At 43.5% G+C, this 47,083-nt stretch carries 44 protein-coding genes (1 of these 44 only partly in view); 13 read left to right on the top strand and 31 right to left on the bottom strand.

Translation table 11 applies throughout. The features are described from left to right. Positions 1-41 precede the first annotated feature (41 nt). The 11 genes from cls to HMPREF9421_RS02425 form a co-directional block, all read right to left on the bottom strand. Positions 42-1,577: a cardiolipin synthase gene (gene cls / locus HMPREF9421_RS02480; protein WP_006595408.1), complete on the bottom strand. Its 1,536-nt coding sequence runs from the start codon at positions 1,575-1,577 to the stop codon at positions 42-44. A gap of 265 nt (positions 1,578-1,842) precedes the next feature. Then, positions 1,843-2,265: an SP_0198 family lipoprotein gene (locus tag HMPREF9421_RS02475; RefSeq protein ID WP_006597019.1), complete on the bottom strand. Its 423-nt coding sequence runs from the start codon at positions 2,263-2,265 to the stop codon at positions 1,843-1,845. Positions 2,266-2,387: 122 nt separating this feature from the next. Further along, complete coding sequence (locus tag HMPREF9421_RS02470) at positions 2,388-3,635, bottom strand: bifunctional folylpolyglutamate synthase/dihydrofolate synthase (RefSeq protein WP_006595406.1); 1,248 nt, start codon at positions 3,633-3,635, stop codon at positions 2,388-2,390. Between the two features lie 174 nt (positions 3,636-3,809). Continuing rightward, entirely contained in the window at positions 3,810-4,121 is a 312-nt protein-coding gene (locus HMPREF9421_RS02465; RefSeq protein WP_006595405.1) for a DUF1292 domain-containing protein, read from the bottom strand. A 17-nt stretch (positions 4,122-4,138) separates the two neighbouring features. Continuing rightward, positions 4,139-4,558 (bottom strand): Holliday junction resolvase RuvX, encoded by a 420-nt coding sequence (gene ruvX / locus HMPREF9421_RS02460; protein ID WP_006595404.1) that lies wholly within the window; start codon positions 4,556-4,558, stop codon positions 4,139-4,141. Next, positions 4,558-4,824, bottom strand: a complete 267-nt coding sequence (locus HMPREF9421_RS02455) for an IreB family regulatory phosphoprotein (RefSeq protein ID WP_006597020.1) — start codon at positions 4,822-4,824, stop codon at positions 4,558-4,560. Before HMPREF9421_RS02455 ends, ruvX begins: the two co-directional genes overlap by 1 nt. Before the next feature lie 141 nt (positions 4,825-4,965). Further along, on the bottom strand, positions 4,966-5,517 hold the full coding sequence (locus tag HMPREF9421_RS02450; protein WP_006595402.1) for a hypothetical protein: 552 nt from the start codon (positions 5,515-5,517) through the stop codon (positions 4,966-4,968). 11 nt (positions 5,518-5,528) lie between these two features. After that, a complete protein-coding gene (locus tag HMPREF9421_RS02445; protein WP_006595401.1) occupies positions 5,529-6,122 on the bottom strand; it encodes an SP0191 family lipoprotein in 594 nt (197 codons plus the stop codon). 184 nt (positions 6,123-6,306) lie between these two features. Continuing rightward, positions 6,307-6,705 (bottom strand): transcriptional regulator Spx, encoded by a 399-nt coding sequence (spx, locus tag HMPREF9421_RS02435; RefSeq protein ID WP_006595399.1) that lies wholly within the window; start codon positions 6,703-6,705, stop codon positions 6,307-6,309. Positions 6,706-6,792: 87 nt separating this feature from the next. Further along, a complete protein-coding gene (gene recA / locus HMPREF9421_RS02430) occupies positions 6,793-7,935 on the bottom strand; it encodes a recombinase RecA (RefSeq protein ID WP_006595398.1) in 1,143 nt (380 codons plus the stop codon). A gap of 120 nt (positions 7,936-8,055) precedes the next feature. Continuing rightward, complete coding sequence (locus HMPREF9421_RS02425; protein WP_006595397.1) at positions 8,056-9,324, bottom strand: competence/damage-inducible protein A; 1,269 nt, start codon at positions 9,322-9,324, stop codon at positions 8,056-8,058. A 376-nt stretch (positions 9,325-9,700) separates the two neighbouring features. Between HMPREF9421_RS02425 and HMPREF9421_RS02420 the strand changes: the two genes are divergently transcribed. Further along, the gene (locus HMPREF9421_RS02420) at positions 9,701-10,738 is read left to right on the top strand and encodes a S66 family peptidase (protein WP_006595395.1); all 1,038 of its coding nucleotides are present in this window, start codon (positions 9,701-9,703) and stop codon (positions 10,736-10,738) included. Between the two features lie 55 nt (positions 10,739-10,793). On the opposite strand, the gene HMPREF9421_RS02415 is transcribed toward HMPREF9421_RS02420, so the two are convergent. The 3 genes from HMPREF9421_RS02415 to mutL are packed head-to-tail and all read right to left on the bottom strand — an operon-like array spanning position 10,794 to position 13,930. Next, positions 10,794-11,357, bottom strand: coding sequence for a DNA-3-methyladenine glycosylase I (locus HMPREF9421_RS02415; RefSeq protein ID WP_006595394.1), 564 nt, complete (start codon positions 11,355-11,357; stop codon positions 10,794-10,796). Positions 11,358-11,366: 9 nt separating this feature from the next. Next, positions 11,367-11,960: a Holliday junction branch migration protein RuvA gene (gene ruvA, locus HMPREF9421_RS02410; RefSeq protein ID WP_006595393.1), complete on the bottom strand. Its 594-nt coding sequence runs from the start codon at positions 11,958-11,960 to the stop codon at positions 11,367-11,369. Positions 11,961-11,980: 20 nt separating this feature from the next. Next, the gene (mutL, locus tag HMPREF9421_RS02405; RefSeq protein ID WP_006595392.1) at positions 11,981-13,930 is read right to left on the bottom strand and encodes a DNA mismatch repair endonuclease MutL; all 1,950 of its coding nucleotides are present in this window, start codon (positions 13,928-13,930) and stop codon (positions 11,981-11,983) included. Positions 13,931-14,183: 253 nt separating this feature from the next. On the opposite strand from mutL, the gene HMPREF9421_RS02400 reads away from it, so the two are divergent. Next, the gene (locus HMPREF9421_RS02400) at positions 14,184-14,624 is read left to right on the top strand and encodes a LytTR family DNA-binding domain-containing protein (RefSeq protein WP_040802875.1); all 441 of its coding nucleotides are present in this window, start codon (positions 14,184-14,186) and stop codon (positions 14,622-14,624) included. Further along, entirely contained in the window at positions 14,618-15,076 is a 459-nt protein-coding gene (locus HMPREF9421_RS02395; protein WP_006595390.1) for a DUF3021 domain-containing protein, read from the top strand. The genes HMPREF9421_RS02400 and HMPREF9421_RS02395 overlap by 7 nt, the downstream gene beginning before the upstream one ends. Before the next feature lie 345 nt (positions 15,077-15,421). Here the strand turns inward: HMPREF9421_RS02395 and mutS are convergent, their stop codons facing one another. Further along, positions 15,422-17,965, bottom strand: coding sequence for a DNA mismatch repair protein MutS (gene mutS, locus HMPREF9421_RS02390; protein ID WP_006595389.1), 2,544 nt, complete (start codon positions 17,963-17,965; stop codon positions 15,422-15,424). A gap of 106 nt (positions 17,966-18,071) precedes the next feature. After that, the gene (gene argR, locus HMPREF9421_RS02385) at positions 18,072-18,515 is read right to left on the bottom strand and encodes an arginine repressor (RefSeq protein WP_006595388.1); all 444 of its coding nucleotides are present in this window, start codon (positions 18,513-18,515) and stop codon (positions 18,072-18,074) included. Between the two features lie 102 nt (positions 18,516-18,617). On the opposite strand from argR, the gene argS reads away from it, so the two are divergent. Together argS and HMPREF9421_RS02375 are read left to right on the top strand one after the other, a co-directional pair. Then, positions 18,618-20,306: an arginine--tRNA ligase gene (gene argS, locus HMPREF9421_RS02380; protein WP_006595387.1), complete on the top strand. Its 1,689-nt coding sequence runs from the start codon at positions 18,618-18,620 to the stop codon at positions 20,304-20,306. Between the two features lie 166 nt (positions 20,307-20,472). After that, entirely contained in the window at positions 20,473-20,718 is a 246-nt protein-coding gene (locus HMPREF9421_RS02375; protein WP_006596982.1) for a hypothetical protein, read from the top strand. A gap of 240 nt (positions 20,719-20,958) precedes the next feature. Here the strand turns inward: HMPREF9421_RS02375 and nrdI are convergent, their stop codons facing one another. From nrdI to malQ, 4 genes are all read right to left on the bottom strand, one after another. Continuing rightward, positions 20,959-21,426, bottom strand: a complete 468-nt coding sequence (gene nrdI, locus HMPREF9421_RS02370) for a class Ib ribonucleoside-diphosphate reductase assembly flavoprotein NrdI (RefSeq protein ID WP_006595385.1) — start codon at positions 21,424-21,426, stop codon at positions 20,959-20,961. Between the two features lie 55 nt (positions 21,427-21,481). Beyond that, positions 21,482-21,994: an ABC transporter permease gene (locus tag HMPREF9421_RS02365; RefSeq protein WP_006595384.1), complete on the bottom strand. Its 513-nt coding sequence runs from the start codon at positions 21,992-21,994 to the stop codon at positions 21,482-21,484. A gap of 173 nt (positions 21,995-22,167) precedes the next feature. Then, entirely contained in the window at positions 22,168-24,426 is a 2,259-nt protein-coding gene (glgP, locus tag HMPREF9421_RS02360; protein WP_006595383.1) for a glycogen/starch/alpha-glucan family phosphorylase, read from the bottom strand. A gap of 42 nt (positions 24,427-24,468) precedes the next feature. Beyond that, on the bottom strand, positions 24,469-26,013 hold the full coding sequence (gene malQ, locus HMPREF9421_RS02355) for a 4-alpha-glucanotransferase (RefSeq protein ID WP_331250613.1): 1,545 nt from the start codon (positions 26,011-26,013) through the stop codon (positions 24,469-24,471). Between the two features lie 484 nt (positions 26,014-26,497). Here malQ and HMPREF9421_RS02350 point away from each other — a divergent pair, with 484 nt between their 5' ends. From HMPREF9421_RS02350 to pulA, 6 genes are all read left to right on the top strand, one after another. Further along, complete coding sequence (locus HMPREF9421_RS02350; RefSeq protein WP_006595381.1) at positions 26,498-27,754, top strand: extracellular solute-binding protein; 1,257 nt, start codon at positions 26,498-26,500, stop codon at positions 27,752-27,754. 81 nt (positions 27,755-27,835) lie between these two features. Then, positions 27,836-29,131 (top strand): sugar ABC transporter permease, encoded by a 1,296-nt coding sequence (locus HMPREF9421_RS02345; protein WP_006595380.1) that lies wholly within the window; start codon positions 27,836-27,838, stop codon positions 29,129-29,131. Position 29,132: 1 nt separating this feature from the next. Beyond that, positions 29,133-29,975, top strand: coding sequence for a sugar ABC transporter permease (locus tag HMPREF9421_RS02340; RefSeq protein ID WP_006596980.1), 843 nt, complete (start codon positions 29,133-29,135; stop codon positions 29,973-29,975). A gap of 217 nt (positions 29,976-30,192) precedes the next feature. Then, complete coding sequence (locus HMPREF9421_RS02335; RefSeq protein ID WP_006595378.1) at positions 30,193-31,005, top strand: DUF1189 family protein; 813 nt, start codon at positions 30,193-30,195, stop codon at positions 31,003-31,005. Between the two features lie 11 nt (positions 31,006-31,016). Beyond that, positions 31,017-32,000 (top strand): LacI family DNA-binding transcriptional regulator, encoded by a 984-nt coding sequence (locus HMPREF9421_RS02330; RefSeq protein WP_006595377.1) that lies wholly within the window; start codon positions 31,017-31,019, stop codon positions 31,998-32,000. Between the two features lie 8 nt (positions 32,001-32,008). Then, entirely contained in the window at positions 32,009-34,060 is a 2,052-nt protein-coding gene (pulA, locus tag HMPREF9421_RS02325; RefSeq protein ID WP_006595376.1) for a type I pullulanase, read from the top strand. Between the two features lie 35 nt (positions 34,061-34,095). Here the strand turns inward: pulA and HMPREF9421_RS02320 are convergent, their stop codons facing one another. The 11 genes from HMPREF9421_RS02320 to HMPREF9421_RS02270 all read right to left on the bottom strand — a co-directional run bounded on the left by HMPREF9421_RS02320 (position 34,096) and on the right by HMPREF9421_RS02270 (position 44,784). Then, positions 34,096-35,037 carry a YitT family protein gene (locus tag HMPREF9421_RS02320; RefSeq protein WP_006595375.1) on the bottom strand — a complete coding sequence of 314 codons (942 nt, stop codon included), beginning with the start codon at positions 35,035-35,037 and terminating at the stop codon, positions 34,096-34,098. Positions 35,038-35,107: 70 nt separating this feature from the next. After that, positions 35,108-36,862 (bottom strand): aspartate--tRNA ligase, encoded by a 1,755-nt coding sequence (gene aspS, locus HMPREF9421_RS02315; RefSeq protein ID WP_006595374.1) that lies wholly within the window; start codon positions 36,860-36,862, stop codon positions 35,108-35,110. Between the two features lie 100 nt (positions 36,863-36,962). Next, the gene (locus HMPREF9421_RS02310; RefSeq protein WP_174263574.1) at positions 36,963-37,199 is read right to left on the bottom strand and encodes a hypothetical protein; all 237 of its coding nucleotides are present in this window, start codon (positions 37,197-37,199) and stop codon (positions 36,963-36,965) included. A gap of 143 nt (positions 37,200-37,342) precedes the next feature. Then, positions 37,343-38,611 carry a D-alanyl-lipoteichoic acid biosynthesis protein DltD gene (gene dltD / locus HMPREF9421_RS02305; protein ID WP_006595372.1) on the bottom strand — a complete coding sequence of 423 codons (1,269 nt, stop codon included), beginning with the start codon at positions 38,609-38,611 and terminating at the stop codon, positions 37,343-37,345. After that, positions 38,604-38,843 (bottom strand): D-alanine--poly(phosphoribitol) ligase subunit DltC, encoded by a 240-nt coding sequence (gene dltC, locus HMPREF9421_RS02300; protein ID WP_006595371.1) that lies wholly within the window; start codon positions 38,841-38,843, stop codon positions 38,604-38,606. Before dltC ends, dltD begins: the two co-directional genes overlap by 8 nt. A gap of 18 nt (positions 38,844-38,861) precedes the next feature. Then, complete coding sequence (gene dltB, locus HMPREF9421_RS02295; RefSeq protein ID WP_006595370.1) at positions 38,862-40,112, bottom strand: D-alanyl-lipoteichoic acid biosynthesis protein DltB; 1,251 nt, start codon at positions 40,110-40,112, stop codon at positions 38,862-38,864. Continuing rightward, on the bottom strand, positions 40,109-41,659 hold the full coding sequence (gene dltA, locus HMPREF9421_RS02290) for a D-alanine--poly(phosphoribitol) ligase subunit DltA (protein WP_006595369.1): 1,551 nt from the start codon (positions 41,657-41,659) through the stop codon (positions 40,109-40,111). The genes dltB and dltA overlap by 4 nt, the downstream gene beginning before the upstream one ends. A gap of 14 nt (positions 41,660-41,673) precedes the next feature. Further along, positions 41,674-41,802 (bottom strand): teichoic acid D-Ala incorporation-associated protein DltX, encoded by a 129-nt coding sequence (locus HMPREF9421_RS02285; RefSeq protein WP_006595368.1) that lies wholly within the window; start codon positions 41,800-41,802, stop codon positions 41,674-41,676. A gap of 168 nt (positions 41,803-41,970) precedes the next feature. Further along, positions 41,971-43,236, bottom strand: coding sequence for a S41 family peptidase (locus HMPREF9421_RS02280; protein ID WP_006595367.1), 1,266 nt, complete (start codon positions 43,234-43,236; stop codon positions 41,971-41,973). Positions 43,237-43,328: 92 nt separating this feature from the next. Further along, on the bottom strand, positions 43,329-44,012 hold the full coding sequence (locus HMPREF9421_RS02275) for a DUF4956 domain-containing protein (RefSeq protein ID WP_006595366.1): 684 nt from the start codon (positions 44,010-44,012) through the stop codon (positions 43,329-43,331). Then, the gene (locus HMPREF9421_RS02270) at positions 44,005-44,784 is read right to left on the bottom strand and encodes a polyphosphate polymerase domain-containing protein (protein ID WP_006595365.1); all 780 of its coding nucleotides are present in this window, start codon (positions 44,782-44,784) and stop codon (positions 44,005-44,007) included. Before HMPREF9421_RS02270 ends, HMPREF9421_RS02275 begins: the two co-directional genes overlap by 8 nt. A 227-nt stretch (positions 44,785-45,011) precedes the next feature. Here HMPREF9421_RS02270 and HMPREF9421_RS02265 point away from each other — a divergent pair, with 227 nt between their 5' ends. Together HMPREF9421_RS02265 and HMPREF9421_RS02260 are read left to right on the top strand one after the other, a co-directional pair. Then, positions 45,012-46,262, top strand: coding sequence for a carbohydrate-binding domain-containing protein (locus HMPREF9421_RS02265; protein ID WP_174263575.1), 1,251 nt, complete (start codon positions 45,012-45,014; stop codon positions 46,260-46,262). Between the two features lie 320 nt (positions 46,263-46,582). Beyond that, positions 46,583-47,083 carry the 5' portion of a DUF4947 domain-containing protein gene (locus HMPREF9421_RS02260; protein ID WP_231911640.1) on the top strand. It continues 165 nt past the right edge of the window, so only the first 501 of its 666 coding nucleotides appear in the window; the start codon lies at positions 46,583-46,585; the stop codon falls past the right edge of the window.

The following is a 47,083-nucleotide window of genomic DNA, read 5'->3' as shown; positions in this document are numbered from 1 at the left end:
AATTCTAACGAATTACCGATTTCTGTCCCACTCTCAATCGTCTATAGCATGGGCGCAAATAACTGCATAATTTCTTTGATCAAATGCTGGTACCAGGTGATCCGGAAAGTGTCCAACTGGATCTGCTGAGACACAGAGAAAATCTCTTCAAAATCCGCTCGGATCTTGGTCAATTCTGGGCTTCGATACATCCAGACAGCATTCTCATAGTGATGGACTAGGCTCCGATAGTCAAAGTTGATGGTCCCGACTACTGCGACTTCGTCATCGGCCAATACTTGCTTGCTATGGATAAAGCCTGGAGTGTACTCATAAATTTTCACCCCTGCTTCCATCAGGTCTGGATAAGCCCCTCGTGTAACGATTTGGATCAATTTTTTATCCGGAATGTAAGGGGTCACGATGCGTACATCGACACCACGGAGAGCCGCATTTCGAATATCTTCTGTCAAATCATAATCAATGATTAAATAAGGGGTCGTAATGTAGACAAAGTCTGTCGCCTGATTGATGATATTCTGATACACAGACTTACCAACCTGGGACTTATAGATCGGTTTTGGTCCACTACCAAAGGGGATATAGAAACCTTCACCATCTACCGCTTGGTTTTCCATATGGTATTTATCAAAATCTTCAATTTCTCCCTGGTTAATGTACCAATTCATGAGAAAGAGTCGCGTCAAGGCCTTGACAGCTCGACCGTCCAAGCGCACTGCACTATCCTTCCAATGACCGAAGCGTTCTCTCTGGTTGATATACTCATCCGCTAGGTTAACGCCACCTGTATAGCCAATCTGGCCATCAATGACCAAGATCTTTCTGTGGTCTCGGTTGTTATAGGCCACCGTCAGACGAGGGACTACCTTGTTAAACTTATGGGCGTCAATACCTAACTTGCGCAAGCGTCTGGTGTAGTTTCCCTTAAGGGTCGCCATACAGCCAATATCATCGTAGAGCAGTTTCACCTCTACCCCTTCTTTGACTTTCTCAAGTAGGATATCTAGGATACTGTTCCACATCAGGCCTTCCTCGATGATATAGAATTCGAGAAAAATAAATTTCTTGGCTGAGCGCAAATCCTCCAACAATTGCGGGAGCATTTGATCCCCTAGTGGGAAGAAGGTCGAAGCTGTCCCGTTGTAGAGGTCTGCATTGTGGTCCATGGATAGAATAGACTTGACCATTCCATAGACGATTTTGCTCTCTTCTTTCAATTGGAGGCGAAGCTCACGACTATTGTCCTCTCGAAACTTCATGGACTCCATATTTTCCAACTGAACCATTTCTTTTTTGGACAGACGACGCTCCCCAAACATGAGGTAAAGAAGGAAACCAAATACGGGGATGACAGCAATCAAGAGCCAGGTCACCTTGCTCTCTGGAGGCATATTTCGGTTGACGATCGCCAAAATGGTCGAGATATACATGAGGGCCATGATAGTGACAGACATCCAATTTGGGAACCATTCATTTAGCCAAAAGAAGGCCGCAAAGGACAGCCAGAGTTCAAACCCCATAAAGAGTATACTGAACCCATATTTGGACATTAACAATCGAATCTTTCGAAAACTCACCCTCATTCTCCTTCTTTTTATAATCCCTACTAGTATACCAGTTCTATGAAGGGAGCGCAAACCCGATAAAATGAAAAAAGAGAGTGGGGCAAAAGCCCTAGCCTCTCAATTGTCTTTGGATTGTCGAGAAAGACGCAGTGGTTGAGTGGGCTCTACTACGCTGATTTCATCAGCTTTTACAGCCCTACTCAACTGTGCGGAGGTGGGACGACGAAATCGAATTCTAACGAATTACCGATTTCTGTCCCACTCTCACTTCTTCTATTTATTGCTTGGTTAGAACGATCGTATCCTGATCATCCAACTCGTTGTCAGCTTCTTTCAGGGTCAATTGTTGCCCCTCCAATTGATAGCGGTAACCATCATCTCCGACAAAAATGACCTGGTTGGCAGCATCTAGCTTGACCTGTTTCAGCTCTTGCTCTCCATCTGCCTCGACAGCCGTCCAAGTCCCTGAATCACCAGCGATGACGAGCGTCACTTGATCACTTTCATCCATTCCCATATAGGTTCCGTCAAGTCCGGCTTGGTTCACCTGCGGACTGGTCGTTGTCTGTTTAGAAGAAGTTGCCGTTGTTGTCTTCGCACTTGATGAAGTGTTCGTTTGCGTTGGTGTTTGCTGATTCGAACACGCTCCAAGTAGAAGGACTGTAGCTGTTGCTAATAAAGCAGTCACGTTCTTTGCCATGGATGGTCTCCTTTCGCGCCAACTTTTTTCAACGGACTTCCCGTTCATTTGTGGCTCACCTTTAGTATACGATAGAGGCAGTTTTTGGTCAATCTTTATGACTGGCCGATGAGACTTACTGCCTATAAAGGATTCTTTCCTTGCTCTAATAGATAGGCGCGAACTTCTGAAATGAAGTAGAGAGAGCCAGTGACAAAGAGCACCTCCTGACCAGCTTGCCGGCTATAAAAATCCTGTAAGTAATCTCGGAAATCTGCTACATACGGATAGTCTAAGCCATCCGCCTCTTGGACAACTTCCCCATAAGCAAAGGTCGTCACCGTCAAGTCCGCCTCCGGCAAGTCTCTTGAAAAGATCTCCAACATTCCCTGGTAATCCTTGCGCTTTAAAGCACCAAAGAGGATCTTCACGCGCTTATCTGAAAAGGTGCGGGCATATTCGACCAATCGATGGATGGCATGGGGGTTATGAGCGCCATCTAGATAGACGCCTTGGCCAAAGTTCTCCAAACGACCCGGCCAGCTAGTCGCTTGCAATGCCTCCCGAACAGAGTTTTCATCGACCGCCAGACCTCTCTGCTCCATAAAGAGTAGAAAGGCTTCGAGAGCCACCGCAGCATTCTCTTCCTGATAAGCTCCTTTGAGCCCAATTTTTAGTGAGTCAAACCGATGGTGCGCATCTTGGAAGACGCCCTTCACCAGTTGGAAATCTTCTCTATAGCGAGCTAGCGAACAGCCTATTGCTTGGGCCTTTTCTGTGCAGACTTGCTCAACCTCTTTAGCCAGTGGACCGATAACAGCTGGCTTCCCGGCTTTAAAGATTCCAGCTTTTTGCGTAGCAATGGCCTCTAGTCTTCCTCCCAAGGTCTCCTGGTGATCCAGCCCTACTGAGGTGATCACTGCCACCTCTCCTGTGATGACATTGGTCGTATCAAGGAGCCCTCCGATCCCAACCTCGATCAAGGCCAGATCTACTTTTTGTTCATGGAAATACAAAAAGGCCAATAGGGTGATAATCTCAAAGTAAGAGAGTTGGTCGTGGGTCTCGAGAAGCTGAGACTCCATCGCTTGGATGCTCTGACCCAAGCGAATCAGATCCTGATCCGAAATTGGTTGCCCATTGATACAAATCCGATCATGCATACTAACGATATGTGGAGAAGTAAAGGTCCCTACTTTCAGACCATGCTGTTGGAATAGTTGGCGCATAAACGCAATGGTTGAGCCCTTCCCGTTGGTCCCCGTCACATGGATCATCGGAACAGCTTCATGAGGCTCCCCTAAGAGCTTTACAGCCTGTTGCATCCGCCCTAAACCTGAACGAAAATTGAGGCCAATTCGACTATTCATCCATTCTTCAATTTGATTCATTTCTTTCTCCTAAAAGAAAAGAGCGATCAAGCCTTGTTGCTGGCTCACGCTCTGCTATTTCTTTGGTTTCTTATTTCAATTCCAGTGTATCTGGAAGCAGGGCTAAAAACATCCCCCGACTTCCTGCTTTTTCTTGTTTCTTGAAGCAGGGCTAAAAACATCCACTGGATGTTTTTACTCCTCCATAAAGCTGTTGAAGACCTCTTCAATCATGTTCCATTCATCATCTGAATCTTCTGGGATTGGTTGAAGGTCGCCTTCTGTTCCGTCTTCGTTTTCTGTAAATGAGTATGCTTGGATTTCTACTTCACCGTTTTCATCTTCTTCTGCATTTGCAGGAATCAAAAGAACATAGTTTTTACCAAATTCTTCTTTTCCATCAATGGTCAAAAGGATTTCAAACAAGGTTTCGTTTCCTTGCTCATCTACCAATGTAATCAATTCGCGTTCGTCATGGTTGTGGTCATGATCATGATTGTGTGCCATCTTATTTCCTCTTTTTTCTAAAATTTTCGATCTAAATAATTTTGCAAAATCAACTGGGCAGCCAATTTATCAATTACTTTTTTACGCTTATTTCGGCTAATATCCGCTTGCTCAATCAGCATCCGCTCTGCGGCAACGGTCGTCAAACGCTCGTCCTGATACTCAACCGGCAAGTTGAACAACTCTTCAAGGCGCTTCCCATAAGCTTGACTTGCTTCCACTCGAGGACCGCTTGTGTTGTTCATGTTTTTCGGCAAACCAACGACAAAACGATCAACCCGGTATTCCTTCACCAGTTCAGAGAGACGGTCTAAGCCAAACTCTCCTTTCTCCTCATCAATCTGAATAATCTCCAGACCTTGAGCAGTAAAACCTAATGGATCACTGATGGCTACTCCGACTGTCTTCGAGCCAACGTCTAGTCCCATAATTCTCATTAGAGATCGATCCCTTGCCCTTTCAAGTAGTAACGAACCAATTCTTCAACAATTTCATCTCGTTCGTACTTACGAATTTGGTTGCGAGCGTTGTTATAACGAGGTACATAAGCAGGATCACCACTGAGTACATAACCTACGATTTGATTGATTGGATTGTAGCCCTTCTCATCCAAAGATAAGTAGACATCCTTTAATGTATCACTAATTTCTTTACGGTTTGAATCGTCAAGATTAAAACGTACTGTTTCGTCTGTAAATCCCACAATACCACCCTCTTTCTTTATATTCATACTATTATACCATAATTTCCATACTTTCTCAAACGAAAAATATTGATTTTACGGGCTTTCTTGGACTTTTTATCACTTATTTTTGAAAGCGATCTACTGCATTTTTCAATGGCTTTATTTGACTTCTTTAAAGCCATTCTTTTCCATATTTTTGATGAAGAGTGTTGGAGAGTAGGTTTTGATCATTTTGCAAATTTCTCCCAAGTCTTCACTGCTTTTAATATCATCGAAGTCTACTTTATCAGGATCAATCTCAATCTCAGAGACCATTGCTTCACCTGTCCAATCTGATGTCACGGTGATTCCATCGTAGTCTCTCAATTCATCAATGCCACCTTCTCCTTCATACCCCTCGATCAAGGCTTGTTTGGCACCTTCTTTATCATCCTCAGCATCGATCAACTTCTTGATTTCATCTTTGAATTCATCCGACACATGAGTCGCTAGTTTGATTGAAACTTTCTTGTATTTTTTTCCTTGGTAGGATACGGTCACTGTGATTTCCTGTTTGGCTACCTCGTCAGCCTCATTGATATCCCTGTCAAGCTTAAAGGTCCGAGTGATAACGCTATCTTTCGATAAGGACTTGCCCCCTTTTGATTGAGAATTCCCACAACCTACCAAGATAAGTAATCCAGCAACGACTAGTAATAGAAATTTTTTCATGTTTTTTCTCCTTATTCTTCTTTTGCTCCATTACGGAGTAGATTATTCATATATTCTGTTGGTGTCAGTTTCAATAAATCTGCAATATTGGCTGATTTGAAGTACTCTAACTCGACCGCTTTTTTAGTATCCAACTGGGTGAAATCATAAGTGATGACCGTTTGGTATTCATTTTCATTTGGCAAAGTCAGTTCAATGGTAAATCCTGGAAGAGTCCGCGCCTGTTGAAGTTTTTCATCCTTACCCATCGACTCTACCATCAATCGTTGGGCCTCTTCAAGACCAACTTCTTGAATAGCATTTTTCAATTCATCACTGACAGGAGTGGTATTGGTCATGACCAATTTTTGAAATTGTTCCCCTTGATAAGTGATGGTCTGCTCCTGGCGAATACCACTTTCATCTTTTGGAAGGACAAAGTGTTTAGTGAAAACTTGCTGTTCTTCCGCCTTCTCTAACAGATTTCGATTTTCTTTATTGAACGATTCAATTTTAGCACTGTTGGATTTTTGGACATTGGAAGAATCAGTTTTCCCATGTTTCTTCTGTCCACAAGCTGTCAGCGTCAGGAGCAAGACACCCAAACAAATAAGCTTCTTTTTCATGTTTTCTCCTTTGATAAGCTTCTATAAAGGGATTTTCCCCACAGAAGTATTGTACCATAGAATCCTCCTCAAAAACATTCTTACAAGCATTTTTTCGTGGATTCTTTGGCCGGATACAAAAGAAAAAGTCGAGATCCTGACATCTCGACTCTTCTCAGTAGCTAAACGATTGGCTACTTGTTTCTTATAGGGCTGCTCTTAAGCGAGCCTCCGCATTTTCAACATTTCGTACAGAACGTGGTAAAAAGGCCCGAATATCATCTTCCTTATAACCAACTTGAAGCCGCTTGTTATCCACTAGGATAGGACTTTTCAAGATTCGTGGTGTTTCTAAGATGATATCGATGACTTCATTCATGCTGAGGTCTTCAATATCGACACCTAGATTCTTAGCGTATCGATTTTTTGAAGAAACGATACTTGCAATGCCATTTTCTGTTTTGGTCAAAATATCGAGTAATTCTTCTTTTGTAATTCCTTCTTTACCAAGGTTTTGTTCTTTATAGATCAACTGATGAGCATTTAGCCAAGTTTTGGCTTTTTTACAACTCGTGCAACTTGAAACTGTGTAAATTTTAATCATGTATGCACTCCTTTCGCCACACGATAATAACATTGTAGTATATTATACCATAAAAACCATCAGTCTTTCGACCTATTTTGAAAAAAATTACTCTTCAATCTCAATGGCATCATCAAGATCTAGTGTTACTTCTTCAACAAGTGGGCTTTCAGCTACTTCATCTTGTGCAACTACAGCAGTGTCATCATCGATCAAACCGAAGCGCACGCGCACTTGGTGATCAATCTCATCAAAAATTTCTGGATGGTCTGCCAAGTACTTCTTAGCATTTTCTGAACCTTGGCCAATCTTCTCACCGTTATAAGAATACCAAGCTCCTGCTTTTTGGATCAAATCAAGGTCTGTCGCGATTTTCAGCAATTCGCCTGTACGTGAAATTCCTTCTCCATACATGATTTCAACCATAGCTTCCTTGAATGGTGGAGCTACCTTGTTTTTCACAACCTTGATCTTGGTTTCTTTACCAACGTTGGTATCTTTTTGGTCCCCAGTACCCTTGATTTGAGTATTTCCACGAACATCTAGACGAACCGAAGCGTAGAATTTAAGGGCACGACCACCAGGTGTGGTTTCAGGGTTCCCAAACATAACCCCAACTTTTTCACGCAATTGGTTGATAAAGATAGCAATGGTCTTGGTCTTATTGATCGAAGCTCCAAGCTTACGCATAGCCTGGCTCATCATCCGTGCTTGCAAACCAACGTGGCTATCACCGATATCTCCATCGATTTCTGCGCGTGGGACCAAGGCCGCAACAGAGTCGATAACGACCAAGTCAACGGCACCAGAGTCAATCAATTTACCAGCAATTTCAAGTCCTTGTTCCCCTGAGTCTGGTTGAGACAAGAGGAGTTCATCAATGTTAACACCAAGAGCTGCAGCATAGGATGGGTCCAAGGCATGCTCGGCATCGATAAAGGCGGCAATGCCTCCTTCTTTCTGTGCTTGCGCTACTGCATGGAGGGCAACGGTTGTTTTACCTGATGATTCTGGACCATAGATTTCGATGATCCGACCTTTTGGATAACCACCAGCACCCAAGGCAATATCAAGCGCCAAGGAACCAGAGCTCATAACTTGAACTTTTTGCTCTGCGCGTTCGCCCAGACGCATGATCGATCCTTTACCAAAGTCTTTTTCGATCAACTTTAGGGCATCATTGAGAGCTTTTTCACGCTCGTCTCCAAATTTCTTCGAGATATCATCTAATTTTTTCTGTTTTTTCGCCATTCTTTTCTCCTATGTTTTTGCTATACAGGAAATGCATGCAACTCACTGACGTTTTCCGGTCTTTGAAAGGCACATTTCCTATCCATTTTTAGAATTATTCTTCATTTGGCACGAACTTCATTATACCAAATTTTCACCATTTAATACAGCCAAGCGTACCAAATTAAAGGCATGAAGGACTGCAATTTCGCGGACATCCGCCCGGCTACGTCCAGCGATATTGACTTGGACACTATCCACTCCATTTGGAGTCGCAAGTCCGATAAAGACAGTCCCTGCTGGGTGCCCTTCTAGACTATCTGGCCCCGCAACTCCGGTCAAGCTAACACCATAATCGGATCCTGTTAACTTACGGGCCTGTGAAGCCATGGCTTGAGCTGTAAAGTGAGACACCACTCCATGTTGCTCTAACTCTTGAGCTGGAATAGACAACATCTTGCTTTTTTCTTCCAGACTATAGGTGACAAAACCACCCGCGAAGATGCTGGACGCCCCTGAAAAATCTGCCAAAGTCGCTTGGAAAAGGCCAGCCGTCAGGCTTTCTGCAGCTGTAATGGTCTTACCAGTCCCTTTCAAGAGATCAAAGGCCACCTTGGCCATCGAATTGTCATCCCCATAACCGTAAAACAGTTCATGCAAGGGTTGATGATCCAGGGTGTGGCGTGATAAGATTTCCTTTTCTAAGACATCGAGCTTCGCATCCGCTGAGGCTTGATCCTTCGCCTTTGTAGACAGACGCAAGGTCACTTCTCCTGTCTTGGCATAAGGGGCCACCGTCGGATCACTCTGCTTTTCAATGATATCTGCTAGGATCGTAACCAGCTGGCTTTCCCCAATCCCAAAGAAGCGCAAGACTCTTGAAAAGAGCTGCTCCCCTGTTGTCAAATGAGGCACCAATTGTTCATTGACCATGGGTTTTAACTCACTTGGTGGACCAGGTAGAACGACATAGGTCACACCATCGACTTCAATCAAACCTCCAACCGCGAGACCTGTACGGTTTTGAAGGGGGATTGAACCGGCAATCAATTGTGCTTGTCGCTCATTATTGGGCGTCCGTACATAATCAGGGCGACTGGCAAAGAAGGTGTCGAGTTTGGCAAGCGCTGTTGGATCAAAAACCAGTTCTTTCCCTAAAAACTTAGCAAGGGTTTGCTTGGTCAAATCATCCTCTGTTGGCCCAAGTCCACCACATAAAATCACCAAATCACTGCGTTTTGAAGCTGTCTCAATGGTCGAGAAGAGACGACCTTCATTATCTCCTACCGCCACATGATAATAGACATCAATCCCTAAACTAGCCAATTTTTCAGACAAGAACTGAGCATTGGTGTTGACAATTTGTCCTGTTAGAATTTCTGTTCCAACTGCAATAATTTCCGCCTTCATGGTGCCTCCTACTTATACTATTCGTAATTTTCATTTCATTTTAACACAATTTCCTAAATTATTTAAAAAACAGATTGAAGATAAAGTCCATTTTGGACAACTTTCTTCAATCTTTTTCTTTTAGAGTATAAAGTAAAAAATTCTTAGAAACACTATTACATCAACATTCCCAAGAGTTTTAACTATGTGGTAATCAACTTCTAAAGGGCTATTTTCTATTGTTGATAGAGTTTATCTATATTCTGAAGCAACCATATCGAGCGGTTGCTTTTTTACTTCTTTCTTGATCTAAAAGCCTTCTTCTGGCTCTAATTCTTGTTGTTTCCCCTCATTTTTTGTGATACAATAGCATCAATTTTTTCTAGGAGGATGAGATGTGGTTTCTACTATTGGTATTATAAGTTTATCTAGTGGGATTATCGGAGAGGACTTTGTCAAGCACGAAGTGGACTTGGGGGTCCAACGACTCAAAGACCTCGGACTCAATCCTATCTTTTTACCTCATTCACTAAAAGGCTTAGACTTTATCAAAGAACATCCTGAAGCTCGTGCGGAGGATTTGATGCAGGCATTTTCTGATGAAAGCATCGACATGATCTTATGCGCCATCGGTGGAGACGATACCTATCGTTTATTGCCTTATCTTTTTGAAAATGACCAACTACAAAAGGTTATCAAACAAAAAATTTTTCTTGGCTTCTCGGATACAACTATGAACCACCTCATGTTGCATAAACTAGGAATCAAGACTTTTTATGGTCAATCCTTTTTAGCAGACATTTGTGAGTTAGACAAAGAAATGTTGCCATACAGCCTCCACTACTTTAAAGAATTGATTGAGACTGGAAAAATCTCAGAAATCCGCCCTAGCGACCTTTGGTATGAGGAACGGACTGACTTCAGTCCCAAGGCTCTGGGAACACCTCGTGTCAGCCATACAAATACAGGTTTTGACTTGTTACAAGGAACTGCCCAGTTCGAGGGAAAAATCCTCGGTGGTTGCCTCGAATCCCTCTACGATATCTTTGACAACTCTCGATATGTAGACAGTACAGAACTCTGCCAAAAGTACAGACTCTTCCCTGACTTATCCGACTGGAAAGGAAAGATTCTATTGCTAGAAACAAGTGAAGAAAAGCCTGAACCTGATGATTTCAAAAAAATGTTGCAGGCTTTAAAAGAAACTGGGATATTTGAAGTCATCAGTGGACTCTTGGTCGGAAAACCTATGGATGAAACTTTCTATGACGACTATAAAGAGGCACTATTGGATATCATTGACAGCAATATCCCAATTGTCTATAATCTGAATGTTGGACACGCAACTCCAAGAGCTATTGTCCCCTTCGGAGTCCACGCCCATGTAGATGCAACGGAGCAAGTCATTCGCTTTGACTATAACAAAGAAAGCTGAGATGAATTTCTCAGCTTTTTTCTATATTCTCAGATACTCTAGTTACCTATACTAACTAACCACCGTTTTTCCATTCACAATCATTCTCATGATCATTGACCAGGCCTGCTGCTTGTAGGTAGGATAAAACTGCGACTGGTCCGGTGAACTTAAAACCACGCTTTTTGAGGTCCTTGGCTAGCTTCTCAGAAAGAGCTGTCTTCGCTGGAGCCTGCCGGTAATCTGGAACATCATTGACGATGGTTTTCCCATTGACAAAAGACCAAAGATAAGCATCAAACGATCCAAATTCCTTCTGGACTTGTAGAAAGGCTTGAGCATTGGCCCGTGTCGCAAAGATCTTGGCACGATTTCGGATGATAGCTGGATTGTCTAACAAGGATTCCAGTTCTTCATCCGTCATCTCTGCGACGCGTTGAAGATGGTAACCATGAAAAGATTCTCGGAAAGCCTGCCGTTTATTGAGCACCGTCTCCCAAGATAGGCCAGCCTGATAGGTCTCCATACAGAGCAACTCAAAAAGCGCCTGGTCATCATGGAGGGGCCGACCCCATTCTTCATCATGGTAGGCTACATAGAGAGGGTTGTTCATTTTAACCCAGCCACAACGTTTTGGCATCTTCTTCTCCTATTTCACCAACATCTTCAGGGCAGACTTGATGTAGTTTTCAGCAGTATCAGAAGTTCCTTCAAAGAATTTCTTGATTTTCTTAAGTTCCGTTGCCTTGTAGCCCAATGCCAACATGGCTTCCATAGCTTCTTCAAGGGCTTGGTTTTCTTCTGCAACTTTGGCCTTAGACTGAGCTGGTGCATCTTCTAGATCAAGATTGATCTTACCTTCTAGGTCCAAAACCATCTGTTGGGCTGTTTTCTTGCCGATCTTTGGAAACTTGGTCAAGTAGGTGATGTTCTTGCTTTCGATGGCTTGGACAAGGCCTGCATTGTCATCTGCAGCAATGATAGCCAGAGCTGAGACAGGTCCAATCCCAGAGACTGAGATCAAGTTTAAAAAGAGCTGTTTCTCTTCTTCAGTCGCAAAGCCATAGAGAAGGTGAGCATCTTCACGGACCACTTGGTGCAGATAAACTTGCACCTTTTGATTCATTTTACCAGAGTAGGCATAGGGGTTGGCCACATGCAAGAGATAGCCGATCCCAGCCGTTTCCACCACGATGTATTTAGCGGTGATTTTCGTTAAAATTCCTTTAATGTATTCGTACATAATCTTCCTTTATCGTTTACTTAATATTTGCCCAATTCTCGTAGGCTAGTGTGATTTTCCTGAATGCGTCGGAACATCTTTTCCATGTCCGATTTGGTGAAGTTGACCAAGACGGGACGGCCGTGGGGACAGTTATAAGGGTTGTCACATTGGGACAGTTGGTAGATGAGATCCCGTGCGGAGTAATCGTCCAGTGTGTGATTGGCCTTGATGGAGCGTTTGCAAGACATCATGATGGCCAACTCCGCCCGGTATTTCTTGATGGACACTTCCTTGGTCAAAAGGAGCATATCACACATCTCATAGATACCCGACTCGATCTCTTCTTCCTTCATCCAAATCGGATGCTCCCGCAAGATCAACTGGTTGGCTCCGTACTCTTCTAGATAGACGCCCACTTCCTCTAGGAGGTGTTTACGCTGTTGCAGGCGGATCAGATCGTCTGCAGGGAATTCAAAGATATAAGGCACCAGCAGTTGTTGCTGACTGCCGTCTACGTCCCCGATGCTCTCCCGGTATTCTTCGTATTTGACCCGCTCTTGGGCCGCATGCTGGTCAATGATGTAAAGACCCCCATTGCCTTGGGCAAAGAGATAGGTCCCATGCATCTGACCGAAATATTCCAACTCTGGGAAGGTCGAATGTTCTTCTCCTTCCAACTTGTCATAAGCCTTATCTAGACTAGCTAGATCCAACTCTGGATGGTCCAGTTGATCATACTGAGGCGCCTTTCGCTCCGCAAATTTGATGGCTGGTGATTTAGCCTCCTGATTTCCCTCTTCTGAGGCAAAGAGAACCGTTTGCTCTGGGGTCAATTCACCACTTGGCTGGGATTCTGCAACCTCTGGACGGACAAAGAAGTCTCCCTTGTCTCGGTCGTAATAGAGGCTATTTTCTTTTAGAGGGAGGCTGGTCTGGACTGGTTTTTCTGTTCGACGAAGCGTCGACTTGGCTAGATTTTCCAAAGCATCTGGAATCAGATCCTGCTCTTTCAAAGCGGAGACAATGGCCTGGGAGATCAAGGCCATTAGTTCTCGTTCTTTAGAAATGCGCACCTCTTGCTTGGTCGGGTGGACATTGACATCCGCTAGATAGGGGTCAATCTGAATATTGATGACCGCTATCGGGAAGCGTCCAACCATGAGTTTACTGCCGTAGCCGTCCAAGATGGCCCGATTGAGCAAGAAATTCTTGATGTAACGACCGTTGATAAAGAGACTAATGTAATTGCGATTGGCCCGGGTCAATTCTGGCAAAGAGACGAAGCCCGACACTTCAAAGTCCAAATCACCTGTCTCGATGGCAACCATTTTCTTAGCGGTAGCGAGCCCGTAGACTCCTGCGATGGCTTGACGGAGATTCCCCGTTCCTGCCGTCCGTGTCATTTCATGGCCGTCATTGATCAAGGTAAAGGCAATCTCTGGATGGGCCAGACTCAGGCGGTTGAGAATGTCGACGATATGGGACAACTCTGCCTGCTGGCTCTTCATATATTTGAGGCGGGCTGGTGTATTGAAAAAGAGGTCCTCAACTGTGATTTTAGTCCCCACAGGGCTAGTCGCCGGCTCAAGAGAAGTGATTTCGCCCCCTTTAGCCTCTAGCTTGGTCCCATGACTAGCTCCTTCCTGAGCTGTCAGGATGGTCATGACACTGACAGAGGCAATAGACGGCAAGGCCTCGCCACGGAAGCCTAGTGTCCGAATGCGAAAGAGGTCGGCTTGACTCTTGATCTTACTAGTGGCATGGCGACGAAGGGCTAATTCCACTTCCTCATGGGCAATCCCTTGTCCATTATCCGTGATTTGAATGCTCTTTAAGCCAGCTTCTTCGATCTCTACGACAATCTGACTAGCTCCCGCATCGATGGAGTTTTCAACCAGTTCCTTGACCACACTAGCAGGGCGCTCGATGACCTCACCGGCAGCGATTTGATTGGCTAGAATTTCTGGTAATTCGATAATCTGTGACATAGCTTCCCCTCTTATGTTTTATACGCGCATAGGTAGAACTATTATACCATATCTCCAAGGAAGGCCTCCCTTTATAAAACCTTGTGCTCCAGCTCCATTAAAGATACCGGTCTTCTACCAGATAAACAGACAAACTGACCGAATATGCGAAAAGCCTTGTCTTGATGCCTGAAAAAGTGTTTAATAGACTTGTAAGCAAGAAGTCCTGCTAGCGGATCGCTTACCTGACGTTAATATGTTAGAAGGGATTTGTATGAAAGTAACAGTTACCATTGACCCCCATTTTCAAGAAGAAGGCGTAGCCATCACAGGGCCACAACCTAGTGAACGCATCCAGAAAGTCCAACAATTCATTGAGGAATTGGACCAGAAGGAACGCTTGAGAGCGAAGAAGGAGGGGGAAACCTATCTTGTAGAGACTCACTTGTTTCATCGGTTCTATATTGAAAACCGTCAAGTCGTTGGGGAAACAAAGGATGATCACTTCATCCTCACCGGCCCCCTCTACCAACTCTCTCAAGACTTGCCCATCTATTTTTTAAAAATTTCCCAATCTGAAATTATCAATACCAAAGAAATCGATCACCTGCATTTTACCAGCAGCGGATCGGTCCAAATCAATCTGAAAAACGGGACCATCACCTATTCGTCTCGTCGCTATTTAAAAGCTATTAAGGAGAAATTATCATGTTAAAGACTCATCTATCGAATGCCTCTAAAGGCATCTTCATCGGCCTTACCCTCTCTATCGTCTTTTCTTTCCTAAACTCACCTTCCACTTACATGCCTCTCAGTCCAAATTCAGGCGTTGGACAATGGATGCAAGCCCACGACGTGCATGGATCCCTTGTCATGCTCTATTGTATCCTTATATGGGCTGGCATCGGCTTGCTCTTCAGCTTAGGAAAAAACCTGTTCAACAAAGACTGGAGCCTCCTCCGTGCGACCCTCAGCCACTACCTTTTGATGCTCTTTGGTTTTCTACCTTTGGCAACCTTGGGAGGCTGGTTCCCAATCCAAATCAGCTTCTACATCTCCGTCATTATAGAGTTTAGCCTTGTGTACTTGGTTATCTGGGCGGTTTCTTATCGCATTTACAAGAAAAAAGTAGAAGATATCAACCAACAGTTGCAAGGGAAAGCCTGAGGAATTCAAAAAAATGACTTTTATTTTTTAGTCATTTAAGAAGATGAAAAACTTTCCACTGTGAGAAAAGTGCCTGAAACAACTGTGTTTCAGGCACTCGGAATTATTGAGACCTTAGGCTCAATACGAATTGAACACAGGCTTCGGATTGTGTCAAAAAGATAAGTCCTCCTAGAATCTAAAGATTCTGCGTCGAACTTCCTATTTTGACTTTATCCGAGAACGCCCTTTGTATCTTAATTAATCATGGAACTTCTACGAAGTTCGCTGACGTCCGTACTCACCTAAGGAAAGTTTTTAAAATTACTTTATCTTCAATCTGAAACAGTTCAAATGAACTGTTTTTTATATTCTCTTTTTCATCTCGGCAACTGCCATCATGACTTCCATCGGGGTCATATTGTAGATATCGAGATTCTTCAACTCTTCTAAGACAGAGTGGGAGGAAGTTGCTTCAAACAAGGATATCTGTTCTCCGACCTGTGGAGAGGATTCTTGTGTTGGAGTCGCCATCGGCACTTCGTGGCTTTGGCCTTCTAATTGACTCAAGATAGTATCTGCCCGCTTCAAGAGATCGCTTGGCAGCCCGGCAATCTTTGCCACATGGATCCCATAGGATTTATCCGCTGGTCCCTCTTCAATCCGGTGCAAGAAGGTCACTTGGCCATCCTTCTCCAAGGTTGCGACGTGGACATTGCGCAAGCGAGATAGGGTCTGCTCCAGGTCGGTCAACTCATGGTAGTGGGTGGCAAAGAGCGTCTTGGCACCTGTCCGGTCATGGATGTATTCGATGATGGCTTGAGCCAGAGCCATCCCATCATAGGTCGCCGTCCCCCGTCCCAACTCATCAAACAAGATAAGAGAAGCCGGAGTCGCTTGGCGAATGGCATTGTTGGCCTCCATCATCTCAACCATAAAGGTCGATTGGCCGGACACCAAGTCATCTGCAGCCCCAATCCGGGTATAAATGGCATCAAAGAGAGGAAGGGTCGCCGCTTGAGCCGGTACAAAGGAACCAATCTGAGCCATAATGACAATGATGGCCAACTGGCGCATATAGGTGGACTTCCCGCTCATATTAGGCCCCGTAATCAACTGGATATCACAAGTCTCATCCATGGAAATGCTGTTGGGGATGTAGCTTTGAGCTCCCATCACCTTCTCAACAACTGGATGACGACCCTTCTCAATCCGGATATCACGCGCCTCTTGGAAGACTGGCCGAGTCAGTTGTTGTCTTTCAGCCACACAGGCCAAGCCTTGCAAGACGTCCACCGTTGCTAGAGCTTGGGCTAGGGACTGCAGGCGCTGGATGTACTTGCCGACTTCCTCTCTGATCCGTAGGAAAATCGCATACTCTAGGCTAGTCGACTGTTCCCGAGCTTCTAGCATCTCCCCTTCAATCCGAGCCAGTTCCTCTGTCCCAAAGCGCTCAGAATTTTTCAAGGTCGCCTTGCGGAAGAAATGGGCTGGTACACGGGATAATTGGGAATTGGTCACATGGAAATAATAGCCATCTTTTTTATTGTAGTCAATTTTAAGTCCTGTGATGCCACTGGCTTCCCGTTCTTTGGCTTCAATCTCTGCAATCCAGCCGGTCCCTTCTCGGAGGACGACACGGTACTGATCCAGAGTTGGGTCAAAGCCCGTACGGATGATATTGCCTTCTGTCAGAACAATCGGGGCATCCGGATCAATCGCCGCTTCGATGAGTCGGCAAAGCTCTGGTAGCTCATCTAACTGGGCGATGAGGAGGTCTAGCACCGGCTCTCCCATCTCGACCAAGAGCGATTTGATCAAGGGAACATGGCGCAGGGTTTCGCCCAACTGCAAGAGGTCCTTGGGAGTGGTCTTACCAAAGGAGACCCGACTGGCCAAACGCTCGATGTCATAGACACCCTTGAGACGATCTGCCAGATCGCTTCGCTCAAAGAAATGATCCAAGAAGACTTGGATAATCTCTTGGCGCTCTTCAATCCGATGGCGGTCCATCAAAGGCTTCTGGATCCATGCCCGCAAGAGACGGCCTCCCATGGCTGTCTTGCTTTCATCTAGAAGCCAGTAGAGGCTGCCATGTTTTTTGCCAGTCCGAGCATTCTCTGTCAAGTCCAAACTCGCCTTAGTCGCATAATCCATCTGCAAGAAATCACGGACTTCATAGTGATGGGCAGGCTTGATATGGTGGAGTTCCCGCTTCTGGGTTTCCTGGACGTATCGGAGCAAGCCTCCAGCTGCTATTCTCTCCAAATGAGTCAACTCAGCCCCTAAAAGTTGGACATCCTCCGCCACTTCTGAGATAGGGGAGAGCAAGAGGTTCATTTGGCCAAGAAGGACTCTTTCTTCACCTTCTGACAAGGAGTAGGTCAGGACAATCTCCCGCGCCCGTAGGTTGCGGATCTCCCCACATACCATGGCAAAATCATTCAGACTGGTGACCTGAAACTCCCCGGTCACTAGGTCCATATAGGCAAGGCCATAGTCCGTCGCATCATGAGACAAGGCTACTAGGAAGTTGTTGGCGCTGTCTGGCTTGGTCGAATCAACAACGGTCCCCGGAGTAATGACTTGGACCACTTCCCGTTTGACCACACCGACGGCTTGCTTGGGATCTTCCATCTGCTCTGCAATAGCCACCTTATAGCCCTTTTCGATCAAGACATCGATGTACTGCTGGGCCGAATGATAGGGAACTCCAGCCATGGGAATCGGATTTTCTGCATTTTTATTCCGAGAGGTCAAAGAAATCTCTAAAATCTGTGCTGCATTGACGGCATCTTCATAAAAGAGCTCGTAAAAATCCCCCATCCGAAAGAGCAAAAACGCATCCGGATAGTCTTTTTTGATATCTAGGTATTGCTGCATGCCAGGTGATATTTTTTCTGCTGCCATATCGCTCCTTTTCTATATCATTGCATTCATTCTGAGTGCTTACTCCTACTCTAAACTGACATAAAAGGAGGGCCGATCCCTTTCGGGACTGGTCCCTCGCCCTTGACTAGTGACTAGAATGTTGGAGAATGGTCTGCTGGACTGTTTGTGCTACTTCTTGGTCCTTGCAAACAATTAAGAGGGTATTGGCCCCTGCGACGGTGCCAAGGATTTGATCATCCAAAATCTCATCGACTGCGTTGGCTAAAATAGCCGCCTCTCCCAGCTCCGTCCGAACAACCAGTGTGAACTCCGCTCTAGAGACCACTTGTGCATATTGAGCAATCAGTCTAAAAATATCTGTTCGATCCGGTTCGTCTGCTAATTTATAATAGAGGCCACCCTTTTCTTTTACCTTGATCAGACCGATTTCTCGTAGATCTCTAGATAAGGTTGTCTGGGTCACTCCCGCCCCTCTTTGATCTAGACGGTCTTGAATGTCTTTTTGCGTCGATAACTTCTCATTTTGAATAATTTCTCGAATCAAAAGCTGACGTTCATCTTTTTTCATTTTTGCTCCACTTTTGAATAATTATACTTTGATTATACCAAAAAGTTTGAAGAAAGGCCGAATTTTGTGATAGAATAGTAACAAAAGACCAAAGGAGCTACTATGAATCATAAAGAACTTATTGCAAGTGAATTGGCAAAAGTCATTGAAGGCTTAGACCAAGAAACTATCTTAAATTTACTAGAGCAACCAAAATCTTCAGACCTCGGAGATATCGCCTTTCCTGCCTTTTCTTTGGCTAAAATCGAACGCAAAGCTCCTCAAGCGATTGCTGCTGATATTGCGGAAAAAATCGATGCCTCTCACTTTGAAAAAGTCGTTGCAACTGGTCCTTACGTAAACTTCTTCTTAGATAAATCACAAATCTCTGATCAAGTCATCAAAGCGGTTATCCAAGCAGGTGCAGACTACGGTCAGCAAGACGAAGGACATGGAGGAAATATTACCATCGACCTTTCTAGTCCAAATATTGCAAAACCTTTCTCAGTTGGTCATTTGCGCTCAACCGTTATCGGAGATGCTCTTTCAAATATCTTCCGCAAAATGGGCTACAACACCATTAAAATCAACCACTTGGGAGACTGGGGTAAACAATTTGGTCTCTTGATGGTCGCTTATAAAAAATGGGGTAGCAAGGAAGCTGTCGAAGCCAATCCAATCGATGAATTGTTGAAACTCTATGTCCGCATCAATGCCGAAATTGAAAACGATCCTGCTTTGGATGAGGAAGGACGTCTCTGGTTCAAGAAATTGGAAGATGGAGATCCAGAAGCAACTGAATTGTGGCAATGGTTCCGTGACGAGAGCTTGGTAGAATTCAACCGTATCTACAAACTCCTCGGTGTTGAATTTGACAGCTTAAACGGAGAAGCTTTCTACAATGACAAGATGGATGAAGCTGTCCAAATCCTTGAAGAAAAAGGCTTATTGAAAGAGTCTAAGGGAGCTAGCATCGTTGAGTTGGATGATGTCAACCTTCCACCAGCTATGATTAAGAAATCAGACGGTGCCACTCTTTATATCACTCGTGATATCGCAACCGCTATCTACCGTGCACGGACTTACAACTTTGTGAAAAACATCTATGCTGTCGGTCAAGAACAATCCAACCACTTCCGTCAGTTGAAAGCTGTTTTGAAGAAAATGGGATTTGACTGGAGCGACGATATGATCCACGTTGACTTTGGTTTGGTGACAAAGAACCGCCAAAAATTGTCAACTCGTAAAGGAAATATCATCCTGCTCGAACCAACCCTTCAAGAAGCCATCTCTCGTGCCAAAGCTCAGATCGAAGAAAAGAACCCTGAATTGGAAAACAAGGAAGAAGTGGCACATGCAGTCGGTGTTGGTGCCGTTAAGTTCTACGACTTGAAGACAGACCGTCGCAACGGGTATGACTTTGACCTTGAAGCCATGGTATCCTTCGAAGGAGAAACTGGACCATACGTTCAATACGCATACGCACGTATCCAATCCATCCTTCGCAAAGCCAACTTCACACCATCTGCAGATGCAACTTACAGCTTGAGCGACCCAGAAAGCTGGGAAATCATCAAACTTCTCCAAGACTTTGCTCGTGTCGTGAAACGTGCTGCTGAAAACTATGATCCATCCTTGATTGCTAAATATGCCATCAACTTGGCTCAAGCCTTCAACAAGTACTATGCTCACACACGTATCTTGGATGAAAGCCCAGAACGCGATAGCCGTCTTGCACTTAGCTACTCAACAGCAGTTGTATTGAAAGAAGCGCTTCGTCTATTGGGTGTTGAAGCACCTGAGAAAATGTAATTTCTTCCTTACTTTTTGATAGGAAACCATCTCTTGTAGGGGTGAGAGGAATCGCTAAATAAACCTTATTTAGTTCCATCTCACTCCTTTTCTCATGCTAAATACACCTATATTTTTAGGGATTATCGCTTCCCTTTATTCATTATCTTATCCTTTGGAGAACCCTATGAATCAAACTGTTTATATTCTTATTTTAGTTAGTCTGCTCATTCTCTTTTTAATCAATAAATACGAGAGAGAAAAACTGCAAAAGATTTTACAAGAGCAACTCTTAAAAGATGAAGCCTTCAAAGCAAGCATCAAGGAACAAATCCAAACGACGGAAAACATCAACGATGTCATCCACGCCATCAATAAGGACTATCGCCTCGGCCTCTTGCTTTCGAAAGAAATCACAGATCAATTAAAATAAGCCCTAAAAGAGGAGTCATACAAAATATGACCCCTCTCTCTTCAACCGCAACAAATAAGAGAGTGGGACAGAAATCGGTAATTCGTTAGAATTCGATTTCGTCGTCTCACCTCCGCACAGTTGAGCAGGGCTGTAAAAGCTGATGAAATCAGCGTGGTAGAGCCCACTCAACCACTGCGTCTTGCTCGATAATCCAAAGACAATTGAGAGGCTAGGACTTTTGTCCCAGCCTCTTTTGTTTTAAAGACGATACAAATCTTCTACAATGGCCGCTACTTTTTTGATATCCCCTAGCATCCCTCTCATCTCAAAGTCTGCTAGCACAGGGAAACCAAAGCGTTGGCTGTACTGCTTGGCCGTTAGGCAATATTGATTGTTGAAGTTGCGATTTCCTGATCCTACAACTCCCAAGCATTTAGTGGCATTGTCTCCATAGGCAATAAAGTCTGCTACATCGGTCGTTAAAATTTCCACATCTCCATTATCAACACCATTTCCTCCTTCTAGGTAGGTCGGTAAAAAGGCGATAAAGGGTGTATCAACTTCAAAGAAGGGCTTCCCTTCTTTGACTAGGTCTTTGACATGGATTTTTTCAATGACCAAGTCAGGGTACTGCTCCCATAGATAATCACTGAGGCGACGAACAAAACTTTCAGTATTGCCACTTAAACTGATATAGACAAAACATACTTTCATTTTCTTCTCCAATCAGACCAGCTCCTCTTCTTTGTTCCAGACTTGAGGAGTTTTTTAATGCTATGATCTAAGCTTGAAGGTCGCTAGCTGGTCTATTTTTCAATTTGTAGAGGAGGATTCCCAAGTAAACAAGGGCTACAACCACACTCAAGACAAGTGCATATAAGCTAGAAGCCTGTAACAAGGTCCGCAATTTGTCTGACGTGATCACAGACATAGAAGAACGATAAGACAAGAAATTATGCAAGCTCATTAAGACAAAGGCACCAATCTGTCCCATATAGGCATAGGTCGCCTTAACAATATCCTTTTTAGACAGGAAGAAATAGGCAACTGCAATCAAGCCCCCAATCAAAAGAGATAGCAACAACCAAGCAATCGGTCCGCGTAAGGCTACGATTAATTTCTCAAGGAAGGCTTTGTATTCTTCCCGTTCAAGAGCAGTGGTTAAGTTCAAAGAAGCTGCCATTTCATCTGTGAGCTCCACTTTAGCCAATCCAAAGAAGGACTGAGCAGTTAATAGAGTTCCCATCGCTGATAGAGCTAGCAAGACATACATATAAATTGGATTTTTCTTCATTGTATTTCCTCGTTTCTAATATCCATAGTATTTATTATAACGTGAACCTTAGGGAAGCGCAAGTTTAGATTTTCCCAGCGATCCTGTTCTAAAAAAGCTCCCTCTAAATCAGGATATGATTCAAAAGGAGCTCTTCTTTCTAAGTATATTGCTTCTAGAATGTCGAAAACAAATTAGTTCAAGTGCCAGATATCTTCGTTGTACTGAGCGATGGTACGGTCAGATGAGAAGAATCCTGCTTTGGCAATGTTGACGATGACTTTATCCAACCATGCGTCACGGTCTTCGTAGTCAGCCAACATTTGCTCTTTGACTTTGATGTAGTCTTCCAAGTCAAGAAGGGTCATGAACCAGTCTTTGTTGATCAACTCATTGTGAAGACGAGACAAACGTTCTTGGTTACCAACTGCAAGAACAGCGTCGCTGATGATAAAGTCAACCAATGGTTTGATCGCTTCACGAGCGTAGAATTCGCTTGATTTGTATGCTGATTTTGCGTAAAGGTCGATAACAGTTTCTGAATCTTCACCGAAGATATAGATGTTTTCGTCTCCAACCAACTCAGCGATTTCCACGTTAGCTCCGTCCATCGTACCAAGCGTCAAAGCGCCGTTCAACATGAATTTCATGTTACCAGTACCTGAAGCTTCTTTAGAAGCCAATGAGATTTGTTCTGAGATATCACATGCTGGGATCAAGAAGCTTGCTGCAGTCACGTTGTAGTTTTCAACCATCACTACTTGCAAGTGTGGAGCTACTGCTGGGTCGTTTGCAATGACTTCTGACAAGCAAAGGATCAAGTGGATGATATCTTGAGCGATGGTGTAGGCAGGAGCTGCTTTACCACCAAAGAAGACTGTGATTGGACGAGCAGGGATATTACCAGCCTTGATGTCCAAGTATTTGTGGATGACATACAAAGCGTTCATTTGTTGACGTTTGTACTCGTGAAGACGTTTGATTTGGATATCAAAGATAGAATTTGGATTGATTTCCACACCTTGGTGATCTTTCAAGTGACGAGCCAATTTACGTTTGTTGTGGGCTTTGATGTTTTCCAATTTTTCTTTGACAGCAGCTTTATCTTCGTATGAGAGAAGGTCTTCCAACTTAGAAGCATCATGGTGCCAGTCACGTCCAAGGATCTCATCCAAGTAGTGAGACAAGCTTGGGTTGGCATGCATAAGCCAACGACGGAAGGTAATTCCGTTTGTTTTGTTGTTGAATTTTTCTGGGTAAAGGTCGTAGAAGGCCTTCAACTCTGAGTTCTTCAAGATTTCAGTGTGAAGAGCTGCAACCCCGTTTACACTGTATCCATAGTGGATATCCATGTGGGCCATGTGGACACGATCGTGTTCATCAATGATTTGAACAGCTGGATCTTTGTGTTCAGCACGAACACGACGGTCCAATTCTTCAATGATTGGTACCAAGTGAGGAACCACTTCTTGCAAGAATTCAAGTGGCCATTTTTCAAGGGCTTCTGCAAGGATTGTGTGGTTAGTGTAAGCGGTCATGCTACGAACGATAGAGATAGCTTCATCCATTTCGATACCGCGTTCAGTCAAGAGACGGATCAACTCAGGAATGACCATAGATGGGTGAGTATCATTGATTTGTACAACTGCGTAGTCAGCAAGGTCATGCAAGTTGCTTCCTTTTTCGATCGCTTCGTCGAGGATCAATTGTGCACCGTTTGAAACCATGAAGTATTGTTGGAAAATACGGAGCAATTCCCCTTGACGGTTACTATCATCTGGGTAAAGGAAAAGAGTCAAGTTGCGAGCGATATCTGTCTTGTCAAAGTTGATACCATCTTCAATGATGGATGAATCAACTGAATCCAAGTCAAACAAGCGCAAGCGGTTCTTGGTTTCGATCTTGTAACCAGGTACATCGATATCATAAAGCGTAGAAGTCAATGTAAAGTGTGCAAATGGCACTTGGTAGCTACGGCTTGAACGAACGAGCCAGCTTTGGTCAGTCAACCACGCATTTGGAATCGTTTCTTGTTGGTTGTTTTTAAGAACTTGTTGGAACAAACCAAAGTGGTAGTTCAAACCAACCCCATCCCCTGTCAAACCAAGGCTTGAGATAGAGTCGATAAAGCAGGCTGCCAAGCGTCCCAAACCACCGTTACCAAGTGATGGTTCCAATTCCACTTCTTCAACTTCGATCAAGTCTTTGCCAGCATCAGCCAATTCTTTTTTGACATCATCGTACAGACCCAAGTTGATCAAGTTGTTTGACAAGAGTTTACCAATCAAGAACTCAGCTGAGATATAGTAAACTTTTTTCTTACCAGTATTTAATTTCTTTTGGGCACTTGCTTGCTTGGTGTAATTAAGCAAAGCAATGTACAATTCTTCGTTTGAACATTCTGCAATTGTTTTTTGATAATGATCAATCACATATTTTTGTAATGATTCCATGGTTAAGTGTCTCCTTGTGTTTTGATTAAATAGGGGGAAAGATTATTTTTCTGCTTTTTTCGCTTCTTCTTTCACCAAGTCAGTATTTTCACGACGATAGATGGTTGTGAAATCAAGCAATTCTTGCTCGACAGCAGGAGTCAATTGATCCGCTGTCATCCGCCATGCCCAGTTGCCACCAAGGGTAGATGGGAAGTTCATACGAGCTGAGCCATCCAACTCTAACAAATCTTGCATGGTAGCGATGGCCATAAAGCTGACTGAAGCAAAGACGGTACGAAGCATCGCATGTGGAACAGATTCGTATTCTTTACGGTTGGTGTAACGAGCAAGGTACTCACGAGTTGGATCGTCAATTTCATTGCGATACCACCCAAGAACAGTGTTATTATCGTGTGTTCCTGTATACATAACTGAGTTGTTTGGTGCCAAGTGAGGGCTGTCGATACTTTCATCGTCAGGATTGAAGGCAAATTGAAGGATCTTCATGCCTGGGAAGCCTGTGCGCTCACGAAGCTCAATGACTTCGTCAGTCATGAAGCCAAGGTCTTCTGCGATGATGTTCAAATCACCAAGTTCTTCTTTCACTGCGGCAAAGAGTTTGTAGCCAGGACCTTTAACCCATTTACCTGGTGCTGCTGTATCAGAACCAGCTGGGATTTCCCAGTAAGACTCGAAGCCACGGAAGTGGTCAATCCGCACGATGTCGTAGATCTTGAAGCTCTCACGCAAGCGTTCAATCCACCATTTGTAACCATCTTTGTCCATTGCTTCCCAGTCATAGATTGGGTTGCCCCAAAGCTGACCAGTTGCTGAGAACTCATCTGGTGGGCATCCTGCGATGCAGGTTGCTTTTCCATTTTCATCTGTTTTAAAGAGATGAGGATTTGCCCACATATCGCTTGAATCTTCCGCTACGTAGATTGGCATATCACCTACGATCTCAATATGGTTGTCGTTAGCGTATGCTTTCAATTTCAACCATTGTTTGAAGAAGAAATACTGTGTTACTCGATGGTAAGTCAATTTGTCTTCCAATTGAGCGCGATATGAAGTAAGGGCTTCTGGTTGGCGTGCACGAATCGCAGCGTCTGGCCATTCTGTCCATGCTTTTAATTCAAAGTGCTCTTTAATAGCCATGTATTCAGCAAATAATTCCAACCAAGCTGCATTTTCTTCAGCAAAACGGCTGAAGTCATCCCAATCACCGTTTTCAATAAAAGCTTTAACCGCTTTTTCTAGAAGAGGACGACGTTGTTCGAAGATCTTCGCATAGTCTACTTCTGTTGGGTCTTGACCAAAATCAACACCTTCGACATCGGATGCATCCAAGAGCCCTTGATCGATCAAGAGATCGAAGTCAATAAAGTGGGTGTTGCCTGCAAAAGCTGAGAAAGATTGATATGGAGAATCTCCATAACTGGTTGTTCCGAGAGGCAAAATTTGCCAATACCGTTGCTTGGTCCGAACCAGGAAATCCACAAAATCGTAGGCCGCTTGACCAAACGAACCGATTCCATACTTCCCAGGCAAGGATGAAATGTGCATCAAGACACCACTTTGGCGTTTTTTCATTGAGGGTACCACCTTTAGTTTAATATTTTTTGTTTCAAAGAAAAATAGACGAACCTTCTACACTGTTTCTGATCCAACTCCGACTCTCAGAAAGAATAGAAGAAGCCCAGCCATCAGACATAGAACTGAATTTAACCTATTTATAAATGACCCTAGGTCATCTTTATGCAACGTCCAAGGAAAACGTTTGCGTACGTGTCCATTATAAAGTATTCCTGCAGTTTATGCAAGAGGTTTCCTAAACTTTTATGATTTTTTCTGCAGGTTCACCCCATGCCTAGTTTATCCCTTTCTTATCTCCTTGTCAACTATTTGTGTGTATATAATAGAAGATAAAAAAATTTTAAAAATTAGAAGATGAAAAATTCTAAAAATTTTTGCACAAAGGGCTTGCAAACGTTTTCTCCCTGTGATATACTATTCGTGTTAAGGAAAACGTTTGTCTAAAACGTTTTCAACTAATAATCTTATTTTTATTCTTTAGGAGGAATAAATCATGAAACGCACAATTCTTCGAAGCGCTGCTGTACTTGGTACAGTTGGATTCGCATCACTTCTTTTGGTAGCTTGTGGAGGCAAAAAAGACGACACTTCTGCTTCTGAAAACGAGTTGACAGTATACGTTGACAATGGTTACAAAGCTTACATGGAAGAAGCTGCGAAAGCTTTTGAAAAAGAAAGTGGAACAAAAGTAACTATCAAGACAGGTGACGCTCTTGGTGGATTGGACAAATTGTCTCTTGACAACCAATCAGGTAAAGCGCCAGACGTTATGATGGCACCATACGACCGCGTAGGTGGTCTTGGTAACGACGGTCAATTGGCTGAAGTGACATTGAACAAAGACAGCAAGACTGACAAAACAACTGAATCACTTGTAACAAACGGCGGTAAAGTATACGGTGCACCAGCAGTTATCGAAACATTGGTTCTTTACTACAACAAAGACCTCATGCAAGAAGCTCCAAAAACATTTGGCGAACTTGAAGAATTAGCAAAAGACAGCAAGTATGACTTCGCTGATGAAGCTGGTAAAAACACTGCCTTCCTTGCTGACTGGACAAACTTCTACTATGCATATGGACTCCTTTCAGGTAACGGTGGCTATGTCTTCGGTAAAGATGGTACAGATCCAAAAGACGTTGGTTTGAACAACCAAGGTGCAATTGACGGTATTGAATACGCAAAAACTTGGTACGCTAAATGGCCTAAAGGATTGCAAGACACTAAAAGTGCTGCAAACTTCATCCAAACTCAATTCCAATCAGGTAAGACAGCTGCCATCATCGATGGTCCATGGAAAGCTGCTTCATTGAAAGAAGCAAAAGTAAACTACGGTGTAGCAACAATCCCTACTCTTCCAAACGGAAAAGCTTACTCTGCCTTCGGTGGTGGTAAAGCTTGGGTTATCCCTGCAGGTGCTAACCACCCTGAAGCAGCTCAAAAATTCGTAGACTTCTTGACTTCAACTGATCAACAAAAAGCCTTATACGATAAGACTAACGAAGTGCCAGCTAACACAGAAGCTCGTGAATACGCTGTTGGTAAAAACGATGAGTTGACTGCTGCCGTTGTTAAACAGTTTGAAAATGCACAACCAATGCCAAACATCTCTGAAATGAGTACTGTTTGGGACCCAGCTGCAACTATGCTCTTCGACGCTGTAAGTGGTAAGAAATCTGCTAAAGATGCTGCTGACGATGCTGTTAAATTGATCAAAGAAACTATCGAACAAAAATTCGGTGGCAAGTAATACAGTTCCCAAGGGGCTGGGAGTCTTTCCCAGCCTTTCGCTGTGATGTGGCCTCTGGTCACTCACTTATAAGGAGTCGATATGGAAACACAACAAAATCCAAAAAAGGCAATGTGGTTATCCCTCATTCCTGGTTTGGGACAAATCTATAACAAACAGAAAGCAAAAGGATACATCTTCCTCGGTGTAACACTTGTCTTTCTTGCTTACTTTTTCGGTATTGGTTTGGAGGAATTGTCCAAACTCGTTACCCTCGGTACTGTCCGTGGAAAAGATAATTCTCTTTTTATCTTGATTCGTGGTGCCTTCCACTTAATTATCACCGTCGTTTATTTGATGTTCTACGCCTTGAATATCAAAGATGCGGGTACTGTAGCTAAGCGGATTAATAACGGTATTCGAGTGCCGAAGACCCTAAAAGAGATGGTGAATACTATCTATGAAAATGGCTTCCCATATCTCTTGATCATCCCTTCTTATATTGCCATGACCTTTGCAATCATCTTCCCTGTTTTGGTTACCTTGATGATTGCCTTTACCAACTACGACTTTAAGCATACAGCTCGCTTTACGCTCCTTGATTGGATCGGACTTCAAAACTTCACCAACATGTGGACTTTGAGTACCTTCCGTTCTGCCTTTACATCTGTATTGGGCTGGACCTTGATCTGGGCCTTGGCAGCTTCTACTCTTCAAATCGTTCTTGGTATCCTAACGGCTATTATTGCTAATCAACCATTCATTAAAGGAAAACGCATCTTCGGTGTTATCTTCCTTCTTCCTTGGGCGGTTCCTGCCTTCATTACGATCTTGACCTTCTCAAACATGTTCAACGATAGTATTGGGGCCATCAATGCGCAAGTTCTTCCGCTCTTTGCGAAGATTTTCCCATTCTTGGATGGGGTTCTCATTCCTTGGAAAACGGATCCTACTTGGACGAAGATTGCTTTGATTATGATGCAAGGTTGGCTCGGCTTCCCTTACATTTACGTCTTGACACTCGGAATCTTGCAATCTATTCCAAACGATCTTTACGAAGCAGCCTATATTGATGGGGCCAACGCTTGGCAAAAATTCCGCAACATTACCTTCCCAATGATTTTGGCGGTTGCGGCACCAACTCTCATCAGCCAATACACCTTCAACTTTAACAACTTCTCCATTATTTACCTCTTTAACGATGGTGGACCTGGATCTGTTGGTGGTAATGCTGGTTCGACAGATATCTTGATTTCTTGGATCTATAAATTGACAACGAACTCATCACCTCAATACTCAATGGCTGCTGCGGTTACGTTGATTATCTCTCTGATTGTCATCTCGATCTCGATGATTGCCTTCAAGAAACTGCACGCATTTGATATGGAGGATGTGTAAAATGAAAAATTCAGTTCAATTTAAACGCCGCCTTAATCATTTCTTGACTTACCTCTACTTGGTTGTCCTTTCCATCATCATCATCTATCCATTGTTGATCACGGTTCTTTCAGCCTTCAAAACTGGTAATGTCAGTGCCTTTACGCTTGATTTCAGTGGCAGTCTCAGCTTTGATAACTTCCAAAAACTCTTTACGGATACCCTCTATGGTACTTGGTATCTCAACACCTTGATTATCGCCATTATTACCATGGTTGCTCAAACATCCATCATTACCTTGGCAGGGTATGCTTACAGCCGCTATAACTTCTTGGCTCGTAAGCAAAGTTTGGTCTTCTTCTTGATTATCCAAATGGTGCCTACTATGGCTGCTTTGACTGCCTTCTTCGTTATGGCCTTGATGTTGAACGCCTTGAACCACAGCTGGTTCCTGATCTTCCTCTATGTCGGTGGAGGAATTCCAATGAACGCTTGGTTGATGAAGGGGTACTTCGATACAGTCCCAATTTCACTTGATGAATCTGCAAAATTGGATGGCGCTGGACACTTCCGTCGCTTCTGGCAAATCGTTCTTCCATTGGTACGTCCAATGATTGCGGTCCAAGCACTTTGGGCCTTCATGGGACCTTTTGGAGACTACATCTTGTCTAAATTCTTGCTTCGTGACGAAATCAATTACACGGTAGCGGTTGGTCTTCAAACCTTTATCAGTGACCAAAAAAATCAAAAGATTGCCTTCTTTGCGGCAGGTGCGATTCTGATTGCAGTCCCAATCTGTGTGCTGTTCTTCTTCCTTCAAAAGAACTTTGTTTCAGGCTTGACAGCTGGTGGGGATAAAGGATAAAATAAACTTTTCTATAACCTTCCAGCAATAATGAAAAGGACGAGATCTCCTTCTCGTGCTTTTCTCCCAGTCACATAAATTTTATCTTTAAGGAAAGGATGGGAGTGGGACAAGGGTAGCAAGTTGATTGATTTGCTACCGGTCTCTCTCCCATCTTTGGTTAAGGATAAAATCTTGTTATGCTCTCCATCATTTCGGAGATTAGAAAGGTCACTTCATGCCCTATCCATTTAATTATTTTTCCAGCCTTTTTCAGGTAAGAAAAGCATTTGCGAACCGTAAACAACTCAATTGGTTCCAAATGATTTTCACCTCACTCTTTCTTCTATCCTTGACCCTCATTCCTGTCGCCGTTCAAAATGCGGAACTCCAGACCTACCCCTTAACTACCTTCGTCAGCGATGTCTTTGATCCTTTAACGGAGGATGTCATGAAGGACTTGAAAGAAAATGTCCGTATTGAACAGCATGAACTAGTCTATAATAGTCATTTTGGAGTTCATAAGAACAAAGCTGGCCATGTGATCATTGGTCATCACGAAGGGACTTCATTAGGTGAAAAATTAACCCTCTATTTCGATAAGACCCAACTAGTGATCAGCAGAGAAAATAAAGAACTTGCAAGCATTCCTTATCAGGCAATCAATCAAAAGAGTCTTGAAAACAAAGATGCTTTAAGCCAAGCCATTTCCAAAGATTGGTTCCAAGCCAATCGATTGGCAGTTAGTCTCTTCCTCGTCCTCTTCTCAGGTTTCTTATCTGCTGTGAATTTTGCAATTTTAGTATTTGGAGCTTCCTTCTTCCTCTTCTTGACACGGAAGTCCCGTCTCTTCTCTCTCAAGACCTTCAAAGAATGCTTCAACTTCACTCTCAACTGTCTTGGATTGCCTATTCTTGCGAGCGTCCTGATCAGTTTAGTATTCCACCAAGTCTTTACGACAACCATTTTGATCCAAAATATCCTATTTGTCTTGTTCCTCGCACTTGCTTTCTATAAGACTCATTTCCGGGATCCAGATTACAAACCTTAGGGAGGTCCTTTATGCGTGTCACCATCAAAGATGTCGCCAAACATGCTGGCGTTGCACCATCTACCGTTACACGAGTGATTCAAAATAAATCTACCATCAGTGAAGCCACTAAAGAACGGGTTCGTTCTGCCATGAAAGAACTGGATTACCATCCAAACCTTAATGCTCGTAGCTTAGTGAGCCAGTCTAGTCAGGTGATTGCTCTTGTTTTGCCTGATGAAAGTGATGTGTTTTTCCAAAACCCCTTCTTCCCTACGGTCCTCCGTGGGATTAGTCAGGTAGCTTCTGATCATGGCTATGCCATTCAGATTTGTACAGGGGCCAATGAGACCCACCGTCTCGAGCAACTCAAACAAATGATTTATGGTAAGCGGGTAGATGGGCTCATCTTCCTCTATTCCAAATTGAATGATCCTCTGGTTGACTTCTGTATTCAAGATAAATTTCCTTTCTTGATTTTAGGAAAAGCAACTTCTCCTTTTGTATCTTTGGTCGATAATGACAATGTCAAAGCCGCCTTTGATGCGACCGAATATTTCATCAAGAAAGGATACCAACACATCGCCTTTGTTGGAGGAAATAAGGAACTGGCCGTTTCTCAAGACCGCTACAAGGGCTACCAAGAAGCTCTTTCCAGTCACCAGATCCCTCTCCGTGAGGAATTGGTCAAGTTCTCCTTTGGTTTCTTGCTGGAAGAAAATTCTTACCAAATCATGGATACCCTGCCTTTTGAAGAACTTGAAGCGCTCATGACAACGGATATTCTAGTTGCCGAAGGGGTTCGGAGATACCTGAGCGACAAACAAGTCGACCTTCCGATTATTTCCTTCGACTCCATTCGACCGCGGATCCCTATTGACGCCTATATTGATATCAATACGGTTGAATTGGGACGCGAATCTGTCAGAACCTTACTCCAAATTATTAAGGACAACAAGGAAAATAAAACTGTTTGCTACAGACAGCTCATTGAACACTCGATTATTGAACTTTAGGAGAACCTATGACCACACACTTTGCAGCTTATTTAGATGACCAAGACTTGATTCGCATGGAAGGAGGAGAGAGCGTAACGGCCTTTCTTCCTTTTACATTGACGTCTGGTTCGAAAACGATTGAACTCTTGCCGACAGAGGAAGAAAAAACTCTTCGAAGCCCCCTTCCCATCGACATGAGTCAAAGCTATACTCTCTCCAACGCTAAAGGAGAAACCTGCCTCCTCCACTACCGCGACATTGTCCGCCAACCCATCTTTGATCAGCTATATGCTTATGATGGAGAGGATTTAGGAGCTCATTACTCAAAAGAAAAAACGACCTTTGCCTTCTGGGCTCCCATTTCTCAAGAGGTTGAGCTCTTGATTAACCAAACTGCCTACCCGATGGAGCGGACAGAAAAAGGAGTTTGGCGTCTAGAACTCGAGGGAGATTGGGAAAAAGCCTCTTACTACTACCAACATCAAGTCAACGGTGTAACCCATATCGTTCATGATCCTTATGCTCTTTCTTCTGAAGCCAATTCAGGAGCTAGCTATGTCATCGACCGACACAAGATTGAACGCCCCATTCAGAGATCAACGACACAATTGGATCCGACTGAGTCCATTATTTATGAACTGAGTGTCCGTGATTTCTCTGTCCAAAAAGAGGCGGGCTTTAAACATCCTGGAAAATTTACAGCCCTCTTAGAATCTCCTAAGCATGATGACCAGACCTTTGGCTTTGACTATTTGAAATCCCTAGGCATTACTCATGTCCAGCTCATGCCCCTCTATGATTTCGGAAGCGTAGATGAAACAAATCCTACTGCTGGCTACAATTGGGGCTATGACCCTGTGCAATACAATGTTCCGGAAGGAAGTTTTAGTAGCCAGCCAAATGATCCTTACCAACGGATCATCGAGTTGCAACAAGTGATTGATGCCTATCACGAAGCAGATCTCAGCCTCATCATGGATGTGGTTTATAACCATGTTTACCTCTCTGACGAGTTTGCCTTTGAGCGGATTGTCCCAGGCTATTTCTATCGCTATGACCAGAATCGCCAACGAACCAATGGAACCTTCTGTGGGAACGATGTAGCCAGCGAGAGAGCCATGGTTCGCAACTACATCAAGCAGTCAGTCAAGCAGTGGGTTCAACTCTACGGCTTTGATGGTTTCCGCTTTGACCTGATGGGCATTCTTGACCGCCAAACCATGATGGAAATTCAAGAAGAATTGGCAGCCATTTACCCCAACATTTACCTTTATGGAGAAGGGTGGAAGATGGATACTGGACTGGATCCTGAACTTCTGGCCCATCAATACAATGCCAGTCAACTTCGTCCGTATGGCTTCTTTAGTGACAACTTCCGTGATACCATTAAACGAAGCATCCTGAGCGAAGGACGTATAGATAGCCGCTATCAGGCCAATGATTTGGCCAATATTTTGACTGGTAACGTCGGACTCAAAGGAGCCCCCCACTTTATGCGTCCTCAACAGGCTATTAACTATGTGGAATGCCATGATAACGCAACCTTCTTTGACTACCTCAAGGTTGAAGACCCAAACATTTCAGAAGAGGTACGTCAGGCTAAAGCTCGACTCGGCTTGCATCTCGTACTCTTAGCTCAAGGAGTTCCCTTCCTACATGCTGGTCAAGAGTTCTATCGCAGCAAGGGCTTAGAAGAGAATACTTACAATCTTCCAGATGCTCTAAATCAATTAGATTGGCTTTCCTCTATGTCTTACGAGACAGACATTCAGTTCCTGCGCGAATTGATTGCCTATCGTAAAAAGGAAGAGCTCCTCCGCCTTGTGAATGCCCAAGATATTCGAGATTATTGTCAAGTTACTTGGACTTCGGAGAAGACCTTCTCATACAGCATCGAGAAAGGCGGGCGTAAGCTGCTTATCTTGGTTAACCTGGGGGATCAAGAATGGTCCTATCGACTCAAACAGCCTGCTAGATTAGCAATTTCCTACCCTCATATTTATGGAAAAGAGCAAAATCTTTCTCAAGAAGAATTTACTGTTCCAGGCCATGGTTGGATCTTGGTAGAACAAGCATAAAAAAATTCCTGCAAGAAGTTCTTGCAGGAATTTTTTTAGTCTTCTACTTCGACAAAGCGTCCAATAATATGGACATTTTCTGAAATTGTTATAAAAGCTTGAGGATCCGCTTTTTTCATTAAAAATTTAAACTCATTAAACTCTGCTCGGGTAATAACGGTGAGCAAGACCGCTTTTTCCTGACGGTTATAGGTTCCTTCGGCATTGTGGATAATGGTTGCCCCACGATGCAATCGCTTATGGATTTTCTCAATAATCTTATCCGGTTGGCTAGTGACAATCATAGCTTGCATCCGCTTCTGCTTGGTAAAGACGGCATCTGTCACTCGACTAGAAACAAAAATGGTAATCATCGAATAGAGGGCATACTTCCAACCAAAGGTCATCCCTGCTATCAACATGATGGTCCCATTGACGATGAGAGAAATTTTACCGACATTCTTGCCCGTTCGCTTTCGAATGGTCAAACTGACAATATCGGTTCCCCCACTTGAGATATTATTCCGAAGAGCAAAACCAATCCCTGTCCCCATAACAACACCCCCAAACAAGGCGTTCATGATAGGGTCATTGGTGAGAGTAACTTCGGGGACAAATTGGATAAAGAAGGAACTCATGGACACCGTGATAAAGGTGAAAATGGTAAATTTATGACCAATTTGATACCAGGCAATAATCATTAAGGGCAGATTGATGGCATAAAATGACAAGGAAACAGGAATCGTAAAGCCCAAAAATCGATCACTAAGAGCGGAAACAATCTGTGCTAACCCTGTCGCTCCACTTGAATAGACACGTCCCGGCTGGAAAAAGAAGTTCACAGCAATCGCAGATAAAAATCCATAGACCAATGAGGCTGAAATCTTTTCATCATACTTTTCGCGGGAAATACTTTTTAAGACCCGTAATAATTTAAAATTATAAGCAATTCTTCTCACATAAAAACGTAAGATTTTACCTAAGCGAGTTTTTTTCATGACTATCTCTCAATTTATAAATAAAGGGAAAATCTCAGAAGCTACTTCTGCTGATTTTCCGCTTTTATTCTTACTCCTCAGTTTTGACTTCCACTTGTAGACTCAACTCTTCCAGTTGTTTAGTGGCTACTGTAGAAGGGGCTTGGGTCATCGGATCTGTTGCCTTATTGTTCTTAGGGAAGGCAATCACTTCACGGATATTCTCCTCACCAGCTAACAACATAACAAAACGGTCCAAACCAAGAGCCAATCCACCATGTGGAGGGAAACCATAATCCATAGCTTCTAGCAAGAAACCAAATTGCTCTGTTGCATCTTCTTTTGAGAAACCGAGAGCTGTAAACATCCGTTCTTGCAATTCTTTTTGGTTAATCCGGAGACTTCCTCCCCCAAGTTCGTAACCATTGAGCACAATGTCATAGGCAATGGCACGTACCTTGGCAAGATCGCCCTCTAATTCATGAGCTGTCTCTGCTTGCGGAAGTGTAAAGGGATGGTGGGCACTCATGTAACGGTCTTCTTCTTCAGACCACTCAAACATTGGCCAATCTACCACCCATAGGAAGTTGAATTGACTGTTGTCAATGAGGTCCAATTCCTTGGCAATTCTACAACGAAGGGCACCTAGTGTTGCGTTGGCTACTTCTAATGTATCTGCTACAAAGAGGACCAAATCTTTTTCTTCCAACTGTAAAGCACTTGTCAACTCTGTTGTCACATCTGTCAAAAACTTAGCAACTGGACCGTTCAAAGCACCATCCGCCACCTTGACCCATGCTAGACCTTTAGCGCCATATTGTTTGGCTACTTCTGTCATCTTATCGATGTCTTTACGTGAGTAGTTATCTGCAGCGCCTTTGACGACAATGGCTTTCACTGCTGGAGCTTCTGAGAAGACCTTGAAGTCTACGCACTTTACAACTTCTGTCAAGTCTGTCAAGAGCATCTCAAAACGAGTATCTGGTTTGTCAGAACCGTAAAGAGCCATCGCATCATCGTACTTCATCCGTGGGAAAGGAAGTGTCACTTCAATCCCCTTGGTTTCTTTCATGACACGCGCGATTAAACCTTCTGTAATATCTTGAATTTCTTGCTCTGTCAGGAAAGAGGTTTCTAAGTCGACCTGTGTAAACTCAGGTTGACGGTCTCCACGTAAATCTTCGTCACGGAAACATTTGACGATTTGATAATAGCGGTCAAATCCAGCATTCATCAATAACTGTTTGGTGATTTGAGGGCTTTGAGGCAAGGCATAAAAGTGACCCTTGTTAACACGAGATGGAACGAGGTAGTCACGCGCCCCTTCTGGTGTTGACTTAGAAAGGAATGGTGTTTCCACATCAATAAATTCCAACTCATCCAAGTAGTTACGGATAGAATGCGTTACCTTGGCACGTAATTTCAAGTTTTCCAACATTTCTGGACGACGCAAGTCCAAATATCGATAGCGTAGACGGGTATCGTCGTTAGCTTCAATGCCGTCCTTGATCTCAAATGGCGTGGTTTTTGCCGTATTAAGGACAGTCAAAGAAGAAACATGCATTTCAACCTTACCTGTTGCAATTTTATCATTGACTTGCTGTCTGGCAGCAACTTGACCTGTCACTTCGATCACATACTCGCTACGAAGACTTTCGGCCGTTGCCATGACTTCCGAACTGACAGTTTCTGGATTGATGACCAATTGCATAATCCCTTCACGGTCCCGCAAATCAATAAAGATCAATCCACCCAAATCGCGGCGTCGACTCACCCATCCCTTGAGGGTTAGTTCTTGTCCAATGTGTTCCTCTCGAACACGCCCAGCATACATGGAACGTTTCATTGTATTTTTACTCTCCAAACTAATATTCTTCCTTCTATTTTACCATAAAGCCTGTCAGATAAGTGCTTTTCCAGAGATTTTTCCAGAAAAAACAGTTCTTTTATTCCGCTTCTTTCCTGGTAGGAGTTTTCTCTTGTTTTGCCTCTTCATCATATAGGGTTGGGGCCAAGATTTTCATCAGACTAGCTGTTCCAAAACGCATGACAGTTGCCAAGACTCCAAATATTGGAGCCAAGCCACGGAAAAAGAAATCTCCTCTGACTAATTGGGTGATGAGGCCCGTAATGAGAAAGATCACGATTCCTTGAAGAATCGCATAAAAGGCTATTTTCTTCATTGTTTTCATGGTTTACCAGTTCCTCTCTTTCTAGTAGATAGACTTATCCACAAGTCTGTGGATAAGTCTGTGAATATGGGGATAAGTTTCTTCAAAACCATAGGAAAAAGGTTGAGACTGGGTATTCTCAACCTCTTCGCATCTTACTTAAATTGATCCGGCTGACCTTTGTAGTTAGCCCAGTCCTGACTTAAGAAACGATTGTTAATCTTGTATTCAGGAGCAGGTTGAGGGTTGGAGACAAAAGGATCAACTGCCTTGTCAAATGCCAACCATCCATTCCAGCCCATATGAATGGTGTCCTGCATAAAGTAAGGTTTATCACCATCTTTAGAAAAATCAGCAATATGGGTAAAGCCTTGACTTTCTAGTTGATAACGGATTTTTTCAACTGTCCGTTGATACATTTCTTTACTCAAGCCTGTATAAGCCATCCATTTAGAGTTCACTGGAGGGATAACAAAGATTACATTGGTTTTAGATTGAGCAAACTGATCTAAGACCAACTGCAAATCATTGTATTCTGGGGATTGTTCATAGGATTCATTCTTTTGGAATCCCTTAAGTTTCTTTAACTTACTTGCAAGACGGTGGCTATAAAAGCTGTTACTAATGCCAAGCTTATTATTATTGGTTTTCTTTTTGGCTTCCGCCGTCGCCACTTCTTCCAAGGCTTCGTAAGAAAATGTATCTGGCAAATCATTTAAGCGAGAGAGAACCTTCTTCTCATAGTTGCTATTGTTCATTGCCGTAAAGGTGCTAAAGAAGGCATCCTCCCGACGAACAAAGCGCATGAGGGTCTGATTGAGACCTTTTTCAAAACTAGATAGATTTTGACCTTTGGCTAGCTTTTGAACTCCTCCCTGCATAGCAACATTAGGGTACTGTTGCAAGAGACGAGATGCCGCATACTGGCTTGCTGGTCTAGCTTCCTGATTGGCCAAAAAGCTGGTTAATTGGTCACTGTTAAAGTATTGTTGGAAGGCCGATGAATCATAACCGTCCTTCGTAAACCACTGGGGAGATACCACATAGACAGCCGTTTTCCCTTCTAGTTGAGGAAGAATTTGCTGCATCCCAAAATATTGGTTCAAGGACGCCGCCCCTCGTTGTCCTAAAAAGTACGGACGATAAGAGCGATCATACTTCTCTGCTAGTACTGCTGGGTGGACGATGTCAAATCGCAACCATTCGCTGGAACCAAAGAAGGGTACAAAACGATAGTTAGGATCCCCGAGTGCTTCTTCCTTACGGGCGCGACTTTTAAAGCCTTCTGCTGTCAAGCTCACTGCAGCCTTTTTCTCCTCTGTCAGATTGTGTTTGTGGTTAATCGGATAGAAAAAGAGAAGAGTAGCGACAAGAGCCATGGCGCAAAAGACAGGACCCAGAATCAGCCACAATCGTTTAAGCATTCTGAAGCTCCATGACGCCTTCTACGATTTTGTTGGCTGTATTCCAGTCATCACGACCAAATTCAGATACGGGAACCCGAATATCGAAGCGGTTTTCCAATTCCACAATCAACTCAACGGTTCCCATGCTATCAAGGACACCAGCATCAAAGAGATCCTCATCCATCATGTCTGAGACATCTTCCATAAACAATTCGTCAATAATTTCAATTACTTGTGATTTTACATCCATTTTTCATTTTTCCTTTTCTTATTTCATTTTTGGAAACCATTGCTGATCCAAGAAGCCTGAGAAAATCAGGAAGGACAGCATAACGGTATTGAAGGTAATAAAGATTCCAAGAGCCTGGGTCCAGCGATTGTCTGGTAGGGGCTCTAGTCCTTTTGCTTTACGTTCTTTATTGATTGTTTTTTTCTTCCGAAGCCAGGCATCATTGATCACAAGACCAAGTCCGTGGAAAAGACCATAAGCAACATAATACCAGGTCACTCCATGCCAGAAGCCCATGACCAACATGTTAATGATATAGGCAACGTTTGACGTTGTAATCCGACTCTGAAAGACCTTGTTGCGCATCAAGACCATGACTAGGCGCATAAAGACAAAGTCACGGAACCAGAAGGACAAACTCATGTGCCAACGATTCCAGAACTCCTTTAAATCACGTGATTTGAAAGGAAGATTAAAGTTGATTGGGCTCTTAATTCCCATCAAATTAGATGCCGCAAGGGCAAACATGGAATAGCCTGCAAAGTCAAAGAAGAGATCTAAACCAAAGACGTACATCACCCCTAAGGTTCCTAGGTTAAAGACGCCCCCTTGAAGAAGGGCATAGGTCTTGACATGTCCAAGTAAAAGGTGGCCAAAGATATGAGCTAAAATAAACTTATAGAGGAAGCCAAGCATGATATACTTGACACTCTGCTCCAGCATATCGAGAAGCTCATCTCGATCTGGAATCGTTAGGTAGTCTTCATTGAAGCGTTTAAAACGATCAATCGGTCCACTTGAGAAGGTTGGCATAAAGAGCAAGAAACGCAAGAATTCCCAGAGACTAAAATCTTTGAGAGTTCCATCTCGCATCTCGATAATCATACCCACTGCTCGGAAGGTCAGATAGGAGATCCCAAGGAAGCCCATCCAAGACTGGGTCCCATCAATGGCTGGTTGCACCTTCACAAAAACCAAGGGCAAAACGACCAAGAAAGAGTGAAGGTAAAAAACCCACTTGTTATCATGCTGGCTTCGATAGATTTTATAGGAATAGACCCAAAGGATTTGCCAAAAGAGGTAGAAAAGAACCGCATAGATTTGTTTCAAATCCGTCCCAGTCAGCATCAAAACAATAAAGGCGAGGCTGACCAAGGCTTCATAAACTGGGAAACGCTTCTTAAAGAAGAGGCCAACAAAGACAGGCAATAAGGCCCCAATCAGATAAATAAAGTAGATCGGGGTCCCATAGGGTTCTAAATGAGGGAGCTGTTTCAAAAACTCGATCATCGGTTGTTAACCTCACTAATCAACCCTTTGATGTCGATTTTCCCATTTGGAGTTAGCGGCAAGCTGTCACGGTAGAGGAATTTCGAAGGCATCATATAAGACATCATGATGTGCTCCAAATCTTCCTTAATCGCTTTGGTAATATCAATCTCGCGCTCAAATTGTTCCTTGACCCCATCTTTTAAGATGACATAGGCCAAGAGATTTTGAACCTTGTGATCTTTGTTGTAGCGTGGCACTGCAACAGCCGAGTCGATGTACTGAGATTTGTTCAAGTTTTGAGAAACATCTTCTAGCTCAATACGGTAGCCGTTAAACTTGATCTGGAAGTCCATCCGACCACCATAGAGAAGAAGACCTTCATCTGTCATGGTTCCAACATCTCCCGTATGGTAGGCTGGAAGTCCTTCAAATTCGAAGAAAGCTTCTGCTGTTTTCTCTGGATTATTCATATAACCTTTTGAAACAGCCGGTCCAGACACGATGATTTCTCCTTGCTCTCCATTTGGCAATTTGTTTCCTTCCTCATCAATGATGAAGGTTGGAGAATCTTCTTTGGTATAACCAATTGGCAAGCGTTTAAGTGTCGCTAGCATCTCATCTGTGATAGCAACCGCCGACAAAGCAACCGTTGCTTCCGTTGGCCCATAGGCATTAATGATGCGCGCATTCGGGAAACGCTCACGCAGTTTTTGAGCTGTTTTAACCGTTAACTCTTCCCCATCAAAGTAGAAATGGGTAATGCCTGGCATCTTTTCAGCATTGAAATCTTCAGACAGCATGGCCATATCTGCAAAAGATGGTGTTGAAGTCCAGATAGCAATCGGGAGAGAAAAGATGGTCGCAAAGAGTTGTTTAAAGTCTTGAGTGATGGCTGATGGAAGGGCAAAAAGCGTTCCTCCAAGAGCCAAAGTTGGTGCCCAGTACATAACAGATAAGTCAAAGGAATAGGGTGGTTGCGCCAACATTTGCGGGCGCTCTGGCGTCGCAAATTCCTTGTCTGTAATCATCCAGTTGGTGAAGCTGAGCAAGTTATCATGCGAAATTTGCACCCCTTTTGGTTTCCCAGTTGTCCCTGAAGTAAAGATGATGTAGTAGTTATCATCCCCTTTGACCGGATGTTGCAAATCATAGGCATGCTGAGCCGCATAAGCTTGACGCACTTGCTCCAAGGACATGATTGGAGTAGCTGGGTTTTCAATTGGAAACTCATTGATGGCGATGATTAAGCTTGGCTCTGCTACTTCAACAATGGCAGACACGCGCTCCAAGGCAGAGTGGCTATCAATTGGGATATAAGCATGGCCAGATTTGGTCAAGGCCACAAAGCTTGCTAACATTTCATATTCTTGGCCACCAAAGACCACAACAGGTGACTTTTCAGGAAGTCCCATTTGGTCAATATGGGCTGCTAAGCTATCTGAATCAGCCTTCAATTGGCCATAGGTATGCTCTTCTCCAAGGACATTGTAGACAGGATAGTCTGGTTGCAGTTGGGCGAAGCGCTCAATCGCCTCAATCATATCAGTAATTGGTTGGTTTGACACGGTAGGGATCTCCTTTAGAATTCATTGTAGATAAAGCCACCTTGGCCTTGACCAAGATAACTAAAGAAATAGAGTAGGGCTAAGAAAATAGCGAAATATAAGATTGTTTGCCCTATAAATTTATAAAGTGTTTTATGTTTCATCTTTTTCACTCTTCATTTTGATTATCACTGACTATTTTACCATTTTTTGTTCAGTCATAGCAATCCAAACACAAGGAAAAAATACTAGAAAACGTTACCATAAGAGACTCTTGAGATCTGACCTTGGATCGTTTGCTTTTCTGATTTAAGCCAACTACTATCTAAGCATTATCTTGCTGTTGCGCAACTCTGACGAATCAACTCCAAACACTTGTCTAGATCTACATCTCTTTCAAAATGGTCGGGACTCCATGGAACCTCTATATCCGGCTCCACACCTTGATCCGTCATTCCTTTTCCTTGATCCAGGCTTAGACAGCGAGAGGTAGGAAACATCAATCGATAATCACCATAGTCAACGGTACAACAATTGGAATAGTCTAAAATTCCGAGAGTTGGTCTACCTACCACCGTTACCTTCTTAAATTGCTTCATCATCTGGACAAAATTATCTCCAGAAGAAGCGCAGTAGGTGTCTGATAAGACAAAGATCCGCTCGGGATAGCGGCCTCCTCTAACCTCTGGGAAGAATTCCTCGCTTTCTTGCTGATACGGTACATAGCCTTTCCCCCGATGGCGGAGCAATTCCTCTTTCATCTCTTCAAGCAGTTTAATGGTTTCCGGACTAATTTCTTCCTGTTGCATCCAGTCCTCAAAGTCTTTCAAGCGCAGGTCAACATTGCGCTCCGTATAGAGAATTTCCATGCCATCATCATCCCAGTCAAGCGAATCATAACCCTGATCCTTCTCTAACCCTAGATGTAATAGAGGGAAGTATAAAGAATCTGTCCCTCCGCTGTTCTGTCGGACATCAATGAGAAGGAACTTGACCTCCGTCATCATCGGTAAGCACTCTTGGTATACCCGACTAATAGCTCCCTCATCCATAAAGTTATCCAGACGAAGATAAAGAATCTCATCGTCTAATCGTTTCCAAAAAATCTGATCTTTGATCGGCTCTCGACTGGGCGCTACTTCAATGGTCTTTTCTACCCCTTCTCGGAGAAGAGTAACCCTTCTTGACTGAGAGACCAAATCCGCCCATTCTCGGTAATGTCTTTCGGGGGTCTTACTGATAAAATAGTCCTTATGAAGAGACGCTACTTGGTCCAAGTCACTTCCATCCAGACCTAGGATCTGGTCCCCTGCTTGAAGACCGGTATCTGCATTCGCCTTTTCAACATAAAGTTGATGGCCCGTTACGCGTAAGAGAAAGCCTTTTTGACCAGCCTTTTTATTCTGAAAGGGGATATGGCCAATAATCCCAAAACTGGCTAGGTAGGACCTGACTTGATAAAGAAAGGCATCATCCGACATATCATCTGTCATTTTTTCTCGAAAGCGATCGGGGTCGCATCCTTTTCGATCCTTGATGGTAGATGAATCATGGCTCATAATTGAGATGACATCTTCAAAAATAGCAGTCTTTTTCATAAAGGATTCCTTCAATTTTTTAGAAACAGTATACCACTTTTTCTTAAAAAGTTCTTAAAACCCTAAAAAACTATCCTAAAGTAGGATAGCAGTTATAGATTCTTTCTTTTCTTCGCTCTCTTTGTCAGAGCGACATCACAATTTTCAACCTTGCTAATCAATAGATTGGCAAGGGCAAAATCATCGATGTTCGATTTCATATTTACCTCATAGTTCAAGGTCAGTTGTTCTCCAGCTTGGGCCGTTGTGACAGAAATAAAGTCAACTTCTGAACAACTTTGGTCTAACAACTGACTGATTTGTTCTGCAACAGCATCTTGTTTTGAAACTGTAATGGTCAAATGACGGCGCCGTTGATGATCTGCCTTACTCTGTTTGTTCTCCAATACAAGCCAAACCCCTAGTAAAGAGAGGGTTGATAAAATGGCCAATAAAAGATAGCCCGATCCTGCTGCTAGTCCTATAATCATGGCTAGAAAAATCGCAATCAACTCTCTCGAACCACTCGTAGCTGACCGGAAACGAATCAAACTAAAGGTCCCTGCCACTGCAATCGAGGTCCCCAAACTTCCATTGACCAAAAAGATCACTAAGGTCATCATACAAGGGAGCAAGGTCAAACTAATGACAAATTCTCGAGTGTACAGTGTCCGGTATTTATAGGTCCAAGATAGGGCCATTCCTAGAAAGAGGCTGACCAAAAGGGCCAACAGTAAGCGCAAGGGATCCACCGTTGCTGTGGCATTATTAAAAATAGAATCAAATAGATTAGACATAGGTAGCACCTGTCCTTTCTTGAATTGGCGTTGGTGCATAGTCTAAGCCTTGTGACTTATGGTAGGCACAACTGTATTTCGAAAATTTCTGCTTGACCAGTCCGTACTTATCTAGAATATCTTTCAGCCACTGAGGTTCTTCACCTGGGGCCTTGATTTCCATAATAATGGTATTTTCTTCTAATAAAGGCTCTCCAGCTTTTCCATGAAGGAGACTAACCTGCTGATCACGATAGACTAAGTTTTGATCCAAGGTGACCCGAATCTTGTTGTAAGGATAGCCTTGGATGCTCTTCTTTTCTTTTAAGGACAAACGATCATAATAGATGTACATCTGGGGCTGTAGTCGGTTATCATAGCGCTGGCGCAGTGCTTGGATTTCTTGAACCAAGTCCAGATCCTGAATGGTCTGATCCACTAGTCCATCCGTCATGAGGCGGGTAATGGAGGAGGGATTTGAGACCAGGCGGAACTTGTGACCAATGCCTTCTGCATCCTTTGATTTTACTTCTAGAAAAGCCGGACTCTCCACTGTTGGATGCTCTACATAGGTCCGCACCCGGATCTTTTCACGACGGTTCTGTTTAGCAAGGGCATCTTGGATCACATCGAAGTCTTCGGTATCAAAATAGACATTCGAAATCGTGGAGATGGGATAATCATCTTCAACCACATATTTCTTCAAATCTTTCAATAAGTCATCCAAGTCTTCTTTATTCACCACATATTTGGTTTCAATCCGCTTGAAGCTTGTCTCTACCGTTTTTTTCATGTTTTTCTCCTTTTGTTCTATAAAAGTTCGTTCGTTACATTATCGTTTTTTGTTGCAAAGCCACAAGTCGCTTTACTGGTTCCTTAGTTTAGTGGCCTTTTCTTAAGCTTTCATTAAGCCAAACTTAAAGAAAACTAAAGTTAAGATTCCTTTCAGAAAAACTTTAGGAAACTTTCAGCTAGCAACTTTAGACTAGGAGCATATCAATGGAACGAGAGGAAAAGCTCATGAAATCAAACAAATGGAAATTTTTATTAACGGGGGCCGCAACCCTCACCCTACTAACAGCGTGTAGCCAAGCATCATCTCAATCAGCTACAACAAGCAATACAGATCAAACAACTGCAACTTCTACTTCAAAAAATAAAACAAACAATTCCAACTATTTTACAGATAAGGACAAGGACAGCTCTTATGATGAAAGCAAAGCCTCTACTGTCAAACTGTCTGGATCTTCTGCAAGTGTAGCAGGTGACGGCGTAGCTGTATCTGGATCAACTGTGACCATCTCGAAGGCTGGAACCTATGTCATCTCTGGTGAATCCGATGGGGTTCAAATCAAGGTCGAAGCAGCTGACTCAGATGATGTTCACATCGTCTTGAAAGGAGTTACCATGACCAACACCAACGCACCAATCTCTGCTACGAAAGCAGGGCATGTCTACCTGACTCTAGCAGATGGCACGACCAATACCTTGTCTGATTCAAGTTCAAACAATGATGAAGATGCCGATGCGGTCATTTTCTCTAAAGGAGATCTCACCATCAATGGTTCAGGTACGCTCAACATCGATGCCAAGAAGAACAACGCTATCAAAGCTAATGACACTCTTCACATTACGGGTGGAACCTATAAAATCACGGCTGTAGGAGATGCCTTCAACGTCAATGATGAGCTCAATATCACCGGTACGACGATGACCATCGATGCAGATGAAGATGCGGTCAAGGTGGATAACGATGAAGATACATCTGTCGGAACCATGTATCTGTCTGACAATACCATGACCATTTCAGCTGGGGACGATGGCATCCATGCTTCTGGTGATCTGGTCATCGATAGCGGAACCTACAAGGTAAGCGAGTCAGTCGAAGGTCTCGAAGGAAAATCGATCACCATCAACGGTGGAGATATCACCATCTATGCAACCGATGACGGGGTCAATGCGGCTAATGCCAATGCCAACCAAGATGAAATTTTCTTCACCATGAATGGTGGAACCCTCAACGTTGAAGTTGGCCAAGGGGATACCGATCCAATCGACTCTAACGGCAATGTCACTGTGACTGGAGGAACCATCAATTTAACAGGTCAATCTGGATTCGACTTTGATGGTACTGCTACCTACACCGGTGGAGATATCTATATCAATGGTGAAAAACAAACAGAAATTGTCAATTCCATGCCTGGAGGCGGTGGTGCTCCCGGCGGTGGTGGGCCTCAAGGTGGTGGACCTGGCGGGCCTGGTGGACGCTAAATCCCTCTTCCAAGGCCACTAACTGAAGCACACAAGAAAGTGGGACAGAAATCGGTAATTCGTTAGAATTCGATTTCGTCGTCCCACCTCCGCACAGTTGAGTAGGGCTGTAAAAGCTGATGAAATCAGCCTAGTAGAGCCCGCTCAACCACTGCGTCTTGCTCGACAATCCAAAAACAATTGAGAGGCTAGGACTTTTGTCCCAGACTCCACGCTTCAAATGAGATAGAGTTGAACTCTCCTGTTTTTTCGTGCTTTCCAAGTTTTTATAGTGTACAATAGAAGAAATAGCGCTCTATAATTAGAAAGGGATTTACATGATGTCTAAAAAAATTACTCTCCTTGCAACGCTCTTTTTGAGTCTTTTCTTCTTGACAGCCTGTATGTCTGATTTTGAATCACATTTCAAACCGGATGAAACGAGCTCTCGTGCCTCTTCTAAAAAACAAGAGAAAAGTGAAAAAGAAGCCTCATCGTCAAAAAAATCATCTAAAGCTAGCTCTTCCAAAAAAGAGAAGAAAGAGTCTCAGACGGAAACCAGCTCTAGCAAAAAAATGGAGGAGCTCCCTGCCAATGCTAGCGAAGCTCCAAAAGACAAGATCTATGCAACTGGCGATTCTGTCGTTTACTATAAAAAATATGACGGTGGATTAAAAGTGCATACACCTGATTTCGAAGGCTATACAACAAAAATAGTCAAAAAAATTCTTGGAAAACCTGAAAAAACCCATGTTGATTCAAATTATATGCTCGAGACCTTCTCAGAAAAGGAACGGGAAAATCTGGTCAAACTCTATCAAGAGGGACACTTAACAGAAGAA

It is taken from the genome of Streptococcus australis ATCC 700641, from assembly GCF_000186465.1.
Lineage (GTDB): Bacteria > Bacillota > Bacilli > Lactobacillales > Streptococcaceae > Streptococcus > Streptococcus australis.
This window is presented reverse-complemented; position numbering and strand designations above follow the sequence as displayed.

Coding starts and splice junctions, on each gene's coding strand:
- HMPREF9421_RS02475 (WP_006597019.1), bottom strand. CDS start 2,265: ATGGCAAAGAACGTGACTGCTTTATTAGCAACAGCTACAGTCCTTCTA.
- HMPREF9421_RS02470 (WP_006595406.1), bottom strand. CDS start 3,635: ATGAATCAAATTGAAGAATGGATGAATAGTCGAATTGGCCTCAATTTT.
- HMPREF9421_RS02465 (WP_006595405.1), bottom strand. CDS start 4,121: ATGGCACACAATCATGATCATGACCACAACCATGACGAACGCGAATTG.
- ruvX (WP_006595404.1), bottom strand. CDS start 4,558: ATGAGAATTATGGGACTAGACGTTGGCTCGAAGACAGTCGGAGTAGCC.
- HMPREF9421_RS02450 (WP_006595402.1), bottom strand. CDS start 5,517: ATGAAAAAATTTCTATTACTAGTCGTTGCTGGATTACTTATCTTGGTA.
- HMPREF9421_RS02445 (WP_006595401.1), bottom strand. CDS start 6,122: ATGAAAAAGAAGCTTATTTGTTTGGGTGTCTTGCTCCTGACGCTGACA.
- spx (WP_006595399.1), bottom strand. CDS start 6,705: ATGATTAAAATTTACACAGTTTCAAGTTGCACGAGTTGTAAAAAAGCC.
- recA (WP_006595398.1), bottom strand. CDS start 7,935: ATGGCGAAAAAACAGAAAAAATTAGATGATATCTCGAAGAAATTTGGA.
- HMPREF9421_RS02425 (WP_006595397.1), bottom strand. CDS start 9,324: ATGAAGGCGGAAATTATTGCAGTTGGAACAGAAATTCTAACAGGACAA.
- HMPREF9421_RS02415 (WP_006595394.1), bottom strand. CDS start 11,357: ATGCCAAAACGTTGTGGCTGGGTTAAAATGAACAACCCTCTCTATGTA.
- ruvA (WP_006595393.1), bottom strand. CDS start 11,960: ATGTACGAATACATTAAAGGAATTTTAACGAAAATCACCGCTAAATAC.
- mutL (WP_006595392.1), bottom strand. CDS start 13,930: ATGTCACAGATTATCGAATTACCAGAAATTCTAGCCAATCAAATCGCT.
- HMPREF9421_RS02400 (WP_040802875.1), top strand. CDS start 14,184: ATGAAAGTAACAGTTACCATTGACCCCCATTTTCAAGAAGAAGGCGTA.
- HMPREF9421_RS02395 (WP_006595390.1), top strand. CDS start 14,618: ATGTTAAAGACTCATCTATCGAATGCCTCTAAAGGCATCTTCATCGGC.
- mutS (WP_006595389.1), bottom strand. CDS start 17,965: ATGGCAGCAGAAAAAATATCACCTGGCATGCAGCAATACCTAGATATC.
- argR (WP_006595388.1), bottom strand. CDS start 18,515: ATGAAAAAAGATGAACGTCAGCTTTTGATTCGAGAAATTATTCAAAAT.
- argS (WP_006595387.1), top strand. CDS start 18,618: ATGAATCATAAAGAACTTATTGCAAGTGAATTGGCAAAAGTCATTGAA.
- HMPREF9421_RS02375 (WP_006596982.1), top strand. CDS start 20,473: ATGAATCAAACTGTTTATATTCTTATTTTAGTTAGTCTGCTCATTCTC.
- HMPREF9421_RS02365 (WP_006595384.1), bottom strand. CDS start 21,994: ATGAAGAAAAATCCAATTTATATGTATGTCTTGCTAGCTCTATCAGCG.
- glgP (WP_006595383.1), bottom strand. CDS start 24,426: ATGGAATCATTACAAAAATATGTGATTGATCATTATCAAAAAACAATT.
- HMPREF9421_RS02350 (WP_006595381.1), top strand. CDS start 26,498: ATGAAACGCACAATTCTTCGAAGCGCTGCTGTACTTGGTACAGTTGGA.
- HMPREF9421_RS02345 (WP_006595380.1), top strand. CDS start 27,836: ATGGAAACACAACAAAATCCAAAAAAGGCAATGTGGTTATCCCTCATT.
- HMPREF9421_RS02340 (WP_006596980.1), top strand. CDS start 29,133: ATGAAAAATTCAGTTCAATTTAAACGCCGCCTTAATCATTTCTTGACT.
- HMPREF9421_RS02335 (WP_006595378.1), top strand. CDS start 30,193: ATGCCCTATCCATTTAATTATTTTTCCAGCCTTTTTCAGGTAAGAAAA.
- HMPREF9421_RS02330 (WP_006595377.1), top strand. CDS start 31,017: ATGCGTGTCACCATCAAAGATGTCGCCAAACATGCTGGCGTTGCACCA.
- pulA (WP_006595376.1), top strand. CDS start 32,009: ATGACCACACACTTTGCAGCTTATTTAGATGACCAAGACTTGATTCGC.
- HMPREF9421_RS02320 (WP_006595375.1), bottom strand. CDS start 35,037: ATGAAAAAAACTCGCTTAGGTAAAATCTTACGTTTTTATGTGAGAAGA.
- aspS (WP_006595374.1), bottom strand. CDS start 36,862: ATGAAACGTTCCATGTATGCTGGGCGTGTTCGAGAGGAACACATTGGA.
- HMPREF9421_RS02310 (WP_174263574.1), bottom strand. CDS start 37,199: ATGAAGAAAATAGCCTTTTATGCGATTCTTCAAGGAATCGTGATCTTT.
- dltD (WP_006595372.1), bottom strand. CDS start 38,611: ATGCTTAAACGATTGTGGCTGATTCTGGGTCCTGTCTTTTGCGCCATG.
- dltC (WP_006595371.1), bottom strand. CDS start 38,843: ATGGATGTAAAATCACAAGTAATTGAAATTATTGACGAATTGTTTATG.
- dltB (WP_006595370.1), bottom strand. CDS start 40,112: ATGATCGAGTTTTTGAAACAGCTCCCTCATTTAGAACCCTATGGGACC.
- HMPREF9421_RS02285 (WP_006595368.1), bottom strand. CDS start 41,802: ATGAAACATAAAACACTTTATAAATTTATAGGGCAAACAATCTTATAT.
- HMPREF9421_RS02280 (WP_006595367.1), bottom strand. CDS start 43,236: ATGAAAAAGACTGCTATTTTTGAAGATGTCATCTCAATTATGAGCCAT.
- HMPREF9421_RS02275 (WP_006595366.1), bottom strand. CDS start 44,012: ATGTCTAATCTATTTGATTCTATTTTTAATAATGCCACAGCAACGGTG.
- HMPREF9421_RS02270 (WP_006595365.1), bottom strand. CDS start 44,784: ATGAAAAAAACGGTAGAGACAAGCTTCAAGCGGATTGAAACCAAATAT.
- HMPREF9421_RS02265 (WP_174263575.1), top strand. CDS start 45,012: ATGAAATCAAACAAATGGAAATTTTTATTAACGGGGGCCGCAACCCTC.